Raw genomic sequence first — 57,671 nt, forward strand, 5'->3', positions numbered from 1 at the left:
GGGCTCGCACACGGTTCGGGCTCGGGCAACTGATGCCGCGGGCAACACCAGTGTCGACAGCAACACCAACACGTTTACCATTGATACGGTCAATCCGACGGTGAGCATCACTAGTTCATCGACCAACCCCACTAGCACCAGCCCTATTCCAGTGACCATTACCTTCTCGGAATCGGTGCTGGACTTTCTGGAGGGAGAGGTCAGTGTCAGCAATGGGACGTTGAGCGGATTTAGCGGTTCGGGCTCGGTTTACACGGCCAATGTGATTCCCGCCATGAGCGGCCCGGTTTCGGTGAGTGTGGGGGTGAGCGTCGCTCAGGATGTGGCGGGTAACGGTAATCTGGCTTCGAGTGTATTGACGATTAACTTCCTGCCACCGCCGGGTATTACGGGCTTCGCTACGTTGGCGAATGCGGTGTGTGTGGATAGTCCCATTACGTTCACGGCTACTATTGGCAACGTAACGGGTACTTATACTTATACCATTACTAATGGGGCGAGTACGACGACGGGGGCATCATCAGCCATCAATTTTAATGAGCGTCTGGTGGCATCAGGCAGTGGCAGTCAGAGCTTTACGTTGATTGTTAATAATAATGACCAATCGTCTACGGCGACCCTCAACGTAACAGTCACTAGTTTGCCCACGACGGGGTTAACCAACAACGGCCCGTTGAGTTGTTCGCTGACGACGGTAACCCTGACGGCATCGGGTGGCGACTCCTACACCTTTGCCAATGGCACCGGGACCATCTTAACAGGCACCGGTAACACGCGCACCGTAAACACGCCGGGTACGTATTGGGTGAGGGCGGCTAATGCCAGTGGCTGTGTGAGCACTACCAGCACCACGGTAACTCAAGATAACAATCTACCCACAGCGAGCATTAGCCCAAGCTCTGCTACGTTGACTTGTACCAATCCGAGTGCGACGTTGACGGCGAGTGGAGGTAATTCATATCGTTGGGATGACAACAGCACCAATCCCATCCGTAGTGTGAGCACCTCGGGCACGTATTCGGTAACGGTGACGGCTTCGAATGGTTGTACAGCGGTGGCCAGTGCGAGTGTGAGTCAGGATAGTAATCTACCCACGGCCAGCGTCAGTCCCAGCTCTGCTACGTTGACTTGTGCCAATCCGAGTGTGACGTTGACGGCGAGTGGTGGGGTGAGTTACCGTTGGGATGACAACAGCACCAACCCCATCCGTAGCGTAAGTACGTCGGGCACGTATTCGGTGACGGTGACGAGTGGCAACGGTTGCACGGCGGTAGCCAGTGCGAGTGTGAGTCAGGATAGTAATCTACCCACGGCCAGCATCAGTCCCAGCTCTGCTACGTTGACTTGTACCAATCCGAGTGTGACGTTGACGGCGAGTGGTGGGGTGAGTTACCGTTGGGATGACAACAGCACCAACCCCATCCGTAGCGTAAGTACGTCGGGCACGTATTCGGTGACGGTGACGAGTGGCAACGGTTGCACGGCGGTGGCCAGTGCGAGTGTGAGTCAGGATAGTAATCTACCCACGGCCAGCGTCAGTCCCAGCTCTGCTACGTTGACTTGTGCCAATCCGAGTGTGACGTTGACGGCGAGTGGTGGGGTGAGTTACCGTTGGGATGACAACAGCACCAACCCCATCCGTAGCGTAAGTACGTCGGGCACGTATTCGGTGACGGTGACGAGTGGCAACGGTTGCACGGCGGTAGCCAGTGCGAGTGTGAGTCAGGATAGTAATCTACCCACGGCCAGCATCAGTCCCAGCTCTGCTACGTTGACTTGTACCAATCCGAGTGCGACGTTGACGGCGAGTGGAGGTAATTCATATCGTTGGGATGACAACAGCACCAATCCCATCCGTAGTGTGAGCACCTCGGGCACGTATTCAGTGACGGTGACGAGTGGGAATGGTTGTACAGCGGTGGCCTCGGCGCAAGTGAGTCAGGACAGTAATCTACCCACGGCCAGTATCAGTCCGTCGAGTGCTACGTTAACCTGCTCGGCTCCGAGTGCTACATTAACGGCGAGTGGTGGGGTGAGTTACCGTTGGAATGACAACAGCACTAATCCGATCCGTAGTGTGAGTACGTCGGGCACGTATTCGGTAACGGTGACGGCTTCGAATGGTTGTACAGCGGTGGCCAGTGCGAGTGTGAGTCAGGATAGTAATCTACCCACGGCCAGCGTCAGTCCCAGCTCTGCTACGTTGACTTGTGCCAATCCGAGTGTGACGTTGACGGCGAGTGGAGGTAATTCATATCGTTGGGATGACAACAGCACCAATCCCATCCGTAGTGTGAGCACCTCGGGCACCTATTCGGTAACGGTGACGGCTTCGAATGGTTGTACAGCGGTGGCCAGTGCGAGTGTGAGTCAGGATAGTAATCTGCCCACGGCCAGCATCAGTCCGTCGAGTGCTACGTTGACCTGCGCCAGTCCCAATGCTACGTTGACGGCGAGTGGAGGTAATTCATATCGTTGGAATGACAACAGCACCAACCCCATCCGTAGCGTAAGTACGTCGGGCACGTATTCGGTGACGGTGACGAGTGGCAACGGTTGCACGGCGGTAGCCAGTGCGAGTGTGAGTCAGGATAGTAATCTACCCACGGCCAGCATCAGTCCCAGCTCTGCTACGTTGACTTGTACCAATCCGAGTGTGACGTTGACGGCGAGTGGTGGGGTGAGTTACCGTTGGAATGACAACAGCACTAATCCGATCCGTAGTGTGAGTACGTCGGGCACGTATTCGGTAACGGTGACGGCTTCGAATGGTTGTACAGCGGTGGCCAGTGCGAGTGTGAGTCAGGATAGTAATCTGCCCACGGCCAGCGTCAGTCCCAGCTCTGCTACGTTGACTTGTGCCAATCCGAGTGTGACGTTGACGGCGAGTGGAGGTAATTCATATCGTTGGGATGACAACAGCACCAATCCCATCCGTAGTGTGAGCACCTCGGGCACCTATTCGGTAACGGTGACGGCTTCGAATGGTTGTACAGCGGTGGCCAGTGCGAGTGTGAGTCAGGATAGTAATCTGCCCACGGCCAGCATCAGTCCGTCGAGTGCTACGTTGACCTGCGCCAGTCCCAATGCGACGTTGACGGCGAGTGGAGGTAATTCATATCGTTGGGATGACAACAGCACCAATCCCATCCGTAGTGTGAGCACCTCGGGCACGTATTCAGTGACGGTGACGAGTGGGAATGGTTGTACAGCGGTGGCCTCGGCGCAAGTGAGTCAGGACAGTAATCTACCCACGGCCAGTATCAGTCCGTCGAGTGCTACGTTAACCTGCTCGGCTCCGAGTGCTACATTAACGGCGAGTGGTGGGGTGAGTTACCGTTGGAATGACAACAGCACCAACCCCATCCGTAGTGTGAGCACGTCGGGAACCTATTCAGTGACGGTGACGAGTGGGAATGGCTGTACGGCCATCGCTTCGGCACAAGTCTTCCAGAATAGTACTCTGCCCACCGTCAGCATCTCGGCCAATCCATCCCTGACCATTGCTCCCGGACAGAGTACCACCCTGACGGCAACCGGTGCCAGTGCCTACACCTGGAACACCGGCGAGAACTCAGCGGCCATTACCGTCACCGCGCCCGGACTCTACTCGGTGACGGGCATCGCGGGCAACGGCTGCTCGGCCACCGCATCGGTGGTGGTCAGTCCGACCACTACCCCCGCCGGTTCGTTCACCATTACGGGTGTCAGCAGCCAGAACTGTCAGCAGATTGCCGCCAACCGCTACGTGATTACCTTCACGCCCCAGTACAGCGGCACCAACGGGCAACCCATCAGCTTCTCGGTGGTCAACGAGTTGTTCCCTACCACGGCGGCTGGCCCCTACAGCCTGCAGCTCTACACCGATAATCCGGTGATTGTGCTGACGGCTCAGCAGGCGGGCACGGCGGGGGAAGCGCGCTTTAGCTATAACTGGCTGGCCAACTGTACCAGTTCGCAACCCAATACGCCCCCCCGGGTGAATCAGCCCCTGAGCGATCAACTAGCTCGGGTAGGTGAAGGCTTCGGCTATAGCCTGCCCCAACTGAGCTTTACCGATAACGAAACGCCCCAAAGTCTGGTCCTCACCGTGAGTGGCTTGCCGGCTGGGTTGAGCTTTCTGCCGCCGAGTCAGATTGGCGGGGTGCCCAGTGTGGCCGGGGTGAGTAGTGTGACGGTGACGGCCACTGATCCGGGCGGTTTGCGTGTGAGTACGCAGTTCGTGCTGACGGTGGTGGAGGCCAACGCCAGTAACACCCCGCCCACGGTGGTGAGTCCGATTTCGGCTCAGGTAGCCACGCAGGGCCAACCGTTTGGGTTGAATGTGAGCAACACCTTCACCGATGCTCAGACGCCCAATGCCCTCACCTTGACGGCGGGTGGCTTGCCAGCCGGATTGCAGTTGGTGGGAGGTCAGATTTCGGGCACGCCTTCGGTGACGGGCACCTCAACCATTACGTTGACAGCGGTTGATGCGGGAGGTTTGTCGGCCTCCACAAGCTTTGTGCTAACGGTGAATCCGGTTTCGGGGAGTGTGAGTGCACCGTTTGCCATCACGGGAGTGACACCCATTTACTGCAACCAGATTTCGGCGAATCGGTATGCGATTAGTTTCCAGCCGCAATACAGCGGGTTGACTGGTCAGGCGGTGAGTTTCTGGGTGGTCAATGAGCTATTCCCGACTACGGCGGGTGGTCCGTACAGTTTGCAGCTTTACAACGATAACCCGACGATTGTGTTGAAGGCGACACAACCGGGTAGTGCGGGTGAAGCGAGTTTTACCTACAACTGGCTGGCGACTTGTCAGAGTCCACAACCCAACACGGCTCCTCGTGTGAATCAGCCGTTGAGTAACCAGACGGCCAAAGTGGGTGAGGGCTTCGGCTATAGCATTCCGCAGACGACGTTTACCGATAATGAGACGCCCCACAGTCTGGTATTGACCGTAGGTGGCTTACCGGCGGGACTCAGTTTCTCTCCACCGGCTCAGATCGGTGGTGTGCCCAGTATGAGTGGTGTGAGCACGATCACGGTGACGGCGACCGATCCTCAGGGACTGAGTGTGAGCACGAGTTTTGTGTTGAGTGTGAGTCCGGCCAGCAGCACGGTAGTTGTTCCGCCGACGCCTACCGGTTTTGGGATCACGGGTGTGACGCTGGTGAATTGTGAGTCGTTGAGTGGGAATCGGAGACGTATCCAGTTTAGTCCACAGTACAGTGGATTGGATGGTAGTCCGGTGAGTTTTTCGGTGGTGAATGAGTTGTTACCAACGACAGCGGGTGGTCCGTACACGCTGGAGTTGTACACGGACAACGCGACGCTTCAGTTGCGGGCACAGCAGGGGGGAGCATCAGCGAGTTACGCGTATAACTGGTTGGCGGGTTGTACTACGTCAGGTCGTCAGGCTGTTTCGGAGAAGTCCTCCTCGTTACGTGTGGTAGTGCTGGGAAATCCCGTCGAAGGTGATCAGGTTGGTGTTCGTATAGAAGGGGCAAATGAACAAGCTGTATCAATTCGTTTGTATAACGAGCAAGGTAAGCTGGTAAATGAGCAGTTGATTTCAGAAACCGAAGCAACTACTACACACTGGATTCGTCTGGGTTCGACGGCAGGGGTTTATCTACTGGAAGCCAAGACGCCATTCCAGCGGCAACTTGTGAAAATTATAAAACAGTAAACAGGCTGTAAATAACTCCTGATTATTCGATGCATACGTAGCGGTTTGTTGAATACTAACATCAGTATTCAACAAACCGCTACGTGTTTCTGGGACGTAGAGTCGAGAATCAGTCCACACGTAGGTTTTGACAAACTGTTCGCAGGGAAAGTAGTTAATCAGTTATAGATTGTCTGTTACGTAACAGATGGCTATTTACTCAACAAACTATCTTTTCCTATGCGTCTGGTTCTTCTTTGTTCTGCCGCTTTTTTATACGGTTCGGTTTGTTTCGGCCAGGCCGATTCGTCTAAAACCTTACAGCAACCTACTCAAAAACAGGTATTTATTCCGGGCATCGATACCCCCACATCAGGGCCGGGAATGAATGCGCAAATGCCAGCTACTACACCTCCACCGTTGGAAGACGGCAAAAAAAGAAAAACGCTTCCACCCAGTGACCCACGTTCGTTTGGTATATCCGTGCCCATTGGGAAAGCTAAAAAAGATACGTTACGTAATTGATCAATCCGATCATTGGTTTTATTGCATCAATCGCAAAACGCTACGTAGCAACAGACACAGAAGTTTTGAGTTGAGAGTAGATTTCCGGTTTGGTTGAACTTAGATCAATGGGGCGGCTCAGACCATGTTCTATTTTACCCGTGCATCCAAACAGGTTTTAGTCAATTTAGCTTAACTCTATCTCTCTTATGACTCGCTGGGGAATACTCGGGCCGGGGCGAATTGCCCATAAATTTGCGCAGGATTTGCTGACAGTGCCAGATGCGCAACTGTATGCCGTTGCTTCGTCGGATCAGCAGCGTGCGGATGAATTTGCAAGCCAGTACGGTGTGCCACACGCGTTTGGCAACTATGCCGCTTTGCTGACACTGCCCGATTTAGACGTAGTGTACGTAGCAACACCGCACGTAAAACACCACGAACACGTACTGATGTTGCTCAATGGCGGAGTCGCTGTATTGGGTGAAAAACCGTTCGCCATGAATAGTCAGCAGGTTCGGGAAATGGTCGATACGTCGCGGGCGAAGTCTATTTTCCTGATGGAAGCGCTCTGGAGTCGGTTTATGCCCAGTATTCAATATGCCCTGCAACTAGCAGAATCGGGACGTATTGGCAAAGTAGTGTCGATAAAAGCTGATTTTGGATTTAAAGCCCCGTTTCTGCCCGAAAAACGACTTTTTAATAAAGAATTGGGTGGAGGTTCGTTGCTCGATATTGGCATTTATCCGCTTTTTTTAGCCTATCTGTTTCTGGGAAAACCAACAACTATCAAAGCATCTGCTACGTTCGGCAGCACCGATATCGACGAGCAATGCGGTATGGTGTTGACCTATGCCGATGGGCAACTGGCATTGCTGGACAGTACGTTGTTAGCGGCTACAGATTGTGTTGGATTAATACAGGGCGAATCGGGCCAAATTCGAATTCACAATCGGTTCCACGAAAGCAAATCCGTTACGTTACAGCGCGAGAATGAAGAACCTGTAATCAGCCATTTTGAGCGTTCGACGTTTGGGTATGATTTCGAAATTCAGCACGTTATGCAATGCCTGGCAGACGGTAAAACAGAAAGTCCACTCTGGTCGCTGGACGATAGTTTGAACCTGATGGAATTGCTGGATGCTGTTCGGGCCGAAGCCGGAATTGTTTATTAACAATGAATAATGGATAATGTAGAATGAATAATGACTCAGGGAACGTGCGTACCTTTGCGCAGTATTCATTCCTCATTATCCATTATTCATTTCTGAATGGACCGTTATGCGCAGCGCGGAGTATCCGCCAGTAAAGAAGACGTTCACAACGCCATTGCCCAACTCGATAAAGGGCTGTTTCCGAAAGCCTTTTGCAAAATTGTGCCTGATACGTTAGCGGGCGACCCTGATTTCTGTACGATTATGCACGCCGATGGAGCCGGTACAAAATCGTCGCTGGCGTATCTGTATTGGCGCGAAACCGGCGATCTGAGTGTATGGCGCGGTATTGCGCAGGATGCTGTAGTGATGAATACCGACGATTTGATTTGCGTGGGCTCAACGGGGCCAATGTTATTATCGTCGACTATCGGACGTAACAAAAATCTGATTCCGGGCGAAGTGATTTCGGAAATCATCAGTGGTACAGAAGACGTTTTGCAGATGCTTCGGGATCACGGTGTTGAAATTTACAGCACTGGGGGCGAAACTGCCGACGTTGGCGATCTGGTTCGAACGATCATTGTCGATAGTACCGTAATTGCCCGTATGCGACGCGATCAGGTCATTAGTAACGACCGTATTCAGGCGGGAGACGTAGTGGTTGGACTGGCTTCGTTTGGACAGGCAACCTACGAAACGACCTATAACGGTGGTATGGGAAGCAACGGCCTGACCTCGGCCCGGCATGACGTACTGGCGAGCTATCTGGCCGATACGTACCCCGAAAGTTTCGATCCTGCCATTAACCGAGATCTGATTTATAGCGGTTCTAAAACGCTGACAGATAGCGTATCACCTGAACTCCATGTAAATGTTGGGCAGTTAATTCTATCGCCCACCCGCACCTACGCGCCGGTTGTAAAAGTGCTGCTAAATGAACTCCGTTCGCAGATTCACGGCATGGTTCACTGTTCGGGAGGAGCGCAGACGAAAGTGCTGCATTTTATTGATAATCTGCATGTTATTAAAGATAACCTCTTTCCAATTCCTCCTTTGTTTAAGCTGATTCAGCAGGAGAGCGTTACTGATTGGCAGGAGATGTATAAAGTTTTTAATATGGGTCACCGCCTTGAAGTGTATCTCCCCGAGAACGTAGCACAACAGGTTATCGACGTAGCGAAATCGTTTAACATTGACGCTCAGATTATTGGCCGTGTGGAAACCCATGCCGGTAAGCAAGTGACGATCAAAAGTGAAGTAGGCGAATTTATTTACTGAGTTACTTGATACTTTTTTTATGAATTACTGTCATAATGCCTATGGTATTATAAAGACACTATTTTATGAAAAAAGTTTATACAAGTTGCGTGCTGCTTTTTCTGGGAATAGCGTTTAAAACAGAAGGGCAAACCACGTATTTCGAGCAGAATTTTTCGGCTGGGGGAGCCCCTGCATCATATGTGAGCACCACGCCTAACAATGGTCAGGTAAATGGACTGTCGGGGCTGAGTGCTACCATTACCAATAATGCCGTTCAGTTCTCAAGACCTACCGATAGCGGAACGGGCTATATTTCTCGTTCAAGCAATTTTTCAGGGTCGCCTACGTCGCTACACGTTCAGTTTAGCTTCGAAGCGATTTCGAGCGACCCGTCGGTAACGGGTACCAATGCCGTTATTTTTTACGTTGGAAGCGGATTTGATGCTGGCCCGACTAATCCGAGCAATGGTAATACGTATGCTCGGTTTGCTATTGCGTTGGCATCGTCGGGCTCTGGTCAATTTCAGGTACGTACGGTGCCAAGTGGCGGGGGAGGAGCTACCAGTGCCTCGTTTTCGGGTCGGCAAACCATTACGTTCGCCATGAACAATACAGGCGGTCCGCTCAACTACGTATCACCTACGGGTTCGATGGAAACCTTGCCCAACGATACGTATGACCTATGGATTGGCGGAACAAAATTTGCTAATGATCAGGCCGTATTATCGCCCGACCAGACGATTAGTAATTTCAAATTCAGACTGAACGATGGCGTTGGCGTTATGCAAATTGGCAATATCCTAATGCGGGATATTAGCGGCACATTACCTGTTACGTTACTTGATTTCTCCGCCAAACCCGAAGGTGATCGGGTGCAGCTAGCCTGGAGTACTACGTCGGAGCAGGACGCCGAAACGTTTGTAATTGAGCGAAGCCGCGACCTGAACGAATACGTCACAGTGGGCGAGGTAAGGGCAAACGGGACAACTGATAAACGGCACGACTATGGTTTAACCGATCTTAATCCTGTAATTGGGGCAAATTATTACCGTCTGAAACAGATTGATATAAACGGAACATCGCACGTTTACAAACCTGTTTCCGCAATTATTGACGAGACTGCACCGGTCGTTGCCGTTTATCCCAACCCTGCCAGTATCGGCCAGATTCATCTGCGCGTTTGGAATGTCAGTAATGCTACGATACAATTGCTTACACTTACTGGTCAACCCATAAACGGTCGTTTGGAATACCAACAGGGAGAAGCCGATTTTATACCCGATCAGCCTTTATTGCCCGGTTTTTATCTGCTGGTTGTTCGCATAAACGGGCAGCTAAAGGTGAGTAAAATTTTGGTACAATAAGCTACTAAAAAAACATCCCGAAAACAGTACGTTTTCGGGATGGAGATTAGGCTAGTTCTAGCTCTTTCGTTTCAACGGATTGTATTACGTCTACTTTGGGCGGTAACAGCCGATACAAAACCGGCGTAACAATTCTCGATAGCAACGTGCTGGAAATCAGTCCGCCAATAAGCACCCAAGCCAATGGCGAATAAAGCGGATTTCCTTCGAAAGCCAGCGGCATCAATCCGCCAATAGCCGTTAACGACGTTAGTACAATGGGCACAAAACGTACCTCACCTGCTTCTTTGATAGCCTCTACCAATGGAATTCCCTGTGCGCGTAACTGATTGGTAAAATCGACCAGTAGAATAGAGTTTTTTACCTCAATACCAATCAGGGCGATCAGACCGATAACGGCCACAAACGAGAACGGATTTCCAGTCAGTAAGAGTGCAATAATGGCCCCAATAATACCCAAGGGAATTACTGATAGCACAATCAGCGTGCTTTTAATGGTGCCAAATTCGAGAATCAGCACGGCCAGAAATCCGAAAACGGTGATCAGAATAATCGTTCCCAGCCCACCGAACGATTGCTCGCGACTTTCCAGCTCGCCCGCTGCTACGTAGTGAAAATCGGCAGGAAATTTCATCGCGTCGAGCTTTTTAAGAACATCCGTATACACGTTATCGACCAGATGGCCCGTTTTTACGAAGGCCGTTACGGTTGCAAATCGGTCTTTATCGTAGTGGCGAATCTGGCTGGTACTGGTCTCAAATTGCAGATCAGCTACCTGACGTAATGGTACGGCTCCACCCGTTACGGTGTTAACATACAGGTTGTTAAGTGCCGATTGGTCTGTATTTCGACCTTTCGGTATCGTTACGTTTATGGTATAATCGGTGTCGTCGTTAGGCGCTTTAAACGTACCGACATTCAGCCCCGCGATAGCCAACCGGATGGTGCGGTTAATGTCGGCAATCGATAAGCCGAGTAAACCCGCTTTTTCTTTGTTAATCTTAATTCGAAGGTCCGTTTTTCGATATGCCAGCGGATTGTTGACGTAAATAGTACCCGGCGTTTGTTTGAGAATAGTTTCAACACGGGCTGCTACGTTACGTAACGTATCGAGATTTTCGCCAAATACCCGGATGGCAACGGGAGCTTCCTGAGCTGGACCCTGTTCGAAGTCTTTTACTTCAATTCGGGCATTTGGGTAGAGCGCAAACCGTTCACGGTATTTGTCGATAATGACCTGTTTTTCGGCAGGTACTATGTCTTTCAACTGCACAAAAAACTGCGAGAAATTGGCGGCTTCGTTACGTTGGATGATGTTGTAATAAATCCGTGGATTACCGCGTCCTACGTTGGTCGTAAAATGCCAGACCAACGTATCGCGTTTGAGTTGACTTTCGACGTAACGGGCTACGCGGTTGGTTTCGGTGAGGCTACTACCTTCTGGCGTTTCGATATTAATCATAAACTGGGGTTTCTCCGAAGCCGGAAACAGCCCAAAACCGACTTTGCCAGCCAACGATAAGGCTCCGCCAAAAATGGCCAGCGCCACCAGCAACGTAATAACTGGACGGTCAATCGCTACGTTAAGCAACCGACTGTAGGAGCCGCTAATGCCTTTTTTCAGCGCGCGCATGAAAATGTTTCCTTCCGAATTATGCTCCTGTTTCAGAATCCGGCTCGATAAAAAGGGCACAATCGTGAGCGATACCAGCAACGACGCCAGCACGGTTGTAACAACGGCCATCGGCAACGACCGGATGAAATCGCCCGATGCTTCGGGTAAAAACATGAGGGGTAAGAAGGCCAGAACCAACGTAATGGTACAGCCGATAACCGCCAGCGTAATCTGGCTGGTCGCTTTGATGGCAGCCTCTTTTTTCGAATATCCCTCCCGAATGTAGCGCTCAATGTTTTCGACCACAACGATACTATCGTCGACCAGAATACCCAGCGCCACAATTAATCCGACAATGCTCAACTGGTTAATGCTATAGCCAAAGGCGTTGAGTAACGACAGGCCAATCGCCAGCGAAAGCGGTATCGAAATCATCACCACCACAGCCGCCCGAAAACCTAGCGGTAACAGTGTAAGCGATACCAATAGAATAGCAATCAAAAAATCGGTTGCGAAGTGCGAAAGTCGTTTGCCAACGCTGGCAGCCTGATCGAAATTTTTGACCAGTTTGATGTGCGATGGCAATGTTTTTGCAAAATCATCGATAACCGGATTGAGTTTCTGGCCAACTTTATCGATGTTTTCGCCCATTTTCTGGCTGGCAGTTACCAGTACGGCCCGGTGTCCATCGAGTCGGGTAATGTGTGTTGCATCTTCGAGGTTATAATCTACGTCGGCAATATCGCGCAGGTGGATGATTTTCTGCCCGTTGCTCGAAACAATGGTATTCCGAATATCGTCGAGCGATTGGTAGTCGCCGGCTGTTTTAACGTTGAATTTACGGGTACCAGCCTGAATACTTCCGCCCGGAATGGTAGCGTTTTCGGCTTGTAATGCCCCAATAACGCGATTGGTCGGAATGCCTTCCTGCGCCATCTTGTCGATGTTGAGCGACACGCGCACTACGTTGGCCGGATAACCCCAATCCTGCACATTTTTTAGGCTGGTAATTTTTTCGAGCCGTTTTTTCAATTCATCCGCCTGATCGCCCAACTCTTTGTCGGAAGCCACCTCCGACTGTAAAGCTACTTGCACGATGTTTACATCCGATGGCGAAAACTTCAGAATGTCGATCTTGAAAATATCGGACGGGAGTTCGTTACGTAGTGCGCCTACCTCACGGACGATTTCCTGATATTTTTCGTCGGGATCTTCGCTGTATTCATACGACACGCGGAACACGGCCACACCATCATCGACGCTGGTAATGACGTGTTTAATATTGTCGAGTTCGTTAAAGCGTTTCTCGGCTGGATCAACAATCAGTTTCTCCATATCGAGCGCGTCGGTGCCGGGATAAACAACCGCTACGGCAAATTCAGGTGCTGTAAATTCAGGGTCTTCGCCCCGAGGCATGTTCAGCAGTGAGTTGATACCCAGAGCCGCTACGCCCAGAAATAATATCAGCATGAACTGCCAGTTTTTAACCGAAAATTCAGAGAGATTCATTTTGCTATAAGATTATTGTCCACTCTTCATTTTTCATTCTTAACCACAACTGTCGACTCTTCGGTTAGAAAGGCTGAACCGGCTGTTACCACGTCTTTGATACCGTTTAACCCGTTTGTAAGCAGGACTTTGTCGTTATCCAGAAAGCCGATTTGTACGGGTGTTTTGCGGACGTGTTTCTGATCGTCGGCCAGTACATAGACGAAACCATCTTTGCCATTTCCTTCAACAATCGCTTCTACAGGAACCAGCGCATACGAACGGCTTTGGGCGGGCGTGAGCGTTACTTTAGCGAATAAGCCCGGTGCGAATTTTACACCACCCGGTTGAATACGTACCTCTACCTCATAAAGCTTGTTCACTGGATCGGCGGCCTGTGCCAATTCGCTGACGGAACCTGTAAACGTTTGGCCGGGATATGCATCGAGTGTAATACTGGCCCGATTGCCGATTCGCAGTCGTGCCCAATCTTTGTCCGAGACACCGACACGTACTACCCAATCGCTGGGCCGATTCGACGAAATCAAATACACCGACGAGCCCGGCGAAATGAATTCACCTGTGTTGGTGAGTTTGCGCGTTACGGTACCATCGACGGTTGCGCGAATTTGCGCGTAGCTGCGGTTAAACTGGGCAATGGTCAGGTTTTGCTGGGCTACATTCTGACCTGTTGTCGCATTCTGAAGCTGTTCGAGCGTAGCGGCTGTGTCAGCGTAAAGACTTTTCACTCTTCCTAAATCGCGTCCGGCTTTTTCATGAGCGAGCTGCGCCTGACTAACCTGTGCGTTTATTTCGGTTAAGTCGAGTGTAGCCAACAGTTGGCCTTTACGAACGGTTTGTCCTTCTTCGACATACATCTGATTGATGATACCACCGATTTTGAACGAAAGCCGCGCTTCCTTCGCCGATGAAACCAGTCCAGAAACTAGTACGGGTTCGGCACGAACTACGGTGCTAACAGGCGTTAACTTAATCGGAACAACTGTTTCTTCGGGCGTTTCAGTGGATTGTTTCGCCTGATCATTACCGGCTTTAGTTCCACAGGACCAGATGCTTATGGCGAGTAGGAGGGAGAGTATAATGGATGGAAACTTCATGGTTTTGGCAGAAGATAAATGACTAGAATAGTGTTTATTGAAAGCAGCAGACACAAGGGTGAGTAATACGTAGTGTCTAATTCCGCGAATTGGCTTTTTCTAACTTTTTTGAAGAAACCAACGTAGCGGAAATCTCCGATGGCACGTAGCATGAAAACGCTCGCCAGTATCCACAATCCGTATTGACTTAACCAGTTGGGTACCCAGAAGAAAAGCTGATTAAATTGCCCGATTTTGTACTGATAAAATCCAGCCATCGTGGCAAAAATAATGGCTACAAACAACGTAACAACTGGCCCCGGATTCAGCGCACGTTTGCCGTTTTGCTGAGGCAATGCCGCCGATAAACCCCAACGTCCGCCAAATGCCCAGAAAATATGTATAGCGCTGATAGCCAATAAAATAATCGTGTTGATAAAAGCAGGTATCATGGCTTGAATCAATGCGGTGAAACGATTAACGTGATACGTTACTGTACGGCTACGGCCCGGTCGAGGGCGGCTCGTTTGAGCAGTACGTCCATTCGGGCGAGTGAATGTTGCACCTGTGCTGTTTGCCGGTCGTTCTGATAGCGCAGGTACTCGATCAAAAGCGATTGGCCGTTACGGTATTTGCTATCAACGACCCGAAATGTCTGGTCGGCATTGAGCATTCCGCTTTGTGTAGCCACCAGACTTTCGTTGGCAGCCGTAAGGTCATAATAGGTCTGTAATACCTGTAGTTCGATCTGGCGTTGAACTTCGGTAAGTTTGGTTTGAAGCGCTTCGGTCTGGATTTTGGCCTGCTGAATCTTCGAGCGTTTTTCGTAGCCTCTGAACAAATCCCATTGCAGCCCCAACTGAGCCACTACGTAGGCCTGATTCCGAAACGTATAGCCAAAACCTTGAAAACCAGTGCTACCACCTATGTAGACGTTCGGGATTTTAGCGTTGGCTTCATTCAGTTTTACCGCTGTTCGGGCTGCATCAAGCGAGCCGTTTAACTGGCTTACTTCCTGCCGGCTACGTAGCGCCGTTTGTTGCAAATCGGGAAGATTTTCTTTTGGCTCTGGTAGAATTTTCGTCAGTGATGAGTCGACCGAAATAGCATTAGTCAGATTGCGGTTGAGCAAAAAGTTAAAATACGCTCGGGCGGTTTCCCGATTTTTCTCCGCCACGGCAAGTTGCTGATCGACTTTACTGACTTCGTAACGGGCCGACGTAACGGTTTCTTTGGTTGCTACGTTGTTGCTGACCAGTTTCTCGTTTAGACGTGCCAGTTCGGTTAAAATGTGACGCGAATTTTCGAAAATACGGATCGCATCGAGCGTTTGCAGATACTGGTAATAAGCAGTTGCTATGTTGTATCGCAACTCATTCTCTATAACTCGCCGACGAGCTTCCTGTGCTGTAAGTAATTGTTTCTGAATAAGGAAGTTATACTGAATATCGGTATTGAAAATTGCGTATTGGAACGTTACTCGGGTATCGTGAAAATTGTTCGGTGCCAGCAGTTGGTTCACGTTCTCTATATTGGTGGGAAAACGCTCAGAACCTGTGAGCTGATTGAGTGCTTTGTAGGCAGGATTCAGCATATCGCCCACCGGAAATTCCAGCCGTCGTCCACCCGCTGCTACAGAATACGTTGGGTTGAAAGCCACACGAGGATAGAATAACGAGCGGGCCTGATTTAGTGATTCAGTTATGCGACTGATTTCGAGTGATTCCTGACGTAGTGCCAGATTGTTGGCCAGTCCTTCCCGAACATAGCCTTCCAGAATAGCCGATTGTCCTACAGGGGTTGGCTGAGCTACTGCAATCGTCGGAAGAAGCAGCGCCAAGTACTGAATGTAGCGGTGAATAAGCTTCATGATCAATTGTTATTTACTGAACAGTGTTTAGTGAACGGATAAAAAATTTTTAGAGTCCTCGTTTTATAAGTGTAATAAATAGCCCAAATACGTCGTCGACCAGTTTTTGTGCATCGGTCTCAAACATGCTCATTCGTTTGCGAAGGTGTAAGGCTACCAGCCCGTGAACGGTGCTCCAGATAAGTAGTGCTGCCTGTTCGGCATCTGGGTGTTTTATCGAACCGGCATCAATACAAGCCTGCACCACTTGTTTAACAAGGCCAAATGCCCGATGACCATCTTCCCAAACATCTTCCCGACAAGCCAGTGTTTCGATAGGTGCAGTCATAATAAACATCAGGTCATACAACTCCGGATTTTCGAAGGCAAACCGCAGGTAAATACGTCCCATTTCGATCAAGGCATCCATTGGGTCTGATATAGACGCAATAGGAGCAAACTCCTCAATCAACTTTAAAAACGCTTTCTGATGCAGTGCAAAAAATAGCTCGTTTTTGTCCTTGAAATAGAGGTAGATCGTAGCGGGGCTATATTCAATTGCATCCGCGATGTTGCGAATGCTAACCTTGTCGAAACCATTCGTCAGAAAAAGCGTTTGGGCTCCTTCCAGAATCAATTTTCGCATTTCTTCCCGCTCCCGCTCTTTCCGCTCTACAATTCCCATGCTTTACATTAATAAACGATGCAAACTTACTGAACACTGTTTAGTAAACAAATTTTAGCCATAAAATTTTATAATCGCACAAAGTTTATGGCTAACAGACGTATTGGGATGTGACAATTAATCTTTCTGTGTTGTTACGTATCTAAACATTGATTACTAAAGAAGTTTGCCATGAATAAGGTTGTTTGCCGGGTTGTAGTATGTCTGTGGATATTAGGAATGATTCCGCAGGAAATTCATGCGCAACTCGCTAAAGGCTATAATCTGGGCGATGTAGTTGCCAATTTTCAATTGAAAAGTCTTGATAGTCGCGAGGTTTCACTGAGCAATTATCAGACGCAGAAAGGGCTAATTGTTGTCTTTACCAGTAATCACTGCCCGTTTGCTAAAGCTTACGAAGACCGAATCATTGCACTGGATCGTAAATTTGCCCCACAAGGCTATCCGGTGCTGGCTATCATGCCCAACGACCCAGCGGCCTACGAAGATGATACGTTCGAGCAAATTAAAACCCGTGCTCAGGAGAAAGCCTATCCCTTTGCATACACAATTGATGATACGCAACAGGTTACCCGGACGTTTGGCGCCACTCGTACACCGCAAGTCTACGTACTGAATCAGCATGAAGGGCATTTTGTACTTGAATATGTAGGCACTGTCGACGATAATCCGCAAGACAATGCTAATGTTCAACGGCGCTACGTTGATGAAGCCGTAACAAACCTCCTGGCGGGCCGCCCCGTTCAGACGCCCATCACCAAACCCATTGGTTGTGCTATTAAGTGGAAATAAAAAGTAGCCTACATACTGGTTCTCCTTTCAACGGTATCTATTTTTTTGGCACACCATTTGTTAATGGGGTTTGTGACAATCAAACTACACACAACGTTTATGAAAAAGTCGCAATTAATTATGCAACGAATTAAGGGAGTAGCCGGTACAATATTGCTTGTAGCTTCTCTAACGCTGGTTCAGGCCTGTGGGTCAGATCATAAAGAAGAATCGCGTACGGAAGATGCGCTTGAAAAAACAGGCGATGCTATTAGTGCCGATACGAAAGATGCTGTAAATGAAGCAAAAGAAGATTTGAATGAAGCGGGCGATGATGCTAAAGCTAAATCAAACGAAGTAGCTGCTGATTTTAAGGAAGAACGTGATAAGGCTGTGGCGAAAATGAGGGTCGAGAAGGATAAACTCGACGCTAAAATCGCTGAAATGAAGGCGGATATGAAACAGGAAGGGGCTAAAGCAAAAGCTGAATCGAAAGAACAACTAGCTAAACTCGAAGACGAGCGCAAAGAGCTTGGCAATGATATCGATAAAGCTCAAAATGCAACAGCTGATGCCTGGAAAGATATAAAAACTGGCTTTAAAAAAGCCGGCCGTAATATAGGTGATGCTTTCGATAAAGCTGGTGATAAATTAGACTCAGACAATAAGTAAACGCCACATTATTCCACAAAAAAGGCCGACTCCTGAGTCGGCCTTTTTTGTGGAATAATGTGGCGTTAATTCTACAGATATGTAACTTATTGACCATATTAGTAGAACGGAAAGCAATTGTTTTTTCGACTGATTCTGGTTTAGATACGTAGCATTTTCAGCTATAAATTTCTAATGATCTACAGGGCATAAAAACTCAAAATTGGGAAGTCAATATCACCACCAAGTGAACTCGTCGCCATTAAGTGAGTATGTTGTCTATATTTTATACGAATAAACTTAACGTAGCACCAACAGACATTTTGGTATGGAGTTTGCGCTGGAAACAGTGAAAAAAGCTGCCTGTACGCATTTAGTACGTAGTATAAGGAGAGTAAGAAAAATCAACTTAACCATTTTTTAGGAAAAAACCCGTAACGCAGTTGGCAAAGTCCTTGTATTCAAGGAGGGAAAATTGTTATTTTGCGGGCTAAATTGTCTGTTAAAAGCGAAATGTCTGTCATTAATAAGATCAGAGAACGTTCAGGGTTAGCCGTTGGCATTATTGCTGTCAGCCTAATTCTGTTTATTGTGGGTGGAGACTTGCTGGGAGGACGCAGTCTACTGTTCGGCGGAAATCAGCAGGAAGTTGGTAAAATTGACGGCCAATCCATCGATTATCAAGAGTTTAATGCAAAAGTAGATGAGCTTCGGGCGCAGTATGAACAACAGTCGGGTCGTCCTCCTGGAGATCAGGAACTGGCTCAGATTCGTGAGCAAGCGTGGAATCAGTTACTGTTCGATATTGCCTATCAGAACGAATTTGATAAGCTTGGCCTCAAAGTAACACCTGAAGAATTGGTCGACATGGTGCAGGGTAGCAACATTAGCCCTACGGTACGTCAGGCATTTACAAATCCGCAAACGGGTGTTTTCGATAAAAGCTCCATCATCAGCTATCTGAAAGGGCTTAAAAATCTGCCTCCTCAGCAACAGGCTGCCTGGGCAAGTTTCGAGCGGAATCTGAACTCAGATCGTCTGCGTGAGAAATATGAAGGCTTGATGCGTATGTCAGTTTATGCAACAACGGCAGAAGCACAGAAAGAGTATCAGGCTCAGAACGCTAAAGCTAACGTAAAATTCCTGTTTGTTCCGTATTACACCATCAACGATACTACAGTGAAGGTTACGGATTCGCAGCTTCAGGATTACCTGAATAAGCATAAAGACGAATATCAGGGTTCTGATAGCCGCTCGATGCAGTACGTTACGTTCTCGGTTGTTCCGTCTAAAGAAGACAGTGCTACGCTCTATAACGAGATCAAATCGTTGGCACGTGGTTTGGGAGCCGCTAAAGACGATTCGGTTTTTGCTCAACAAAACAGCGACGTTCGCGTACCGCTTTACATTACGGCAGGTGAAATGCCTGAACAACTGCGTGCTTCGATTGGGAGTTTCTCTCCGGGGGGTATTTACGGGCCTTTCCGTGAAAACAACACCTATTTCATTTATAAGTACGGCGGAACCAAAAAAGATACAAGTTTCACAGCCCGCGCCAGCCACATTCTTATTCAAACCAGAGGTTTGGCTGATTCAGCAAAAGCAGATGCAAGACGTCGTGCAGAAGGTTTGTTGAAACAGATTCAGGGTGGAGCCAGCTTTGAAGCTCTTGCTCAAACGAACAGTGACGACGGTTCACGTTCGGTTGGTGGCGACCTGGGTTACTTTAAGAACAACGGTCAGATGGTTAAGCCATTTGAAACGGCAGTTTTTGGTGCTACGTCGGCTGGCTTGATTCCTCGTCTGATCGAAACCGAATTCGGTTATCACATCATCAAGGTAACTCAGCCTAAAACGAACGTACTGTACCGGATTGCAGCGATTGGTAAAACAATCACACCAAGCCAGATCACTCGCGACGACGCTCTTCGGAAAGCTGACCAGTTTGCTTCGGAAGTACGTACCAAAGAAGAGTTTGATGCGAAAGTAAAAGAAGATAAATCGCTGGTTGTTGCTACAGCCGACCGTCTTCCAGAAAGTGCTAATCAAATTAATGCACTGGCAGGATCTGAAGTTCGGCAGATTGTTCGCTGGGCTTTCGATAAAGGAACTGATATTGGTGACGTATCGGAGCCGTTTATCGTAGGAGATCAATACGTAATTGCTGTTCTGACCAAGAAAACGGAAGAAGATAAAGTTACGGTAGATGATTTCCGGACAGAGTTAACGGCGAAAGTACGTAATGAACTGAAAGGTGAGCAAATCATTACCAAACTGGGTAACGCCAGCGGAACGCTCGAAAGTATCGCTCAGAAATATGGTGCTGGTGCACTGGTTGAAACCGCCGACGATATTAATCTGGCTACAGGTTTCCTACGTAGCGCTGGTGTTGATGCGGTTGCTTTGGGTAAAGCATTTGGTCTGAAGCCCGGTAAGCGTTCGAAGCCTTTTGCTGGCGAAGGTGGCGTTTTGATCATGGAAACCGAAGCCTTGACTGAAGCTCCTGCAGTTGGCGATTATACTATGTATAAAACGCAAATTCAGCAGAATAATACATCGCGGGTTGGTTTCTACATAAACGAAGCGATTAAAGAAGCTGCTAACGTAGAAGATCGCCGGGCTAAGTTCTATTAGTCATACAATTTAAGTATCAATCAAAAAGCCCGTATCTAAGAATTAGATGCGGGCTTTTTGATTGATGACGTAGCAGATTAATGTACCTGCTGTTGCAAATAGGCTATCATTTTCGCGAGCGCACGCGAGCGATGACTTATGCCATTTTTGTCTTCTATACTCATTTCAGCAAATGTACGATCATAGCCATCGGGCAGAAAGACAGGATCGTAGCCAAAGCCGCCTTCGCCACGCGGCTCCAGTTGAATTTGGCCGGGAATAGTACCTTCGAACTGGTGCTCGACGCCATGCAGAATGAGCGTGAAAACGGTTCTGAACTGCGCCTTTCGATTCGTTACGCCTTCAAGATTTTTCAGTAGTTTCTGGATATTCTGAGCCGCGTCCCTACTACCCGAATAAAAAGCTGAATCAACACCAGGTTCACCATTCAATGCGTCAACTTCTAGTCCAGAATCATCGGCAAAACAGGATACGCCGAAATGTGTCCAGACGTAATCCGCCTTCTGCCGGGAATTGCCGGGGATGGTACCTGTCGTTTCAGGCAGTTCGTCGGTACAGCCAATATCACTTAGGGTTTTAAGGATAAATGATTGGCCGAGTTGACCACTAACTTCGTTGAGTTTGTGTTGATTGTTGGTTGCAAAGCAAAGTTCCATAGGGAACAAAAAAAGCCGTTTACAGCTAAATCTGCAAACGGCTTTCGAAAATCGGGTCTAATTAAGTTAACGACCTGGTACCTGCATACCCGGAGGAGGGGCCTGCCCTTTCTGGATATCCATTACTTCAATGTCGAACAAAAGCACCGAATTTGGTGGAATTGCCTGATTGCCGCGTGGGCCGTAAGCTAATGTCGATGGAATAATAAGCGTTGCTTTTTCGCCTTTATGTAATTGCATAATGCCATCTTCCCAACCCGGAATAACCATGCCCATGCCCAATTGAAGCTGAAATGGCTTACCACCAGCTTGTGGGTTTGTGCGAGAGTTATCAAACTCTTTTCCGTTCAGCAGCCGACCTGCATAATGTACAGAAACTACATCGCCCGGTTTCGGATTAGGCCCTGCTCCTGGTTGTTTCACTACGTAGTAGACGCCCCCAGCGGTTTTCTTTGCTACGCCAGCCATTCCGTTTTTGGCAACATAAGTTTCGATTGTTTTTGTATCGATTCCTTTTTGTTTGTCAAATTCGGCCGCCTGCGTTTTTTTGTACTCATCCTCTGTCTGAACATTCACTACTTTCACTGCAATAGCGATATCAGTGCCTTTCTGAACACCCGGAGGTAGTGGTTGCATAGCCTTGGTGAAGATCGAGTCGGCGCTAACGTAGAACGTAGCACTATCTCCTTTACCAAGCATTGTTAGCCCTTCTTCGTAAGATCCTTTAAAAGGTGGTACTTGGAGTAGCATTTGGAAAGGAGCCCCTTCTTTGTGCGTATCACGTAGCACGGAGTCCTTATTATTCAGCAACGTAAGATGCAGTGAAAGGATATCGCCAACTTTACCTTTGCGCGTTCCTTCCGATTGTTCGTGAATTTGGTACTTCAGGCCGTTGTCCGTCACCTGTACGCGGTTTTTACCGCAGGCCGCTACCACAGCGACAATCAGGGCGGCTTTCCCGAAATGTTTAAGAGACATGAGAAATTGCTTGGTTGTTTTGTTATTTTTTGGTCTTGGGTTTCAAGTTCAACGGTACATATTCGAACGTTGACTCTTGAAATGTTGAACAGTTATATGGTTTCCAGAAGCTGTTGCTGATAAAGAGGAATTATGTCTAGCAGTCTTTGCTCAGTTTCGGCCAGCGACAATTTAGAACGGCCACCAGCAGCGTTTCGATGACCACCGCCTTCGAAATGTTTACTGGCTAAATCACGCACTGAGAAATCGCCTATCGAACGAAACGAAAGTCGAATTTCATCAATTCGGTCGATAAGAATAGCTGCCATTACAACTCCTTCCACAGCGAGTGCATAATTAACCATACCTTCGGTATCCCCCATTTTCGAGCGATAACGTTTTAACTCGTTGTCGGTTAGTGTAATGTAAGCAAACTTGTAATTGGGCAATACCTTCAATTTCTCGTTCAGTACGTAACCCAACAGCCGAAATTTATCGAGTGTTACGTTGTCGAAAATACGTCGATGAATTGTGCTGACATCAATCTTTAAGTCGACAAGTTCGGCTGCCATCCGATGCACATTTCCGGTTGTATTGGAGTGCCGAAACGAACCGGTGTCGGTCATCAGACCAGCATAGAGACATTCAGCAATCGGTACATCAATCAGGTCTTTATCGCCCAGTTCTACAATAAGCCGAAAGATGAGTTCGGTCGTAGATGCTGCCGATGGGTCCCAAAGGCCTGAATCGGCAAACGACTCGGGTTCGAGATGATGGTCGATCAGTATTTTACGCGCCCGTGATTGACGTACCAAAGGGGCCATATCGCGAATGCGGTCGAGACTTGAGAAATCAAGACAGAAAATAATGTCTGCTTCATCAACAAGCTGATTTACGGTAGTACGTACCTTTTCATCGAAGGCAATCACTTCATCACTACCTGCCATCCAGTGCAGGTTTAATGGATATTCGGTCGGTGTAACAACTGTAACCCGATGGCCTTTTTTCCGAAGATAACCAGCTAACCCCAACGATGAACCCATGGCATCGGCATCGGGGTTTTGATGAGTGGTAATTAACACGGTTTGCGCGGGGCCGCCAGACGGTTGTCCGATAGCTGCGCCAATCGCTTCAATATCCTGCATAAACAAACGGCAACGCCGTAATCGAAAGTCAAAAGTACGAATAATTTCTGAAAGCAGGGGATGCACCTGCTCAGGCAATAATGTCAGTCTGACAGACTCAGTTGGTATTTATTAATCAGATGGTTATAAAATAGCATGGTGCTAAATCAAAACCGCTTACCTTTGCAACCAAATAAAATTTGGACATTGTTATCCTAATAATGGCAACAAATCGCACATTTACCATGATTAAGCCCGATGCTGTAGCAGATGGGCACTCTGGAGCAATCATCAAACTGATCGAAGAAGCGGGCTTTCGTATTGTAGCGATCAAAAAAACGCTGCTTACAAACGAACGAGCAGGTCAATTCTATGCTGTTCATCAGGAACGCCCTTTTTATAACGACTTACGCGCTTACATGTCGTCGGGAGCGATTATTCCGATGATATTAGAAAAAGAAAACGCCGTAGCTGATTTCCGTAAACTAATTGGCGCAACAAACCCTGCTCAGGCAGAAGAAGGTACGATTCGGAAATTGTATGCCAAATCAATGGAGTCGAATGCTATTCACGGTTCTGATTCTGATGAAAATGCTGAAATAGAAAGCAATTTCTTCTTTGCCGGAACGGAGCAGTATTAATCTGAACCAGGATTTAAGGATTAACCAGATTTTGTTGATTGATAAAGCGCTTCGAAGAAGCGAAACAAATCTGGTTAATCCTTAAATCTGTTAAATCCCGCCGGGCCGACGTATCGGTTCAAAATTCTTCTCGTAATACTTACAGAAATCCTTCAAGTTGCATACACCACAGCGGGGGGCTCTAGCCAGACATACGTAGCGACCGTGTAAGATGAGCCAGTGATGGGCTTTCGGTACGTATTGATTCGGAATATGCGCCATCAAGGCTTTTTCGACTGCCAGTGGAGTTGTGGCCGTTAAAGGGGCTAACCCAATCCGGTGCGAAACCCGAAATACGTGCGTGTCGACCGCCATAGTCGGCTCATTATAGACTACCGATAGAATGACATGGGCGGTTTTGCGTCCTACACCGGGTAATGTCTGAAGCTCTTCCAGCGTTGCCGGAATTTCTCCTCCAAACTTCTCCATCAGCGCATTCGCCATACCAACGAGGTGTTTCGCCTTGTTATTGGGATAAGAAACACTACGTATATACGTGAATACTTCATCAACCGAAGCGGCAGCCATTGATTCGGGTTCCGGAAATCGGGCGAACAGAGCCGGCGAAATCTGATTGATACGTTTATCGGTACACTGAGCCGACAATATAACAGCTACCAGTAACTCATAAGGGTTACTGAAGTTGAGTTCCGTTTTAGGCTCTGGATAGTGCTGGGTGAAGTACTCAAGAAAGCGCCGGAATCGCTCTTTTTTTAGCATAGGCATAGGTAACGCACACATTCTGTCTGCCGTATAAAACGAATTTCGTTAACACAGCAGACAATATGTGTGCATTACATACTCCACCTACACGTCTATAATTGACGTCGACGAGTAGGTGGACTTGATGGATGATTTTGGGAATAATTGAGAATTGACTGTATCGTATTCGGTCTAGGACTTCGTTCTATTCGATTCATAAGCGCCCGTAATTCAAGCGCATCCAGAAAGAACGTCATCAGTTCCGGCTCCGACATCATGGCATCTTCAATGAGTAGATTTTCTTCAGGTGAAGTCTCCTCATAGACATACCGGATCACATCATCTTGGGTAAAGGTTTTTATCATAACTCGGCGAACGTTTGCTCAGTTGTTTGCGCAGATTGATCAGCGCATAACGCATACGTCCCAATGCCGTGTTAATACTGACGCCGGTTGCATCGGCAATCTCTTGGAAACTCATTTCCTCGTAGTGCCGCATAATAAGCACCTGGCGTTGTTGTTCTGGCAATCGCTGAATCAACTCGCGCAAATGCTCGTGTGTTTCCTGGCGAATTTGTAGCGATTCGACCGAATCTTCTGCAAACTCAAGCGTATTGAACACACTGCTTCCGTCCTCAAACACCACACTGGGGTAGCGTTTATCCTTTCGGAAATAGTCAATGGCCAAGTTGTGAGCGATTCGGATAATCCAGGGTAGAAATTTTCCCTCCTCGTTATATCTACCAGATTTAAGCGTATCTACGGCCTTTATGAACGTATCCTGCATTAAATCTTCCGCCACATACTGGTCTTTAACTATCAGATAAATGGTGGTGTAGATTTTCGATTTGTGCCGTTGCACTAATTTGGCAAAGGCTTTTTCATTACCACGGATATACAGGGAAATCAACTCACTGTCGTTTACCTGGGCTTTTTCCATTTTCAGTAAGACAATTAGGTAACGTAGAGCAGTGTTCCGATAGTGTGCAGGTGATTATGTTTTTTATGAAAATATTGAGAATCCAGTTTTAAAAATAAGTGCTGGCTGACTTAAATCCAAATAAATAGTACAAAAAATCTGCCAAACGGTACTTTTTCTTGCAAAAATTTAATTTTCAGCAAGGAAAAATGCTGAAAATTTAACGTCCAAGCAAATATAGCTTATTCGGAGAATTAATTGTACTTACGTTTGATGATGCAATATAGATTCTATTTAGCACATGATCGTTTAAGCGAGGATTAACTTTTTTTCAAATTATAGGCCACTGACAATTGTTGGACTTGGTTAGCACAAGTGAGCATTAAATACTGTTTTTGTCTAATGCATTGATTTACTGGCTGGAATGGCTATTTTAGAGCTTTATTTTGCCGGTCGTTAAGGGGTAGTTTGTTTATGAGGTGGGTTTGGTTTGCAATCTTATTAGTTGGGTGGCAGATAAACTGCTTTGGGCAAACCTGCCCTCAATTACCCGAACTGGACTTCGATAGACGAGGGGATGCAGCCTATATGGATAGTCTGTTAACAATTGGCCGGGTACATCGCCATATTTCGGCAAGTCTGCCAAGAAACCCACGTAATGATACGTTACGGTTAGAAGGACTACGTTATATGTCGCTCGTATTCAAGCAAATGCGTGGCCAAAAACGTGATAGCACCCTTTTCTATGCCAGACAACTGGAAGCCGCAGCAAAATTTTACCGGAACGACCTATACGCAGTACGGGCTATGATGTTTCAGGAACATTATTTCCGTACAATAAAAGGCGATTATCCACAGGCGCTTGTCATCAATCAACATGCTTCGGAATTGTGTGCCCATTTGCCGCGCGAGAGCTCACCCCGTTGGCAGGTATTAATGAATATGGGCGATATTTATATGGTCCAGAAAGAATATGTTAACGCTCTTGCATCTTATCAGGCATCAATGAAGCTGCTGGGATTCAATACGTCGCTGACTCCCAAAAACAGAAAATTACTAGTTAGTCAGGCCATTTCCCAGATTGGCGAAGTGTATGAGATTCAGGGATTATATGACCAAGCGCGTCAGCAGTATGAAGCCAGTCGGCAAATAGCGATGGAACTACGTTCGCAGGTGAACGTAGCATACGCCGATGAACGTCTGGGTGATTTTTATCTTAGCCGTCACCAGCCCGAACAGGCAATCAAATCGTTTGAGGAAAGCCTTGCTGTCTGGAGTCAATTAAATGAACGGCCGGGGCAGGCGGCTGTCTGGGCGCGACTGTCGGAATGTTATACCCTGTCCAATAAGCCTGATTTAGCTATTGAGTTTGGCGAAAAAGCAGTGGCTGTTGCCCGTGAGGAAGGCTATACAAAGATTCGACAAATGGCAACGCAATCATTATATCGAGCTTTTCGGGTGGCAAATCAGCCCGCACAGGCGTTGGCAATGTATGAGGAGTTTAGCATGATCCGCGATAGCCTCAACAACATGAAACGCGTAGAAGAGCTATCAACGCTTCAAAAGAAATATGATATTAACCAGATTCGGATGGCGGCAGATCGGGAGCGGTTCATGCAACAGCAGCAGCTACTCGATATGCGCAGGCAAACAGAACTGGAACGGTTGAAGTCTGAATCGGAACGGAAACAGCTGATTGGTGAAGCACAGCTAAACAAACTCCAGCAACGTATTGAAAATGAACGGATAAAAACGAATGCCGAAAAAAATCGAATTACGCAGCAGGCACACATAGCTAAACTGAATCACGACATTGAAGAAGGTTATTTATTGCGCATTATTCTGGTAGGTGGCGTAGCCATGTTACTGGGTTTCATAGCTGTTTACTATCGCAAAAACCGCCTGATTCATCGGCAAAAGCACGAAATTGAAGAGTTGAACCACGACCTCGAAAACAAAGTGCTGGCCAGAACAATAGAATTAAAGCTGGCCAACGACCAGCTACGTGCCAAAAATCGTGAGATCGAAGAAGCTCTGCTACGTGGCCAAACGCTCGAACGAAAACGAATGGCTGCTGATCTGCACGATAGCTTGGGTGGGTTGCTGGCGGCTATCAAAACCAGTTTATCGGCATTGAATCCGGCCAAGATGGCTGATCGTGAGCAACAGATTTACCATAACCTGTTAAATATGAGTCAGGAGGCTTTTGCCGAAATTCGCTATCTGTCGCATAATCTCCAACCGGATGAGTTAGAAAAACAAGGTCTCTCAGAAGCGTTGGCACGTTTAGTGAACAAACTTAACTTAAGTCAGAAAATAACCTTTCGGCTGGATGTTGCAGAATTGCCACGATTAGATAAAACGGCTGAGTTTAACCTGTATTCAATCTGCATTGAGTTGTGTAGTAATATTTTACGCCATTCGAAAGCAACCGAAGCCGATATTATTTTCCGACGGTTTAATACCGAATTGAACATGATCGTAAAAGATAATGGCTGCGGTATGGACCCTTCCGATGCTACAGGAATGGGCTTGAACAATATTCAGGCGCGGATGGATCTAATTCGGGGACGCTACGAAATTCACTCCAGCGATGGTGAGGGTACTACGTTTATTTTTATCCTGCCTGTTCCGGCCGACAAGGTTGCCGGATAATAAGTAACGCCAGCACGCGTGCTTATGAATTAGGAGAACGACAAAAACCCTTTTATTATTAGCTTTCGGTTTTACGGACTAAAATCCGTGTTATTAATACGATGCGTACATTTTTTAGAGTATTGATTTTTAGTATTCTCCTGACAAGTCAGTGGGCAAAGGCGCAGAATGGGATTGTCGTTTTTCAGTCTGATTTTGGGTTGAAAGATGGCGCTGTATCGGCAATGAAAGGCGTAGCATTAGGCGTCTCTCCATCATTAAAATTGTTTGATCTAACGCACGAAATTCCAGCTTATAATATTTGGGAAGCTGCGTATCGGTTGCATCAAACAGTAGCTTATTACCCCGCTGGCACCGTATTTGTATCGGTTTGTGACCCCGGCGTTGGTACTGAACGTAAATCGGTAGTGCTGCTCACTAAATCAGGGCATTATATTGTTACACCCGACAACGGTACGTTAACCTTAGTCGCTGAAGATTTAGGTATTCGCGAGGTTCGCCAAATTGACGAGGTAACTAATCGGCGGAGAAATTCGGGGGCTTCTTACACCTTTCACGGACGAGACGTATATGCCTACACGGCTGCACGGCTGGCTGCGCGTGTGATTAGTTTTGCGAAAGTTGGCCCTAAATTGCCGAACAACGTAGTACGGATTATCTACCAGCAACCTGAGGTTAACAAGAACGTAGTGAAAGGGACAATTCCGATTCTTGATATTCAGTACGGGAATGTCTGGACGAATATTCCGAAGACAATGATTGATAAGATTGGCGCTAAAGCTGGGGATAAAGTTCGCGTGCAGATTTTCCAGAGCGACCAGTCTGTTTATGACAAAACGGTTCGGCTGGTGAATACGTTTGGCGAAGTATCGACCGGCGACGACGTAGCATATATTAATAGCCTGCTGAATTTTTCAATTGCCGTTAATCAGGGCAATTTTTCGGAAAAATATAAAGTTGTTAGTGGCCCCGAATGGACTATTACGGTCAGTAAACAAGCTAACTAACGTAGCAATGTAGGTTCGAGTCCCAACTAGATACCTGATTTTAAGCGTCTTGAATACAGTCAAAAATCTTAACCGTCGTGATTTCATTCGCACCAGCGCTGCACTGGGCGTTACGTTGAGTATACCATTGCTGGCTCAGGCTGGCGTTAATCAACTCGCTAAACCTGTAAAAATTGGGTTGATTTCAGACATTCATCATGATATAGTGCCTGATGGGAAAACCCGATTAGCGCGCTTTGTGCAGCATATTCGCCAACGTAACGTCGATGGTATTCTGCAAATGGGTGATTTTGCTTTCCCCGAAGCGAAGAACAAAGAGGTTATTGATTTATTCAATCAGGCACATCCAACCCATCTGCATGTAATTGGTAATCACGATGTTGATGGTGGTCAAACGCGAGAACAGGTTGTGGAAGGCTGGGGAATGCCCGGTCGGTACTACGTTCAGCAAATTAACGGTATTTGGCTGATCGTGCTCGATGGAAACGACCCAGGCTCACCAACGCATAAAGGCGGCTATCCTGCCTACATAAATCCAGCGCAGACGAGCTGGCTAAAAGCAAAACTTCAGGAACTAGATGGCCCCATTATCGTGGTTTCGCATCAGCCGCTGATTGGTACGTTATCGGTCGATAATGCCGCTGAAATTCGGGATATTCTGGCGAGCGCAGCAGAAAAGATTATTGTGGCAATTAATGGACACTCGCATATCGATCAGTTGATGTACGACCGAAAAATCCCCTATCTGACCATCAATTCGGCGTCTTACGTTTGGGTCGGCGATAAATTCAAGCACGAAAGCTACCCGAAGGAGATTCACCAAAAGCATCCGTCGTTAGCCAGTACATGCCCGTATCAGGATCCATTGTTTACGGTTCTGACCATCGATCCCGCTACGTTGACGATTCAGCTAGAAGGTCGACGAACGAAATGGGTTGGAAAATCGCCCGAAGAATTAGGGTTTGGCGATACGTATAAACCGCTGAAAATTGGTCAGGAAATTGTTCCGTTTATCCGGGAGCGGAAAGTAATACGTATCAGTCAGAAATAAACGCTACGTTTCTACACGCTTTGCATCGTACTTAATTTCCGGTAAAATCCTTCGTCTAGCGTCAACAATTCATCGTGTCGACCACGCTCTACGATACGGCCCTGATTCACCACCAGAATCTCATCAGCGTGTTGAATCGTGCTGAGCCGGTGCGCAATTACCAACGTAGTACGGTTGGCCATCAGGCGCGTAAGGGCTTCCTGAACCAGCTTTTCTGATTCGGTGTCAAGGGCCGATGTCGCTTCGTCGAGAATCAGAATCGGTGGGTTTTTCAGAATCGCGCGGGCAATGCTGATACGTTGCCGTTGTCCGCCCGATAGCTTACCACCACGATCACCAATAATAGTCTGATAGCCATTTGGCTGTGCAACAATAAAATTGTGCGCGTTGGCAATTCTGGCGGCTTCCATAACGTCGGCCTCAGAGGCATTGCTCCCGAAAGCAATGTTGTTGAAAATGGTGTCGTTGAACAAAATGCTTTCCTGCGTAACGATACCCATTTGCGCTCGTAACGATGCCATCGTACAATCGCGGAGGTCGACGCCGTCGATTAAAATACGGCCATCAACTGGGTCATAAAATCTCGGAATCAGATCGGCAATGGTCGATTTTCCTCCGCCTGATGAACCAACCAGCGCAATCGTTTTTCCCTTAGCTAAATCGAACGTAACGTCACGTAGCACAGGCGTATCTGCATTGTAGGCAAATGATACGTTCTGTACCGAAATACGGTCGGAGAAACTCGGCAACGTAACAGCACCGGGTTTGTCCTGGATATTGGGTTGCGTATCGATGAGTTCAAGCACGCGTTCGCCCGAAGCCAACCCACGTTGTGAGCCACTGAATGCATTCGAAATATCTTTGGCGGGACGCGTAACCTGCGAGAAAATGGCGATGTATGAAATAAACTCGGCCGCCGATAAATCAGACTGGCCGCTCAATACCAGCGAACCGCCATACAACAGAATGCCTGATACGACGGCTACGCCCATAACTTCCGAAAAAGGTGACGCCAATTCGCGCCGATTAGCCAGTGAACGTACCGCCCGCCGATAGCCTTCGTTTTCCTGCCGAAACTTGTCCAGAATAAACCCTTCGGCTACGAAACCTTTTACCACGCGCATACCACCGAACGTTTCGTCTAGCAAGCTCACCAATCCGCTCAATCGCTGCTGACCAGCCTGCGCGTCGCGTTTCATCCGACGAACCAGAAAGGCAATGAATATGCCCGATACGGGAATAACCAGAATGGCGAATAAGGTCAGTTTCACCGAAATGCTCAGCAGCGCAATGATATAGCCAATCAGCAAAAACACTTCTTTGGAGGCCGCCGATAACGTATTAGCAATCGAATTTTCGACTTCCTGAACATCGGTGGTGATTCGGGAAATGAGATTTCCTTTGCGTTCATTTGAGAAAAAACCGAGATGCAAATTGATGGCCCGACTAAATACGGTTTCGCGCAACGTAGCAACCATCCGCGCTTTAAACGATTCTAGTTGCCTTATAGATAGATACTTAAATAGATTACTGCAAAGTACCGACGTAATAATAACGGCACAGACAAACTGGAGCGCACCAACTTTACCATAGGTCTGAAATACCTGTGCAAAGTAATAACTGAACGCATCGACTGGCGACGTAGTAAACGAAGGCGCAGGCTGATTCAAAAAAGCCTGCATTTTCTGAGCATCAACTTTATCGAACAGGATGCTTAACAGCGGAATCAGTAGCGTAAAATTTAATACACCAAAAACACTAGCCAGTAGCGACGTCAACACGAATGGCGTCAGAAACCGGCCCAGCGGCTTGGCAAACGAGAGTAAGCGGAGGTATGTTTTCATTCGTGCTGCAAAGATAACCGAAACGTCGGCCCGACGGTATTTCGGTTCAGAAAGCAGCAACGGTAAAGGTCATCTTATCCGACGTTTTAGGCGCGAGTACCTTGAAATTGATACGATAAATAGTATCACCCCATTTTGTGATAATCCCTTTATCTTCAGGTGCATCCAGCTTTACTTTTTCGATGGAAGGCTGCATTTGCTTAGGGTTATACGTAACAACGAAATCGCGGGCGGTTCCCTGTTTGGTTGCGTAGTGAATAATCAGTTCACCCGGTTTTTTTACCTCGGCTGGGTAACACGTCATCAGGTGTTGCGTTACGTCTGTTGCACTGGCCAGTTTCACTACGTCATCAACCTGAACGTTTTTACCGCGATTGAGCCGGATGCTACGTTGCCAGCTCGTTACGCCAGCATCTTTCTGGTAAGCCTGTGTTATATCGACGCCAAATTGCGTTACAGCATCATCGGTTTTATACGTAACGTTACGAGCTTTGAACGTAGCGCCGGGTGGCTGATTTTTTCCGTTAATAGTGGGAAGATTATGGTAATCTGAGCAATTGTACCAGATGTCATATCGCTTGCTGCTGAACGTTTTAGATGTATACGTACCCCGTCCTACATCAATCAACAAGGGCTGACCATCGTAATAGACAACGTAGTTGCCAACATCATTGTGGTTATGGCTCTCGTCGTTATGACCGCCTTTGGCTGCTACGTAGAAACCTTTGGTTGTTCCACTGTTGTCGCGGGCGGCAAAGACCTGCAAATCGGGGAGCCAGACGTTTTTCGGTAACGGCAAACCCTGTGGTGCTTTCTGAAATTCATCCTGCATAAACAGCGAATAGAAGTTTCGGAAGTAGTGAAAGCGTCCAACGGAGCCGTCTTCGGGTTTGCGGTAGAAAGCGCCGAATTTCATCATATCCAGATCGTTGATGGCCTTGCCATAGCGATAAATCATGGTGGCCGCCATTCCGGGTTGCGGGTCGGCATCGGCGAAGTTCAAGAAATAGTTTTCGCTGATCTGAGCGCGGTAAATGAACTTGCCCATGTTGCGAAACTTTTCGTCGGCATATACGTATTGAAACGCATCGTTACTGGCCGTGTTGAGCATGGCAATATTGTCGAAAAGTGATGCGGCAGCCGCTCCCCAATAACTTGGCCCTTCATCGCAACCCCCATCCTGCGGATAAGGATTCACGAACTCGTCGAGAACATCCAGTATTTTTGCTACGGCGGCAGTACGTTTCGTATCGTCTTTTTCCAGCAGTAAAACGGCATTTAACCAGTTCGAGCAAATCCACGGATTCCAGTTGTTAGGCGGACGACCGGCCGAATTGGTCGTCATCCAGCCGTGCGGTTTGGTCATCAAGGGTTGAAAAATTCGATAGTTGGTTTCCTGATACATCCGCTTCCGAAGCTGGGGCGAAATAGCATCCAGCTTATCGCCAACGTAGTAATCGACCCAGGCCAGATACGTAGCAGTTTCGGCGGCAAACAGATCGACAAATGGTCGTGATACGTCCATGAGCCCCGAGTATTCCTTGCCTCTGGGTAAATGAGCAGGTACGCCCCAGAACGATTCTTCGCAGATTGACCAGACACCATCGGCAATCTGGTCGATAAACCGGCCCTTATTTTCGTAAATCTCACCCAATAGCAACGTACCGAGTACCGCGCGCTTATCGAAACTAAGTGCCTGATATTGATCACGGTCGCCGGTACGTTCGTAGAGTAATGACTTGGTGGCTGTAATTGACGGCCATTGATACGTCAGATAAGACTCAGCTTTTTTCAGATACGCCTGCATCATGGCCTGATCGGCTTTCGCCCAGCCAGCCCGGTCGTCGCGTTTCGGAAAAGGAGCCCATTGTGCCTGCGGAATTAAAGCTTTCCGAAGAGCATCGCCGGCGAATTTTCCACTTAATAAATCCTGCTTTTGGGCCGACGCAATCAGACCGCTGAGGAACAATAACGTCAGAAGAAAGGGAATTTTCATTGGCAGAAAACTATATCAGATGCAACGAACAATAGGAGTATTACGTACCTAAAGTCACAGCAATCTGCATTTTAATGGCGCACCTCGAAAACAACCTTAACGGTCAATTTGGGGTCTAGTTAAAAACAGGATTAATCTCGTTTAGAAATTCGATTAAAAATTGAGCGCAGATGTTCTGTTAAAAAACGTTAATCGTTAAAATTTATATTGATTATCAATGAGTTAATAATTGATTCTTGCTGACGGGATGTTTAGGAGAATCGAACGAATACCACTTATTATTAGTTATTAAAATAGCGTATACGAATGGCAGATTCTTTAACGTTAAATAGTCATTTGATACGCATAACGACTCAATATCCATGAAACTCAAAGCCATAATCAGCAGTCTGTTCATCGTCGGTACGCTGGCGTCCTGCGCCCCCTCTATTACGGTTAAGTACGACTATGATCCTAAAGTGAATGTTCGGCAGTTTGCTACGTATCGTATCGAAGCTGACCGCCAGCGTAACGCCGACCCAATTGTGGGTAGCAACCTGAATCAGCGCCGGATTTCCGACGCATTAGATCAATCGTTGAAAGCACGCGGTTATAAGCCTGTTACGCAGGGCGAAGCCGATCTGGTGGTTCGGTTCTTTATGGACTCGAAAGACAAGCAGCAAATTCAGTCGAACAACATGTACTCGCCTTATTCGTGGGGCTGGTACGGCGGTATGAATAACAACGTTTATTCGCGTCAATACGAAGAAAATCGGGTAGTAATCAACGTATTGGATGCCCGTACGAACGACATCATCTGGCAGGGCTGGGCAACGGGTCAGCTCAATAGCAAGAACAAAGAGCGTGACCGAGATCAGGCGTTCCGCGAAACGGTGACCAGCATTATGAAGAATTTCCCGGAAAGCGCGGGTCAGGATTATGGTGCTGCCCGATGAGCATTGGCCATTCTATAAAAAACCTGCTTCCCAACGGAGGCAGGTTTTTTTATGGACATAGGTTTTTGTTAATTTGTAGCTTATAGCCCACAATTCATGACAGCCATAAGTCGAGGATTTGTTTATTCGCTTGCAACAGCCATTCTTGTGCTGCTGTTATGCATTATGGCATTGTTGGGGGTAGCTTATAACCGGCATCAACATCTCGAAGATGCCACAATTGACCTTAAACGAAATCTCTCCAAACAGGAAAGTAAAATCGTTGAACTTCAGGGGCGACTTGAGGATTGCGATACAATTTCCAGAGTTGTACCGGCCGATACAGCCTGGACAAGTGCTCCTCAGGCTACTACCCAAGCTCCTCCACCAAAATGGTAGTTTATTGATTCGGGTTCAGTGATTTAGAGTTTCCCATTACGCAGAATTGGAACTGGATTTACTTCAGATATTTCTCAATTGTTTGCCGAATAAGCGGACGGCTTGCTGCTGAATTATAAGTTGTTTGTTGCGCTGTTTCGGCAAGCTCGTCTAATTCCTGACTTAGCACCTGCCCTTTCACCTGACCCTTAATAGCTACTATGTCGCGATTAGCCAGTAAATCATTCCAGACATTACGTACATCAGTCCAGTACGTTCGATGTTTAGCCCACCAGTCTTTAGCAGATTGGCATTTTTTCTCATCGGTACGTTTATAAATATTCAATCCTTTCTCAGCTACCAGTAACTGATCGCCCGATTCGGAGCGGATAATTTTCTCATTGTCCTGCTCATGAACGTAGCCGTCTGGGCTGATTTCGTGCTGATTTGTTCGACGTAGTACGTTATAATCGGAGCGTTTTGTGAACTCACGACGCGGTAGGGGAGCATCGACCGTACTTTCCCAGAAATCCCGCCCGTCGACGTGGACCCAACTGGCTGTGCCTTCATATCGTGGGCTATCGTCTACTTCAAATACTTTCTGCGCCCACTGGCCTTTTACCTGCGATGGAGAATAATTGATCCGTTTCCACGTAGCGTTCTGGTCAAATTCGAGCAAGCTGGTTGCCTGATATTCCCAATCTTCCCGCCAATGCTTCACCACTACGTTATCATTTACAACCAGAAGGTGCTGGATCACTATTTTGATCGGTCGAGTTGCCGAGCCAACAACTTCATCGACAAACACCCACTCGGTTCCTCGGGCCGTATAGCGATCCTTGAATGTATAGGACTTATCGGGAGAGAAGGTTTCGGCGTAATGGAAGCTAACATTATGGCAGCCACACTGTGCTTTTATAGCGGCTATATCTTCAGGCTTAGGCAATGTTTGCGCGATTAGCAGAGTTGCCTTCAGCAATATAAATGTAGTCAAGATGGATAAACGCATGATGTATAAGTAGTTACGTGATAAAATAGTAACAATCACAAACCAATTTTGGACGAGGATAAATAAATACTTTGTATTATTTGTAATGATTCTAAATAGAACTTACGTTTGTAAAACGAATTATATGTTACGAAAGGATGCTGAATTCAGGATGACTTGTATAGTTATGGATTATTAGTAATCAAATTTATACAGCCCTCAACGACAACGATTTAAAGTATGAAATGCCAGTGTTATTTATTGGCCAATTCGGCAAGTGGACGGATTATGTTGCATGGCGAAACGGCTTCATGTAGCTCCTGTGAAATCGAGAGCCACAACATTTCTCTACAATTCAACAACATAACACAATGGATAGGTTATGACGATTTTTTAGTATTGGAATGGCAGATACGTAGCATTGACACCGAAGCGTACTTTACGGCCTATCCATACGAAGACCGTATTCATTTAAGCACATCGTCGCGCTTTTTGAGTTTTAGCTTTATGCCGCATGAATTGATTGAGTTACGGAAGATGCTAAGTCGGGCGGTTAGGCGACTTCATTGGCTCGAAACGTTGCGAATGGCTCAGAATTAAACGATAAAATCATGTCCGTACTTGTGTTCCGAACCAATATCAATAGCGATGAGCGAATCCATCGGGCAGCTTGTCAGTTATGCAAATTACGTAGCATATGCCGTTGGAGTATCGATCTCGAAGATTATGATTGTGTATTACGTATCGAAGCCGATTCGCTGAAAGAAGCCGATATAATTCGGGTATTGGCGAGAGTTGGGCTGGAGTGTAACGTATTGAATTGACACAGCTACGTATCAAATAAAAAAAGACACCCGCTTAGAGTGCCTTTTTTACGGTTTATCATAGGTTGGTTATTCAAATACGTTGTCCTCGTACGTAACGCTTGACAGTTTTTTGTCGAGGTAGTAAACTTGATCAGCAGGAATCTGGTCGATCAGGTCGAGGCAGCGACGAGCAATGTATTCTTCTTCTACCTGCTCTTTAACGTACCATCTCAGCAACTCTTCGGTAGCAAAGTCGTTTTCACGACGGCAGATAGCGATAATTCGGTTGATCGAATCGGTAACGGCAATTTCCTGTTCCAGAACGGTTTCAAATACCGAACGTAATGAGTCAAAATCCTGATTAACAGCAGGTACTTCTGGCGAATAAGCCGTAGCTCCCTGGTCGCAAAGGTAATGAAATAATTTCATGGCGTGTTTCCGTTCTTCTTCCGACTGTTTGTAGAAGAAGCCAGCGCTATAATCATAACCGCTGCGGTCACACCAGCCAGCCATCGCCAGATATTTCGACGAAGCTGTCATTTCCATTTGTATCTGTTGGTTGAGAGCCAGCTCAACACTTTCTTTTATTGCTGTGCGTAGTCTTGCTAAATCTTTCATGATGTGTAACCGTTTCCGGTGAGCTAATCGTATGACAAAACAACAGAAAAAAAACGGTCGTTGTTGCACATCCGGTTGATTATCAGAAAATTTAGAAGAAGTCTATTTATGGCCTATTCTGCCATTGTACAGCCACATTCACGAAGCATCGAGTTCAGGTCGAGCATAAGGCGGGCACCGTTAAGGAGTTCGCGCAGGTGAACGATTTCGCAGAGTGTCAGTACGTAGCAACGTTCGGCACGGGGGAGCGTCAGAATTTCAACATCATACTCAGGAGAGGTACTCAGGGCCATCTGCCGAATGTCGACCGTTTCCACCATCCGACGGAAGTGAACAAAATCACGAGCGGAGAATTGGGTGCGGGTATCCCAAAATTCGAGAATCAGCCGGTGGGTTGTGTCGCACTGATAAACAACACCTCTGTCTGTTTTGAAAACTTCCTGATACGTGGTCGGTACGCTACTGTTCATTGTCTACGCAAAATCAACATACAAAAATAATACGTATTTGTTAATTTAGATAGCGTCTAAACAATATTCTTCAAAAACATTTTAACGAACGGTTGTTTTCATGGGCTTATTGGTGGCCAGCGGGGCATATAACCAACCCGTTTGGCCAACGGCATTACGTACCAATTGATACGTAGTGGTTTGCGCCAATACGTCGACGGATGCACCAGCAGGAAGTGTACCGATAGAAGCAGCCTCCTGATGAGCGTTATCCAGCAAATTACCTGCTGTGGCTAGGGTGATCTGACGAATAGGCCGACTCGTATTTTCTACTGTACTGCTGGCTACGTAACCCGTCAAACCATCGGGTAATTCAACCCGAAGCCAGGCTTCGGTACCGCCAATAATGGTCAGCGGAGACGCTTTAGTAAGTTCACGTAAGATAGGCGAATCGCCCTGCGGAGCCAGCCGAACTACCGAACGAATTACTGATACACGTACTGAATCACCTAGCCGGGAAAGCGAAAGAAGACCCTGTTTGGCTGGGCCGCGCCCAAGTCGAATAAACGGTAATGGATCAGTAGCTCCATCGCTGAAGCCGTAAATACCAAAATGCAGGTGAGGTCCGGTGGTGCGGGCGTTGCCGGTGTTGCCGACAAATCCGATGGTATCGCCAATCGATACACGTTGGCCATTCATTACGTTCCAGCGGTCGAGGTGGGCATAGTAGAGCCGTATGTTACGTTCATTATCCGTCAAAAACGCTACGTTCCCGCCAAGACTGTTAGAGCCTACACCCGTAACAAAACCATCTACTGAAGCCAGCGCTGGTGTACCTCTGGGCGCAAAGATATCGACACCCTCGTGCCGACGACGACCACCATCGCGCGCGACACCAAAGTAGCTGCTAATCTGGCGACTATCACGCCCTTTCACTGGAAATGCCAACGATGGTTCGCGAGTGATGCTGATGGTATACTGAGCATTCCGCAGGAGTTCGGGTTGAATCCGGATCAGATGAGTTTGTGTCCGGCGAGGTTCCCAAATCAGGATGTTCGTATCGGATTTAGAGGCAGTCAACAAGTCCAGTCTATTTCTGTCATCTATAGCAAAAACGTCTATAAAAATCTGGGCATTTTTCTGCCCTCGCGTTTCCACTTTTACCAGAAAACGGTCGCCCCGTTGTGCATCGAGCCGATACCCAACGGCAAAGGCTCTATTGGCTGAAAAATAGCCACTTTCACGATATGGAATCGTAATCTTAAGCGAATCTCGAAGGGCACGTTCACCCGCCGAAAGCCAGTCGTTTCCCAACGCAGTGCGATCTAGTTTAGCATCTTTCAGCGATTGGCCATATTGATCATGGGGCGATGAGGATCGGAATATATTCGTGCTAGGGCCCATGCCTGTACAACTGGCCAGCCAGCCTACCAGCAATATTATCGGAAAAAATCGGAGTGAGTTTTTGAATACCATAGTTTTACTATAGTCTTTAACGACTTTAGTGCCTGATAAATTTCATTTCAGGCGCCAGATGCTACGTCCATAAACTAGAATGCCCTAACCAACGGGGCAGGGCATTCTAGTTTATAAAAAACAGGTTAGACGTGGGCTTTGTTTGCGGTAAGTGGAGTTATCTAGATAGCTGATCCCATTTAAATGGTTTTGGTTTATTTCAACAAATTGAACAGTTTATAAAAAACTATACCCTTTACTCCTCAAAGTCTAGTAACTATTTTTATTAGAAGTGGTCTGTGAACTTTTGGGTTTTATTTGAAAGTTAGCAAACCCATTATTGGATTGTTGCTAAAGCGTTACGTTTATTTGAAGCCGTATGAGAATCTCGTTTCAGAAATGGCTTTTCTATAAATTGCCATGATAAGGTGGCCAAGAAAAATGCTATCATGAGTACTAAAATAGAGCCGATAATCGGGTTATATTTTTCGAAAAAACTATAATAGACAAAGATTTGTATTGTCGTAAAATGAAATATGTACATTCCATAAGAGAAGTCGCCATACTTGCCAAATTTATTTAGTGCTGGGAAATTATATGCTATGTAAAAAATTAATCCTGCAAGTGCAAAAGAGTGAAAAAAAGTTACGCCTGAGTATAATTCGATAATGAATAATAATACACTTAATAGAAGTAGTTTATTTTGATTCTTTTTGTAAAAGTCAAAATATTCGTAGAATAAAATACCGCTAACAAAATAGGATAAATAACCAGGTGTTTGACGACTCAAAATACTCATTAGTGGCGTATTCAGTCCTTCGAGATATGTTCTATAGGTAATTGATAAGAGATAGATGATAATTAGTACTACGTATTTTTTTGAACTTTTTGCAACGATAGCATACAATAAAGGAACCATTATGTAGAATAGAACTTCAACTTTTATCGTCCAAAGAGCACCATTAACTGCACATTGCCAATTGTTTTCAAAAACGCCAGGAAGGCAGGGTTGTATAAAGTTTAGAAACGTTAAATTCGCAAACAGGTATGTGTAGAATTGTTTGTTTGTAAAATATTCATACAAAGACAATTTACTAATGAAAGAAAGACCTATTAAGAAAACAAAAGTACAAGCTAAGTAAGCCGGTAATAATCGTCTTGCCCGCTTCTTGAAATAAGAAGAATTAGTAGTTGTAGATGCATAACTCTTCCATATTAAAAAGCCACTTATAATAAAAAAAGACTCTACACTCAGCCGGCTACTAAGATAAGTTTCTAGAATAGATAGTGATTTATTTTGAGATAAATCGACGATGTGTCTGGAAGCAACAATGAAAGCTAAAAAGAAGCGTAGAAAATCAAAATTATTTTTATTCATACTATTGTTTAGAACCAAAATCCTATCAGTCTGTATAATTTGACAGAAACTTCGCGAAGTTACACTGTATTCGCCTATTCTGGCAATATGTATGTTGGATTAGGAATCAACTTGTGGTTTAAACAAAGGATACTAAAAAGGATCAATGCTTACTATATCCACCGACTGATAAATTCGCTGAATACGTCTTTGTATTGATCGCTGACCGGAATGGTGGTGGTACTAATCTGGACCGTATTTCGTGTAACTGCGCTTATACGGTCCAGAGCAATAATAAATGACCGATGAACACGCATGAACTGACGAGCGGGTAATTTTTCTTCTAGTGTTTTCAGACTGGTCAACGATAACAACGGTTTGCCAGGCTCGCTCAATCGGTAAACCTTTACGTAATCTTTCAGCCCTTCGATATAGAGAATATCGCTATATGCTACCCGTACTAACTGATATTCCACCTTAAGAAATAGATAATCTTCAACAACCTCAACCGGAATGGAAATCGGCGCAATAACTGGCTGAGCAACAGGAGTTATTTCAGGACGATGTACGAGTTCGAAATAGTTACGGGCTTTACTGGCCGCCCGTAAAAATTCTTCGTAGTTGAACGGTTTCAGCAGATAATCCAGCGCATCGACCCGGAAACCATCCAGCGCAAACTGATCAAAAGCGGTGGTGAAAATGATACGTGTTGTCTGGGCACCCCGGTTGTTTTTATCTAATACACGCGCTAATTCAAGCCCGGTCAGGTCAGGCATCTGAATGTCCAGAAAAATAACATCGACAGGATGCTGGAGTAAATGCTGGAGTGCTTGTACGGCACTGCTAAAACGGCCTTCTAATTTCAGAAACGGCGTTTTTTCGATAAACGCGCAAACCAGTCCCAGCGCCAGCGGCTCGTCGTCAACGGCAATGCAGGAGAGTGTCATTGGAGAGACAGGTTTAAATGCACACGATATTCGCCATTGGTAGTATTGTCGTCGATCTGAAGGACGTACTGGTTTGGGTAAAGTAGGTCGAGCCGACGACGGGTGTTTACCAGCCCAATGCCGTTACCGGTTTCGAGCGATGGCGATTTCTGATGAAACAACGTATTGCTAACATCCAACAGCAATTGATGGTCAAGTTGCTGAATGCCAATTCGAATCCAGCTAGGTTCAAGGGTGCTGACGCCGTGTTTGAACGCATTTTCGACAAAGGGCAAAAAGAGCATTGGTGCAATGGATACGTCATGCAGGGGCGAAGGCGTATCTAACGTAACGGTCACTTTGTCGGTGAGTCGAAGCTGCATTAGTTGGATGTAATCGCTCAGAAAAGCAATTTCCTTGCTCAGCAACGTAGTGCCCGACTGGGTTTCATAAAGAACGTAGCGCATCATGCGCGAAAGTCGGTGAAGGGCTTCGCGGGCCGTTTCTACGTCAATCAGTGTAAGTGCGTAGATGTTATTTAACGTATTGAAAAAGAAATGCGGGTTGATCTGCGCTTTCAGAAATGAAAGTTCAGAAGCCGTTTTTGCCTGCTCAAGCGTAGTCCGGAGCGTAGCATCGGTTTGCCACTTCTGGAGCATGGTGATGCTGATGCTGATACCTAATACAAGAATAATTGTAAATAAGGTTGGTTGAATCCAGCCATACGGTTTCGGATGCCCTTTTCCGTCGGGATGAAACGTTCGGTGCAGAAGTGTTGGAAGGTCGAAGCCATACTCAATGCAAGCTAATATGCCCATCAACACCACAATCGTACCCACAATTGCCAGCATATAATCGCGCGTCTGATCGGTGAGCAGCATTCGCGGAACCAGCCATTTTGAATTCAGATAAAACGTACCAACCATCAGAACGAAAAAGATGGCTTGCCTGACCCAGAATAAATTGGGGAACCGAATTTCAGAGTTAAGTGTCTGAAAGAAAAGTAAGTAGCCCAGCAAACCCCAGCCAAGTACATGACTCAGCAACGGTACGTATCGTCTGGGAAATATAGTCGCGGCCATAATCTATTGAAAGGTACAAGTTTACAGCGAATTCCAGATTGATACCCTACCAAATCGGCTGACTCGTTATTTTTCCCGATGGTTTGGTTCTTTTGTCCGACGAGCCGGTCTCGAACCTGATTATCTGGTAAATATGTAGTTCATCGGCTAAAACGGCCTGTTTGCCGATATTCTCTTTCTTCCAGTCTATTGCATTTTTTGGATTGACAAGCCATTTATTGTTTTGTGATGTCAATGATTTGAATCGAAACAACAATGCGCAGGCAATTATTATCTCTATTACTACTACTACTCGCTGGTTTATCGCAAACAACATACGCTCAATTTGGCCCTCCTGGGGGCGGACCGGGTGGTTTTGGCCGACAAGATGACCGTCGGCAGAAAGCCGAGTTTACAGGTGTAGCCGAAGAAACACCTAAAGGCAATGGAAAAATATCAGGTACATTAGTCGATTCGCTGTCGGGCAAGCCGGTTGAATTTGCTACGGTAGCCCTGATCAGCACGAAAACCAACAAACCCGTCGATGGTACTACGTCAGATGCCAAGGGAAATTTTACGATGAGCAAACTGGCTCCCGGCGACTACCGGCTTCAATATTCATTTATCGGCTATAAAAACTCTGATTCCAAGGCTTTTAAGGTTGAAAAAGGAACCGATCTGAAAATGGGTTCGGTGAAAATGTCGCCCGATATTCGGACTTTAAGTGAAGTAAACGTAGTAGGACAGGCGGCCCTGATTGAAGAGAAAGTAGACCGCCTAGTTTTCAACGCCGATAAAGATATTGCCACAAAAGGCGGTGATGCCAGCGATATTCTGAAGCGTGTGCCGATGCTTTCGGTCGATCTCGATGGGAACGTATCGCTACGTGGTAGCTCCAATATTCGGGTCCTGATCAATAATAAACCATCGACCATTGTAGCGGCCAGTGTGGCGGATGCGCTGAAACAACTGCCTGCCGATATGATTAAAACGGTGGAGGTAATCACCAGTCCGTCAGCCAAATACGATGCCGAAGGTGCTGCCGGAATTATCAACATAATCACTAAAAAGAACACATTACATGGTCTGACATTAAACGTTGATGCAGGTGCTGGGCTACGGGCTTCAAACTTAGGACTGAATGGTTCGTATCGTCAGGGGAAACTGGGTGTTACGTTAGGTGGCTTTGGTCGGATGATGTATAACCGGGCTTCTTCGACATTAGATCAGACGACACGCACCGGCACGCAGCCACTACGTACACTTCAGGAAGGTTCGGCCTTCGACAGACCTCTGTTTGGTCATTACAACTTAGGTTTCGATTATGATCTGGCGAAAGATCAGTCACTGTCGGCCAATGTTCGGTTTGGTACACGGAATTTCATTCAGGAACAGAATCAGTTAACGAGTATTTATTCGGGTGGTTCGATTCTGAACCAGACAAATCGCGATGTTGACCGGAAAGATCTGTCGAACTCGGTGGATATGAACCTCGATTATATCCGCACCTTCAAGCCTCAGCAGGAGTGGAGCATTTCGACGCAGTTTAGCCGGACCAATCTGACTAATAATTTCTACGCTGACTTGCTCAACAATATGGGCTCGTTAACATCGCGTCAGCAGAACCTGAACCACAACATCAATCAGGAACTGACGATCCAGACCGATTATCAGACACCGATCAAGAAAAACCAATTGATCGAATTTGGCGGAAAAGCCATCATGCGGAAAGTAAACAGCGATTACCGATATCTGATTGGTGGTAGTGTTGGCGAGTTGATTACGGACCCAAACAACCCAACGGGTTCACTGAACTACGATCAGAATATTGGTGCAGGTTATATCTCGTATACCTACGTAACGCCAAGCAAATACACGTTTAAAGTAGGCACACGCTATGAGTACACAAGCATCTCGGCCTACCAATCGACCGAACTGGTTCAGAATACGAAGTTGAATATTCCGGCTTATGGTAATCTGGTGCCTAGTGTCAACGTATCGAAAAGTCTGAAGGCTGGTACTACGTTGAAAGCGGCTTATAACCGTCGGATTCAGCGGCCCGGTCTGCAACAGTTGAACCCGAATGTTAACGCGGCTAACCCACAAATGATCATGATGGGTAACCCGAACCTTAGCCCCGAACTGACCGATAACGTAGAAATGAGCCTGAGTTCGACCATCAAGAAAACGTATCTGAACGTATCGGTATTTGGCCGGTTGACCAACAACGCCATTACGCAGGTTCGGATTCCGGTCGATACGTCGCAGTACGATTTCCCGGCGGGCGCGATTCTCACTACGTTCCAGAACATCGGTGTTCAGCGTACATTGGGTGCTAACGTATTCTTCAATACCAATTTGACCCCGAAATGGAGTATCAATGGTGGGTTTGACGGTTACTACGTGTACATGCAGGGTGCTACGCCAGGTTTGGATGGAAAATCGGTAACAATCAGCAATACCGGTATTAGCATTGGCGGACGTCTTATGAGTCAGTTGCAACTCGATAAAGGATGGAGTGCGCAGGTGTTCAGTTTCTTCCGTGGACCGCAGCCACAGTTGCAGGGTACACAGGGCGGTTTCTATATGTATTCGTTCGGTATCCGGAAAGATCTTGCCAACAAACGGGGTAGTATTGGTTTAGCGGCTGAAAACTTTATCGGAAATGGCGTTGTGATGCGGACAAATCTGGAATCTCCCTTACTTTCGCAGGTGAACGTCAATCGTTTGTATAATCAGAACGTAAAAGTGACCTTTGCGTATCGCATTGGCAAAATGAGCTTCGACGCACCTCGTAAAAAAGCTCGTTCGGTCAATAATGATGACGTAAAAGGTGGCGAAGGTGGAAATGATGGCGGTGGCCAGCCACAGCAGCAGCAATCGGCTCCAGCCGGTGGCGGACAATCCGGCGGTCGCCCAGTTCGGCAATAGTATTACTCTTACATAACAACCATAATTTATTCCTATTTCATGAAACGCTTATCATTCACATTCGCTATTCTGCTCGCTTCGTTCGCTACGTATGCACAAACCTGGAACCTCGATAAATCGCACAGTCGTGTAGGTTTCACCGTAACGCACATGATGCTGACCGATGTTGATGGAAATTTTAAAACATTCGACGCGAAGTTAACCGCTTCTAAGCCAGATCTTTCTGATGCTGTTTTCGAAGTAACGGCCGATATTAACAGCATCAACACCGACAACGAACGTCGGGATGGGCACCTGAAAGGCCCTGACTTTTTCGATGCGGCAAAATTCCCAAATCTGACATTCAAGAGCACGTCTTTTCAGAAAGCGGAAGGCAAAAAATATAAACTGGCTGGCGATTTGACTATGCATGGCGTAACGAAACCCGTAACACTGGACGTAGTGATGAACGGCCCCGTTACTCAGGAAGGCCGCAACGGTAAGCAGGATAAAGTTGGTTTTAAAGTGAGCGGAACAATCAAACGTCTTGATTTCGGTATCGGTAGCAGCACCACCGCTGTTGTTAGCGACGAAATCGAACTGAAAGGCACGGCTGAATTTGCAAAACCACAATAAGCTATTCTGGTATAACTGGATAATGAAAAATAGTTTGTAAACCATTTTCATTATCTGTTAAAATCAAATTCCCTACCGATTTTAGAAATCGGTAGGGAATTTGATTTTATGACTTCTAGTATTTAGTGACTTAAGCCGTCTGGCTACGTTTTGTGAAATAATAAATGGGTATGCCAAGCCCGGCAATCAGAAGGCCCATGCCCGTGTTAAAGGTTTTGGTATAGAGCAGAATAGCGCAGATTGTTAGTCCGGCAACGATGTATAACGCCGGTACAACTGGATAGCCAAACGCCCGGTAAGGTCGCTCGGTATTAGGTTCAATACGTCGTAGCCGGAACAGACCAGCAATGGTAACCATGTAAAATACCAGCGACGCAAACGTGCAGTAATCAAGTAGGTCGCCGTATCTGCCCGACAGGCATAGCACCGATGCCCAGATGCATTGCACCCATAAAGCACGACCCGGTACAGCATGTTGATTCAAATGCGAAGCCTGTTTCAAGAACAGCCCATCTTTAGCCATTGCATAGTACAAGCGGGCACCGGCCAGAATCAGCCCGTTGTTACAACCGAAGGTCGACACCATAATTAAGACGGCCATGATGGCCACAGCTACGTTGCCAAAGAGTGTTTCGACGGCAGCAGTAGCGACACGGTCGGCATCGGCAAACTGAATACCTCGCCCAATAATATCTGTGGCAGTAGGAGAACCTTTTAACGGCAGTAGTGAGAGGTAAGAAATATTAGCTAGAAAATAAATCGTTGTAACGATCAGAGTACCAAAAAACAGGGCCAACGGAATATTCCGGCGCGGATTTTTGATTTCGCCCGCAATGAACGTTACGTTGTTCCAGGCATCGGCCGAGAACAGCGAACCAATCATCGACGTACCAAAAGCCAGAATTAAAGCCATTCCTGCCAGCGGAATTACCTCGCCCGTAGCAGACGTAGTACTGGCTTCCCAGGCATTGTTGAGGTTGGTTGATAGTAAGCCTGTACTCAGCCCAATGGTAATACCCACCACAATAAGTCCGAGCAGGGCAATAAGCTTAGCTGAGGTGAACACGTTCTGGATAAATTTACCGCTTTGAACTCCCCGGCTGTTCAACCAGGTGAGCAGCACCAGACTGGCAATGGCAAAGAGTGAACCTAACGTAATTTTTATCGGCCCAAGCGCCAGCAATACGTTGTCGGGGCCGAGTGCTGGAATAAAAACGGCAGTATATTTGGTAAATGCTACAGCTACGGCGGCAATGGTTCCGGTCTGAATTACCATAAACACCGTCCAGCCGTAAACAAAGCCGGTTAGTGGGCCAAAGGCTCGTTGAATATAAATGTATTGACCACCGGCTTTGGGCATCATGCCTGCCAGTTCGCCATAACTAAGTGCGGCTGCTACCGTCAATACGCCCGTTAAAACCCAGAGCATCAGGAGCCAGCCCGATGAACCAAGGCTACGAGCCATTTCGGCCGTAACAATGAAAACGCCGGAGCCAATCATGGAACCTGAAACAATGAGCGTGGAGTCGAGCAGACTCAGGGAACGGTTAAATTCGGTCGGTTCAGTCTCGATTTCGGCCGACGGCGAGGAATGTGATACGTTTTCTGCCATGTAGAAGAAGATATGCACACAAGAACCGCTCAATTAGGCAAAAAAACAAATTGGGCCGAGGAAAACGGGCCATTTGATCCATACACAAACGTAAATTTGGTAGATGTGCTTATAGACGAATCACTTCGACCGAATGGCAATAACCGGATCAAGCCGGGCGGCTGAGAAAGCAGGAATGATTCCTGATAGAATGCCAATCACGCTTGATACCCCCAACCCAAGCATAATATTACCCGCTGTTAAGTGAAGTACGAGACTACCTAAACTTATGAACGACAGTAGATAAACCAGAAAAATACCGGCCAGTCCACCCACCAGACTCAGAAGAACGGCCTCGAACAAAAACTGGAAGAGAATAAAATAATTCTTCGCTCCCAACGATTTCTGAATACCGATAATATTGGTACGTTCTTTTACACTCACAAACATGATGTTGGCAATACCGAAGCCGCCAATCAGAATTGAGAACCCCCCGATAACCCAACCTGCCAGCGTCAATACCGAAAAAATACCACTGATGGCTTTGGCCGCTGCTTCAGGACGATTGATGGAAAAATTATCTTCCTGTAACGGCCTAAGGCCACGGCGGGTACGTAGCAATCCCCGAATTTCACCTTCTAGTTCAAGAAGTCCTTCGTCAGAATCGTAGCCTTTTATGGCGATGTCGATATCAGGCTGATTGGAGTGAAACATTTTGGCGAAAGCTCCGAATGGAATCAGGCATTTTATATCAGGATTGCCGCCCACGTTGAGGATACTCTCGCCTTTACGTGTCTGAACGCCAATGACCACGAAATTGAGCCCGTTAATTTTAAGTGTCTTTCCCGTAGGGTCCTGATTGGGGAAAATGTTTTCGGCTACATCGGCACCAATGATCGTTACGTTACGTGACACATCAACCTCCTGTTGCATAAAGTAACGGCCTTTTTCGATGGGTACTTCCGAAATTTTGTTGTACTCAAACGTAGTGCCCTGAATCAGACACGACATGCTATTGTTGGCGTTCTTTACCGTAACGCGCCCCTTAAAATCCATCGCCACAATGGCTTGGGCATTTTCGAGTTTTTCACTCAGAAAACGGTATTCATTATAAGTCGGCACCGGGCGTTGGAAATATTTCCACCAGGCAAAATCATTGCTGAATACCCAGGGCCATTTCTGAACATATACCACTTTATCGCCAATGAACGACAGACTGTCTTTGATGTTACGTTCGAGCGAATCGACCAGCGTAAACACGGCGATAATCGCGAAAATTCCGACCGTTACACCCAGCAACGACAGCGTAGTACGTAACAGATTGGAACGTAACGCCTGCCACGCAAACCGGAAGCTTTCAAAAGTCTGACGAATAAACTGCATGTGTTCGAAGATTGAACAAGTACGCGAATTGCTGTGACAATTTCAGCCAATGAAAGTACAACGCGAAGTTTTTTTTGCCAAATCGTTTCGGATGGGCGACGGTTCGGGCGGATAAATGGTTGGTTTGGCTATCAGCGATATAGCGTTATTTTTGTAACTAAACGAATGACAACCTCCTACCTGAAATACACTTCTATGAGTCAACGCTTTATTCAGTATCTGCCCGTATTACTACTTTCTGCGGGGATCAATGCCTGTAAAACACAAGCTCCTGTTACGTCGGACACGGCTGTCAAACAAAGTCAGGGCGTTTACCAATACCGGGATGAAGACCCAACAGTTAAGCCGTTTTTCTCTGATCGGGTGGGGGTAATCGGACGTAACGGAATGGTAGCATCTGCCCATCCCGAAGCCTCGCGGGTAGGGCTTGAGATTCTGAAGGCAGGTGGTAACGCTGTCGATGCTGCAGTGGCTGTTCAATTCGCGCTGGCGGTGGTTTATCCGGGCGCAGGTAATATTGGCGGTGGCGGATTTATGGTCTATCGCGACAATGCTGGAAAAGCCTACACGCTCGATTATCGGGAAAAAGCACCCGGCAAGGCTACGCAAAATATGTACCTCGACTCGCTGGGAAACGTTCGGGCGGGATTAAGCACAAGTGGGCATCTGGCCAGTGGCGTACCGGGCTCGGTCGATGGGATGGCTGAAGCACACAAACGGTTCGGGAAATTGACTTGGGAACAGGTTCTACAACCCGCCGTTGATCTGGCAGCTAAAGGATTTGCCCTGACCGAGCGCGATGCGTTGGGCCTGAATCGTATCAAAACTGATTTACATCAAATTAATCCCGGCAAAACGTATTTTCTCAAAAGCCCTGCTCAGACTGATACGTTAACCTGGCACAAAGGCGAATCATTGGTTCAATCCGACCTCGCCAGAACCTTGCAGCGTATCCAGTCGCAGGGACGGGCAGGATTCTATGAAGGTGAAACAGCCCGATTATTGGCTGAAGAAATGGTACGTGGTAACGGCCTGATTACGGAAGAAGACTTAAAAAACTATCACTCGGTTTGGCGCGAACCAATTCAGGCAAAGTATAAAGAATACAACGTGATTACGATGCCGCCAACCTCCAGCGGGGGCGTAGCGTTGTTGCAAATGATGCGCTTTACCGAACCATTTCCGCTACGTCGGTGGGGCTGGAATCGGGATAGTACGGTGCAGGTGATGATTGAAGCAGAGCGTCGCGTATATGCCGACCGTGCTAAGTTTCTGGGCGATCCGGATTTCGTAAAAGTGCCCGTTGCCCAGTTGATTAGCCCCGATTATCTAAAAAGTCGCTGGACGGATTTCTCGTGGGCGAAAGCTACTGATAGCCGGAACGTAAAAGGCGGGTCGATTCCCGGTTACGAAAGTCTGGAAACAACGCATTTCTCGGTAGTTGATAAAGAGGGTAACGCGGTGAGCATCACTACTACGTTGAATGGTGGTTATGGGAGCCGGGTGGTCATTGGCGGAGCGGGCTTTTTTATGAACAATGAAATGGACGATTTCAGCGTGAAACCCGGTGTGCCCAATATGTTCGGGTTGATTGGTAATCAGGCCAATGCCATTGCTCCCCACAAACGAATGCTGTCGTCGATGACACCGACTATTCTGGAAAAAGATGGAAAGCTGTTTATGGTGGTGGGCACGCCCGGCGGTTCAACGATTATTACGTCGGTTTATCAAACCATTCTGAACGTAATAGAACACGGCATGACCATGCAACAGGCCGTAAACGCGCTCAAATTTCACCACCAGTGGTTGCCCGATAAAACAATCTTCGAAAACGGTGCCTTCTCCGACGCAACGATTCAGACACTACAAAACCGGTCGTATATTCTTGAAAAGCTGACCAATACGTTAGGCCGTATGGACTGTGTACTGATTCGTCCCGATGGCTCATACGAAGGAGCTTCTGACCCACGTGCCGATAACACGGCAAGAGGATATTAAGCGGTTGAAGTCGCTGATCTTCAGTGTTATTTTATGCGAGTTTTTTGCGCCTGAAACTCCTATTGGGGTTTCAGGTGGTTATATATGCGGCTTATTTTCGGCCATTTACCACCCCTAATCCCTCCTAAAACAGGAGGGATTAGGGGTGGTAAGCTCAAATTAAATCAGGGGAGGGGGTTTTATTTATGTCTCTACCTTTTAATTCGTAAAAGACGTTTTGTTAGATACCTGCGTACGGGTTCATCATATAGCTTTAAGCATACATAAGCCAATACTATAGACCCTACAACAAGTGCTAATGCGCCGGGAAAAGATTGCTCAAACGTGAGGTTTTTATTTTTTACCCAGGCATAATACAGGTAGATAAACGGATAATGGACCATGTAGAGTGGGTAAGAAATATCGCCCAAAAACTTGGATAGCCGGATCGTTACGTTGTCGGTTGGCTTTTCTGAAGCACCTAGGTAAACAAGTAAAGGAAAGATAAGAATCACACAGAGCGCATCATATAAACCGTTCATCCACAGGTTCTCACTACCACCGATTCGTGGTATTGCCGAGACAATAACAATAGATAAACTGCCTATCCAGAAAGCCCCTTTTATAGGAGCAGGTTTGAATACGCGAGCGAGTAGCAATCCTGCTGAGAAGGAAAATAATAGCCGAAAAGAGCCGCCGATAATATTCTCTTCAGTCAGCGAAAAGCCGACGCAGATGTCGCCCAATGGCCCCCAAATGGCAAAAACGGCTAATCCAATGCCAGCTAGTATAACAAATATGAAAAGTGCCAGGGTATTGAGCTTACGGATGAAGAACGCATAGAGAATATTGCCGATGTATTCAAAAAATAACGACCAGCTTGGCCCATTCAGCGGGTACATTTCACCCACACCCCGAATTTCAGAATTGGGCGTTGCCGGAATCAACAAAGCATTGATAAGAGTTGCTATCAATAGCATAGGGACCGATACTTTTGTAACGTCCCAGGCAGCGCAACCCTGAAAGTAGAACATGATGGCCCCAATAATGGCTCCGATAACGACCATCGGATGCAGGCGAATGAATCGACGTATAATAAAGTCTTTGATTGTCATCGTTTTCCAGCGGCCGTCATAAGCATAGGCCACAACAAAGCCGGACAGGATAAAGAAGAAATCAACGACCAGATAGCCGTGGTTAATTTTTTGATCTAAATGACTGGTTGCAAACGCTTCAAATACGTGAAAGCACACAACGGTTAAAGCCGCTACGCCACGCAGCCCGTCAAGTATGTTGTAATGCGGTTTGGTATCGGCGAATGCAGTAGCAGAGATTTCGTTTTGGGGCATTGATAATCAATTCGTTAAAACGCATTTGAGTCCTCCGTTATAGTTACATCGACTACAATGGTGACTCAACAGTTCGTAATGGACTGCAATTTCGCCTTTCCCAGCCATCCGACGCAAGCGTATCACGACCTGATACTACGTCAAAAATAATTGAGGTGAAATCTCTATCTATCGACGATCCGATATGTTAATCGAGAACATTCTTCAATTGCCGGGCCATTTCCTTATGCTTTTTGTCGTCTTCCAGTAACTTTTTTGCCAGAGCTTTTACCGCGTCGGTTGGAGCACTGTCTTTAAGGTTATCCGCAGCATCGAGGGCATCATCGTTGACATCGGCCATATAATCGAGAAACTGTATATCGAATTCATTACTGGCTTTCATGCCCGAGAGTTTGCTGAGGTATTTTTTGCTTTTGTTCGATATTGTAGTCGGCAGCGTTACGTTCATCAGTTTTGCCTGTGCCTGTAGTTGCCGGTCGTCCTGCTGGTGATCGTTCATGATTTGCCGGGCAAACGTTTTTACGTCTGGATTGGTCGCCTTTTTTATGGCTACCTTACTCAGTTCATATTCGGTCAGGCTGGTATTGGTCAGCGTAACCATGTGCTTTGTTACGTTCTTGGCATCATCTTTGGCGTCACTTCCTACCGCAACAGCCTGTTTTTCAATGCGGTCTTCATTGACTTTGTTCGCTTTTTCAGTACTATCCGGACTCGACGAACAGCCAATCATCGAAAGAAAGCCAAGGAACAGTATAGCTGGTGTGAGGTAAAGTTTCATAATGCGGGTTTCATTTTTGTTGTATTCATGAAACTCCGCAGTACGTTTCTTGTTTGCAAAGGCAGATTATCAATACGATATAAATCTAGATGGTTGGTTGGAGCAAGGTGAGCCAGGCTTCCTGCACCTTATTTTGGGCTAATAGCTGTTTAGCTCTCAGATGCAGCAGATCGGGCAGATATTGACAACCGTGCTGCGCTTCGTCAACTAACGTATCAAGAACACCCGACGCTCTAAATTCACGGATTTCATCTAGGGTAGGCAAGGTCGAAATACTACCAAGTTGACCCAGATCGTTTCCGGTTAAAATAGCACTGTTTCGAATGTCGGCGGGTAATTGGTCAACACCGATGCCAATACGTGGTCGGGGTACTTCAAACAACGCATCGCCCTGTGCATGGCAATACCAGTCGGCACCCATTCGGGCTACGAGGTCAATACGTTGCGGATCGATTAGGCCGGACGTATCGAAAATATCGTCGCGAAAGTGAGCCATTACAATCTCGCAAATTACCAGATGACCAGAGCCGGGTTCGAACGTATCGGCAGCTGCTACGTTGGCTACTGGCTGATTTGTTGGTATAATTTGCTTGACAACACATTCATACGACGCGGGCGATTCGGCAACTCTCGGCGGTTTCACCCGATCTGAAGCAACAGCAGTAAAACCCGCTTTTTCAAACTCATTGACACCCCGCTCAAACTCGGCACTCGCCAGCGACATTTGCTGCACCATCGCGTAGTTGACAATATTAATCACTACTTCACCGACTTCTTCCAGATTTAACAGCGTATGTTTTTTCTGTCCGTGCCGGTTAATAGTTGGCGTGAAAATCAGCGTAGGCGGATTGTAACCGGCAATGTTGAAAAAACTGAACGGACTTAAGTTGACATTTCCGCTTGCATCAATCGTGCTGGCAAACGCAATCGGACGTGGGCCAATACTGCCAATCATGTAACGGTAAAACTCGTTGGGCTGTAAATCCTGCGGGTTGATTGTTTTCAAAGTACGAGTGAGTGAAAGAGCGAGTTTTTCTATGAGTAAATGGTTCCTGCTACGTCGCCAAGTTCAATTCGAGAGCCATTTTTGAATCCATAACCACGTAGTGTTACTGTATCGCCATCGGCTAGAAATGTCCGTGTTTCGGTTGGTGATACGTTGATGCTACGTTCGCCGTTCCAGCTCAATTCCAGCAAAGAGCCATGCGTAGCGGATTCTGTTCCTGAAATTGTGCCCGTTGCCAGTACGTCACCAATATTTAATTTACAGCCATTCACTGTGTGGTGAGCGATCATTTGGGCGAAATTCCAATACAAGTTTTGGGTATTTGAACGGCTTATGCAAACTGATTTACCTTCTGCCGGTTGGAGCCAGACTTCCAGCGTTAAATCGAAATGGCCGGATTTACCCGTTTGTAAATAAGGCAGGGGAGTGGGTTCTTGCATTGGACCACTAGTTCGAAATGGTTCCAAAGCATCGAAAGGTAACACCCAGGCAGACAGGCTCGAGGCAAAGTTTTTACCCAGAAATGGACCTAATGGCTGGTACTCCCAGCGTTGAATGTCGCGGGCCGACCAGTCGTTGAACAACGTAACACCGAAGATATAATCTTCAGCTTCATCAACTGAAATCGGTTCGCCAAGCGGATTGCTTTTTCCAATAATCAACCCTATTTCCAGTTCGAAATCCAATGCCTTCGACGGCCCAAAAATTGGCTCATTATTACTGCCTAAAAATTGCCCATTTGGCCGACGAATGGGCGTTCCTGACACAACAATTGACGACGAGCGGCCATGATAGGCAACGGGCATGTGTCGGTAGTTGGGCAAAAGAGGGTCACCATCAGGGCGAAACATTCGCCCCACGTTCTCAGCGTGGTGAATACCTGCGTAGAAGTCGGTGTAATCGCCGATACGTACTGGCAAATGCATTTGTACCCGCGAATTATGAATAAAAACTTGATCATGTACATCCGCAAAAGCTACCAATTCGTTGGCTAGTAACGTAGTAAGCCGCTGCCAGACATCCTGATGTGTCGATTTGCCCAGTTCAATAAAATCATTCAGTGCTGACTTTGTAAAAACGGACGTATCAATATGCAGGTCATTAAAATAGCCCAATAAACCAACCACTTCGAGATCGAGAACGTAGTCGCCATGCTTAAAACCAACGCGAGGCTCCCCAATATCGTAACTAAAAATGCCGTACATATGAAAAGAGTGAATGAGTGAATGAGTGAATATCCAGCGTAATCGCTCTTTCACTCTTTGATACTGCTCATTTATTCCTGACTAATGTTCGTGTAAATCGAATCCATAATACGAACGAAATGCTGGTAATCTTCTTCGCTGAGGTTGCCCCAACCTTTCCGACGCATGGCCGAAACAATGGGCAGTACTTCGTTGTATTTCGCTTCGCCAGCGGGTGTTAGATAAACCAGAAACTTACGTCGGTCGGTGTCGGTCATTCGACGTTCGCTCAACCCTTTCTGACTGAGCAGATCAATAATTCGTGTTACGGTCGGCGCATCTTTGGTAGTCATCTCCGAAATCGTATTCTGACTGATACCCGGATTGCGAAAAAGATGGTCAATAACAACCCACTGGTCAACGGTGAGGTCGAAACCCGCGTCGTTGAATTGTTTTTGCAGGGCGTTGCGAATCTTCTTTATCGTAGTATCAATCTTAAAAAAGTAGGCACGCGTATCGGATGGATGCGTCACGGTTTGAGGAATAGTGGCTAATGGACAATGAAAATAACTCGAGCTAATGACTGATTAGTAGGCATAGTAGCTCAAAATTATTCATTATCCATCATACATCATTCATTAAGAGGAGTTCTTTCAGTTCGCTATCGATTTCATCAACCGAATGATAAAGCTGTTCAAACGATTCAATGACAAAATAATTCTTCTGAAAATGATCAATGATATACGGTGTTTTTAGCAGCGTTTTTACATCGTAAGGAAGCCGTTTCGGAATAGGACTATAGAGGCTATAAGCCGTTTCTCCCACCGACGATAAAATGCCACCGCCATAGATACGTAGCGCGCCCGATTCCCGAATCAGGCCAAATTCGACCGTATACCAGTATAGCCGCGAAATCATGGCAATGGCTTCTTCGCTGTCAATATGACGTAGTGCAATCTGGCTTAAAGCGGCCAGAAAATCGCAAAATGCTTGATTCGATAGCATCGGTACGTGCCCGAACGTATCATGAAACATGTCGGGCTCGGGCAGGTAATCCAACTGATTCCGCCGACGCAACCACGTAGTAGCCGGGAAATTCCGGTTCGCCATTAACTCGAAAAATTCCCGATTCGGAATTAACCCCGTTACCGCATAAACGTGCCAGTCTGTAAGTTTTTTCAGACGTGGATTCAAATCCCGTTCAAAATTTGGAATATGACTGGCACAAAACCCCGTGGCTGCAATACCATCCAGATAAGCCTGACTGGCCTTACCGGGGAGTTGCGCCATCTGCCGCTCGAACAGCAACCGCCAAACGGCCTGATCGTCGGCTGTGTAGTTGGAATAGGTCTGTTTCATAGTGAAAGAGTGAAAGTGCGAAAGAGTGAATGTGCGTGCGTTGGCTTTTCGCAATTTCACTCTTTCGCTCATTACAACGTTCCCCGTAACGCCTGTTCACGCTCGATGGCTTCGAAAAGGGCTTTGAAATTGCCTTTGCCGAACGAACGGGCGCCTTTGCGCTGAATGATTTCGAAAAACAACGTAGGACGAGGGCACACAGGCTTGGTGAAAATCTGTAGCAGA

The 57,671-nt window shown here is 46.9% G+C and carries 48 protein-coding genes (1 of these 48 only partly in view); 19 read left to right on the plus strand and 29 right to left on the minus strand.

Annotated elements, in window-relative coordinates; all coding sequences use genetic code 11:
• Positions 1-79 precede the first annotated feature (79 nt).
• From ACYVD4_RS24695 to ACYVD4_RS24715, 5 genes are all read left to right on the plus strand, one after another.
• Complete coding sequence (locus tag ACYVD4_RS24695; RefSeq protein WP_460950706.1) at positions 80-5,677, plus strand: putative Ig domain-containing protein; 5,598 nt, start codon at positions 80-82, stop codon at positions 5,675-5,677.
• Positions 5,678-5,896: 219 nt separating this feature from the next.
• Positions 5,897-6,181, plus strand: coding sequence for a hypothetical protein (locus tag ACYVD4_RS24700; RefSeq protein ID WP_460950276.1), 285 nt, complete (start codon positions 5,897-5,899; stop codon positions 6,179-6,181).
• Between the two features lie 188 nt (positions 6,182-6,369).
• The gene (locus tag ACYVD4_RS24705) at positions 6,370-7,335 is read left to right on the plus strand and encodes a Gfo/Idh/MocA family protein (RefSeq protein WP_460950277.1); all 966 of its coding nucleotides are present in this window, start codon (positions 6,370-6,372) and stop codon (positions 7,333-7,335) included.
• A 96-nt stretch (positions 7,336-7,431) separates the two neighbouring features.
• Entirely contained in the window at positions 7,432-8,595 is a 1,164-nt protein-coding gene (locus ACYVD4_RS24710; RefSeq protein WP_460950278.1) for an AIR synthase-related protein, read from the plus strand.
• Positions 8,596-8,660: 65 nt separating this feature from the next.
• A complete protein-coding gene (locus ACYVD4_RS24715; RefSeq protein ID WP_460950279.1) occupies positions 8,661-9,941 on the plus strand; it encodes a T9SS type A sorting domain-containing protein in 1,281 nt (426 codons plus the stop codon).
• Positions 9,942-9,987: 46 nt separating this feature from the next.
• On the opposite strand, the gene ACYVD4_RS24720 is transcribed toward ACYVD4_RS24715, so the two are convergent.
• The 5 genes from ACYVD4_RS24720 to ACYVD4_RS24740 are packed head-to-tail and all read right to left on the minus strand — an operon-like array spanning position 9,988 to position 16,675.
• Entirely contained in the window at positions 9,988-13,065 is a 3,078-nt protein-coding gene (locus ACYVD4_RS24720; RefSeq protein ID WP_460950280.1) for an efflux RND transporter permease subunit, read from the minus strand.
• 26 nt (positions 13,066-13,091) lie between these two features.
• Entirely contained in the window at positions 13,092-14,162 is a 1,071-nt protein-coding gene (locus ACYVD4_RS24725; protein WP_460950281.1) for an efflux RND transporter periplasmic adaptor subunit, read from the minus strand.
• Positions 14,159-14,593 (minus strand): DUF3995 domain-containing protein, encoded by a 435-nt coding sequence (locus tag ACYVD4_RS24730; RefSeq protein ID WP_460950282.1) that lies wholly within the window; start codon positions 14,591-14,593, stop codon positions 14,159-14,161. Before ACYVD4_RS24730 ends, ACYVD4_RS24725 begins: the two co-directional genes overlap by 4 nt.
• Before the next feature lie 38 nt (positions 14,594-14,631).
• Positions 14,632-16,011: a TolC family protein gene (locus tag ACYVD4_RS24735; RefSeq protein ID WP_460950283.1), complete on the minus strand. Its 1,380-nt coding sequence runs from the start codon at positions 16,009-16,011 to the stop codon at positions 14,632-14,634.
• Positions 16,012-16,060: 49 nt separating this feature from the next.
• Entirely contained in the window at positions 16,061-16,675 is a 615-nt protein-coding gene (locus tag ACYVD4_RS24740) for a TetR/AcrR family transcriptional regulator (protein ID WP_460950284.1), read from the minus strand.
• 219 nt (positions 16,676-16,894) lie between these two features.
• On the opposite strand from ACYVD4_RS24740, the gene ACYVD4_RS24745 reads away from it, so the two are divergent.
• The 3 genes from ACYVD4_RS24745 (at position 16,895) to ACYVD4_RS24755 (ending at position 20,731) form a co-directional block, all read left to right on the plus strand.
• Complete coding sequence (locus ACYVD4_RS24745; RefSeq protein ID WP_460950708.1) at positions 16,895-17,467, plus strand: thioredoxin family protein; 573 nt, start codon at positions 16,895-16,897, stop codon at positions 17,465-17,467.
• A 99-nt stretch (positions 17,468-17,566) separates the two neighbouring features.
• Positions 17,567-18,118, plus strand: coding sequence for a sll1863 family stress response protein (locus ACYVD4_RS24750; protein WP_460950286.1), 552 nt, complete (start codon positions 17,567-17,569; stop codon positions 18,116-18,118).
• Between the two features lie 492 nt (positions 18,119-18,610).
• On the plus strand, positions 18,611-20,731 hold the full coding sequence (locus ACYVD4_RS24755) for a peptidylprolyl isomerase (RefSeq protein ID WP_460950288.1): 2,121 nt from the start codon (positions 18,611-18,613) through the stop codon (positions 20,729-20,731).
• 77 nt (positions 20,732-20,808) lie between these two features.
• Here ACYVD4_RS24755 and rdgB read toward each other — a convergent pair whose 3' ends face one another.
• From rdgB to ACYVD4_RS24770, 3 genes are all read right to left on the minus strand, one after another.
• Complete coding sequence (gene rdgB, locus ACYVD4_RS24760) at positions 20,809-21,387, minus strand: RdgB/HAM1 family non-canonical purine NTP pyrophosphatase (protein ID WP_460950290.1); 579 nt, start codon at positions 21,385-21,387, stop codon at positions 20,809-20,811.
• A 66-nt stretch (positions 21,388-21,453) separates the two neighbouring features.
• Positions 21,454-22,365: an FKBP-type peptidyl-prolyl cis-trans isomerase gene (locus tag ACYVD4_RS24765; RefSeq protein WP_460950291.1), complete on the minus strand. Its 912-nt coding sequence runs from the start codon at positions 22,363-22,365 to the stop codon at positions 21,454-21,456.
• A gap of 92 nt (positions 22,366-22,457) precedes the next feature.
• On the minus strand, positions 22,458-23,489 hold the full coding sequence (locus tag ACYVD4_RS24770) for a DHH family phosphoesterase (protein WP_460950293.1): 1,032 nt from the start codon (positions 23,487-23,489) through the stop codon (positions 22,458-22,460).
• Between the two features lie 200 nt (positions 23,490-23,689).
• Here ACYVD4_RS24770 and ACYVD4_RS24775 point away from each other — a divergent pair, with 200 nt between their 5' ends.
• On the plus strand, positions 23,690-24,109 hold the full coding sequence (locus tag ACYVD4_RS24775; RefSeq protein ID WP_460950295.1) for a nucleoside-diphosphate kinase: 420 nt from the start codon (positions 23,690-23,692) through the stop codon (positions 24,107-24,109).
• 90 nt (positions 24,110-24,199) lie between these two features.
• Here the strand turns inward: ACYVD4_RS24775 and nth are convergent, their stop codons facing one another.
• From nth to ACYVD4_RS24790, 3 genes are all read right to left on the minus strand, one after another.
• Positions 24,200-24,868 carry an endonuclease III gene (gene nth / locus ACYVD4_RS24780; RefSeq protein ID WP_460950710.1) on the minus strand — a complete coding sequence of 223 codons (669 nt, stop codon included), beginning with the start codon at positions 24,866-24,868 and terminating at the stop codon, positions 24,200-24,202.
• A 95-nt stretch (positions 24,869-24,963) separates the two neighbouring features.
• Positions 24,964-25,215 (minus strand): hypothetical protein, encoded by a 252-nt coding sequence (locus tag ACYVD4_RS24785; RefSeq protein WP_460950296.1) that lies wholly within the window; start codon positions 25,213-25,215, stop codon positions 24,964-24,966.
• Positions 25,190-25,789, minus strand: a complete 600-nt coding sequence (locus tag ACYVD4_RS24790; protein WP_157587915.1) for an RNA polymerase sigma factor — start codon at positions 25,787-25,789, stop codon at positions 25,190-25,192. The genes ACYVD4_RS24785 and ACYVD4_RS24790 overlap by 26 nt, the downstream gene beginning before the upstream one ends.
• 567 nt (positions 25,790-26,356) lie before the next feature.
• On the opposite strand from ACYVD4_RS24790, the gene ACYVD4_RS24795 reads away from it, so the two are divergent.
• The 3 genes from ACYVD4_RS24795 to ACYVD4_RS24805 all read left to right on the plus strand — a co-directional run bounded on the left by ACYVD4_RS24795 (position 26,357) and on the right by ACYVD4_RS24805 (position 30,481).
• The gene (locus tag ACYVD4_RS24795) at positions 26,357-28,423 is read left to right on the plus strand and encodes a sensor histidine kinase (protein ID WP_460950298.1); all 2,067 of its coding nucleotides are present in this window, start codon (positions 26,357-26,359) and stop codon (positions 28,421-28,423) included.
• Positions 28,424-28,524: 101 nt separating this feature from the next.
• A complete protein-coding gene (locus ACYVD4_RS24800; protein ID WP_460950300.1) occupies positions 28,525-29,430 on the plus strand; it encodes an SAM hydrolase/SAM-dependent halogenase family protein in 906 nt (301 codons plus the stop codon).
• Positions 29,431-29,479: 49 nt separating this feature from the next.
• Positions 29,480-30,481: a metallophosphoesterase family protein gene (locus tag ACYVD4_RS24805; RefSeq protein WP_460950302.1), complete on the plus strand. Its 1,002-nt coding sequence runs from the start codon at positions 29,480-29,482 to the stop codon at positions 30,479-30,481.
• Between the two features lie 11 nt (positions 30,482-30,492).
• On the opposite strand, the gene ACYVD4_RS24810 is transcribed toward ACYVD4_RS24805, so the two are convergent.
• Positions 30,493-32,325: an ABC transporter ATP-binding protein gene (locus ACYVD4_RS24810; protein ID WP_460950304.1), complete on the minus strand. Its 1,833-nt coding sequence runs from the start codon at positions 32,323-32,325 to the stop codon at positions 30,493-30,495.
• A gap of 46 nt (positions 32,326-32,371) precedes the next feature.
• A complete protein-coding gene (locus ACYVD4_RS24815) occupies positions 32,372-34,321 on the minus strand; it encodes a heparinase II/III domain-containing protein (protein WP_460950305.1) in 1,950 nt (649 codons plus the stop codon).
• Between the two features lie 362 nt (positions 34,322-34,683).
• On the opposite strand from ACYVD4_RS24815, the gene ACYVD4_RS24820 reads away from it, so the two are divergent.
• Both ACYVD4_RS24820 and ACYVD4_RS24825 read left to right on the plus strand, forming a co-directional pair.
• Entirely contained in the window at positions 34,684-35,256 is a 573-nt protein-coding gene (locus ACYVD4_RS24820; RefSeq protein WP_460950306.1) for a DUF4136 domain-containing protein, read from the plus strand.
• 96 nt (positions 35,257-35,352) lie between these two features.
• Positions 35,353-35,634: a hypothetical protein gene (locus ACYVD4_RS24825; RefSeq protein WP_460950308.1), complete on the plus strand. Its 282-nt coding sequence runs from the start codon at positions 35,353-35,355 to the stop codon at positions 35,632-35,634.
• 58 nt (positions 35,635-35,692) lie between these two features.
• Here ACYVD4_RS24825 and ACYVD4_RS24830 read toward each other — a convergent pair whose 3' ends face one another.
• Positions 35,693-36,622 (minus strand): DUF6607 family protein, encoded by a 930-nt coding sequence (locus ACYVD4_RS24830; protein ID WP_460950309.1) that lies wholly within the window; start codon positions 36,620-36,622, stop codon positions 35,693-35,695.
• Positions 36,623-36,841: 219 nt separating this feature from the next.
• On the opposite strand from ACYVD4_RS24830, the gene ACYVD4_RS24835 reads away from it, so the two are divergent.
• Entirely contained in the window at positions 36,842-37,201 is a 360-nt protein-coding gene (locus ACYVD4_RS24835; RefSeq protein WP_460950311.1) for a DUF6686 family protein, read from the plus strand.
• Between the two features lie 11 nt (positions 37,202-37,212).
• Positions 37,213-37,425 carry a hypothetical protein gene (locus tag ACYVD4_RS24840; RefSeq protein ID WP_460950312.1) on the plus strand — a complete coding sequence of 71 codons (213 nt, stop codon included), beginning with the start codon at positions 37,213-37,215 and terminating at the stop codon, positions 37,423-37,425.
• A gap of 69 nt (positions 37,426-37,494) precedes the next feature.
• Here ACYVD4_RS24840 and ACYVD4_RS24845 read toward each other — a convergent pair whose 3' ends face one another.
• The 6 genes from ACYVD4_RS24845 to ACYVD4_RS24870 all read right to left on the minus strand — a co-directional run bounded on the left by ACYVD4_RS24845 (position 37,495) and on the right by ACYVD4_RS24870 (position 43,294).
• Positions 37,495-38,025: a ferritin gene (locus tag ACYVD4_RS24845; protein WP_460950314.1), complete on the minus strand. Its 531-nt coding sequence runs from the start codon at positions 38,023-38,025 to the stop codon at positions 37,495-37,497.
• 113 nt (positions 38,026-38,138) lie between these two features.
• The gene (locus ACYVD4_RS24850; RefSeq protein WP_460950315.1) at positions 38,139-38,495 is read right to left on the minus strand and encodes a hypothetical protein; all 357 of its coding nucleotides are present in this window, start codon (positions 38,493-38,495) and stop codon (positions 38,139-38,141) included.
• An 81-nt stretch (positions 38,496-38,576) separates the two neighbouring features.
• On the minus strand, positions 38,577-39,950 hold the full coding sequence (locus ACYVD4_RS24855) for a peptidoglycan DD-metalloendopeptidase family protein (protein ID WP_460950317.1): 1,374 nt from the start codon (positions 39,948-39,950) through the stop codon (positions 38,577-38,579).
• A gap of 316 nt (positions 39,951-40,266) precedes the next feature.
• Positions 40,267-41,307, minus strand: coding sequence for an acyltransferase family protein (locus tag ACYVD4_RS24860; protein WP_460950319.1), 1,041 nt, complete (start codon positions 41,305-41,307; stop codon positions 40,267-40,269).
• 152 nt (positions 41,308-41,459) lie between these two features.
• Positions 41,460-42,233, minus strand: coding sequence for a LytR/AlgR family response regulator transcription factor (locus ACYVD4_RS24865; protein WP_460950320.1), 774 nt, complete (start codon positions 42,231-42,233; stop codon positions 41,460-41,462).
• Positions 42,230-43,294 (minus strand): sensor histidine kinase, encoded by a 1,065-nt coding sequence (locus ACYVD4_RS24870; RefSeq protein ID WP_460950322.1) that lies wholly within the window; start codon positions 43,292-43,294, stop codon positions 42,230-42,232. Before ACYVD4_RS24870 ends, ACYVD4_RS24865 begins: the two co-directional genes overlap by 4 nt.
• Before the next feature lie 255 nt (positions 43,295-43,549).
• Between ACYVD4_RS24870 and ACYVD4_RS24875 the strand changes: the two genes are divergently transcribed.
• Positions 43,550-46,204 (plus strand): TonB-dependent receptor, encoded by a 2,655-nt coding sequence (locus ACYVD4_RS24875; RefSeq protein ID WP_460950323.1) that lies wholly within the window; start codon positions 43,550-43,552, stop codon positions 46,202-46,204.
• Between the two features lie 39 nt (positions 46,205-46,243).
• Positions 46,244-46,819, plus strand: a complete 576-nt coding sequence (locus ACYVD4_RS24880; protein WP_460950324.1) for a YceI family protein — start codon at positions 46,244-46,246, stop codon at positions 46,817-46,819.
• A gap of 130 nt (positions 46,820-46,949) precedes the next feature.
• Here the strand turns inward: ACYVD4_RS24880 and ACYVD4_RS24885 are convergent, their stop codons facing one another.
• Positions 46,950-48,431, minus strand: a complete 1,482-nt coding sequence (locus ACYVD4_RS24885; RefSeq protein ID WP_460950325.1) for an APC family permease — start codon at positions 48,429-48,431, stop codon at positions 46,950-46,952.
• 120 nt (positions 48,432-48,551) lie between these two features.
• The gene (locus ACYVD4_RS24890; protein WP_460950327.1) at positions 48,552-49,793 is read right to left on the minus strand and encodes an ABC transporter permease; all 1,242 of its coding nucleotides are present in this window, start codon (positions 49,791-49,793) and stop codon (positions 48,552-48,554) included.
• A gap of 195 nt (positions 49,794-49,988) precedes the next feature.
• Here ACYVD4_RS24890 and ggt point away from each other — a divergent pair, with 195 nt between their 5' ends.
• Complete coding sequence (gene ggt, locus ACYVD4_RS24895) at positions 49,989-51,791, plus strand: gamma-glutamyltransferase (protein ID WP_460950712.1); 1,803 nt, start codon at positions 49,989-49,991, stop codon at positions 51,789-51,791.
• Between the two features lie 191 nt (positions 51,792-51,982).
• Here ggt and ACYVD4_RS24900 read toward each other — a convergent pair whose 3' ends face one another.
• The 7 genes from ACYVD4_RS24900 to hppD form a co-directional block, all read right to left on the minus strand.
• On the minus strand, positions 51,983-53,119 hold the full coding sequence (locus ACYVD4_RS24900) for an acyltransferase family protein (protein ID WP_460950328.1): 1,137 nt from the start codon (positions 53,117-53,119) through the stop codon (positions 51,983-51,985).
• 187 nt (positions 53,120-53,306) lie between these two features.
• Positions 53,307-53,897: a DUF4142 domain-containing protein gene (locus tag ACYVD4_RS24905; protein ID WP_460950329.1), complete on the minus strand. Its 591-nt coding sequence runs from the start codon at positions 53,895-53,897 to the stop codon at positions 53,307-53,309.
• An 85-nt stretch (positions 53,898-53,982) separates the two neighbouring features.
• Positions 53,983-54,903: a flavin reductase family protein gene (locus tag ACYVD4_RS24910; RefSeq protein ID WP_460950330.1), complete on the minus strand. Its 921-nt coding sequence runs from the start codon at positions 54,901-54,903 to the stop codon at positions 53,983-53,985.
• Between the two features lie 29 nt (positions 54,904-54,932).
• Positions 54,933-56,108, minus strand: coding sequence for a fumarylacetoacetase (gene fahA, locus ACYVD4_RS24915; RefSeq protein ID WP_460950332.1), 1,176 nt, complete (start codon positions 56,106-56,108; stop codon positions 54,933-54,935).
• A 71-nt stretch (positions 56,109-56,179) separates the two neighbouring features.
• Positions 56,180-56,620 carry a MarR family winged helix-turn-helix transcriptional regulator gene (locus ACYVD4_RS24920; protein WP_460950333.1) on the minus strand — a complete coding sequence of 147 codons (441 nt, stop codon included), beginning with the start codon at positions 56,618-56,620 and terminating at the stop codon, positions 56,180-56,182.
• A gap of 91 nt (positions 56,621-56,711) precedes the next feature.
• Complete coding sequence (locus ACYVD4_RS24925) at positions 56,712-57,518, minus strand: phenylalanine 4-monooxygenase (RefSeq protein ID WP_460950334.1); 807 nt, start codon at positions 57,516-57,518, stop codon at positions 56,712-56,714.
• Positions 57,518-57,671 carry the 3' portion of a 4-hydroxyphenylpyruvate dioxygenase gene (hppD, locus tag ACYVD4_RS24930; RefSeq protein ID WP_460950335.1) on the minus strand. The gene runs 968 nt beyond the window's last position, so the window shows 154 of its 1,122 coding nt (coding positions 969-1,122); its start codon lies off the right edge, out of view — the gene reads right to left on this strand; it ends in the stop codon at positions 57,518-57,520. Before hppD ends, ACYVD4_RS24925 begins: the two co-directional genes overlap by 1 nt.

This window comes from Spirosoma daeguense (assembly GCF_054776875.1).

Bases quoted from the DNA above. Each gene is read 5' to 3' on its own strand.
- ACYVD4_RS24855 (WP_460950317.1), bottom strand. From the start codon at position 39,950: ATGGTATTCAAAAACTCACTCCGATTTTTTCCGATAATATTGCTGGTA.
- ACYVD4_RS24860 (WP_460950319.1), bottom strand. From the start codon at position 41,307: ATGAATAAAAATAATTTTGATTTTCTACGCTTCTTTTTAGCTTTCATT.
- ACYVD4_RS24730 (WP_460950282.1), bottom strand. From the start codon at position 14,593: ATGATACCTGCTTTTATCAACACGATTATTTTATTGGCTATCAGCGCT.
- ACYVD4_RS24740 (WP_460950284.1), bottom strand. From the start codon at position 16,675: ATGGGAATTGTAGAGCGGAAAGAGCGGGAGCGGGAAGAAATGCGAAAA.
- nth (WP_460950710.1), bottom strand. From the start codon at position 24,868: ATGCTAAAAAAAGAGCGATTCCGGCGCTTTCTTGAGTACTTCACCCAG.
- ACYVD4_RS24885 (WP_460950325.1), bottom strand. From the start codon at position 48,431: ATGGCAGAAAACGTATCACATTCCTCGCCGTCGGCCGAAATCGAGACT.
- ACYVD4_RS24890 (WP_460950327.1), bottom strand. From the start codon at position 49,793: ATGCAGTTTATTCGTCAGACTTTTGAAAGCTTCCGGTTTGCGTGGCAG.
- ggt (WP_460950712.1), top strand. From the start codon at position 49,989: ATGAGTCAACGCTTTATTCAGTATCTGCCCGTATTACTACTTTCTGCG.
- ACYVD4_RS24750 (WP_460950286.1), top strand. From the start codon at position 17,567: ATGAAAAAGTCGCAATTAATTATGCAACGAATTAAGGGAGTAGCCGGT.
- ACYVD4_RS24715 (WP_460950279.1), top strand. From the start codon at position 8,661: ATGAAAAAAGTTTATACAAGTTGCGTGCTGCTTTTTCTGGGAATAGCG.
- ACYVD4_RS24875 (WP_460950323.1), top strand. From the start codon at position 43,550: ATGCGCAGGCAATTATTATCTCTATTACTACTACTACTCGCTGGTTTA.
- ACYVD4_RS24800 (WP_460950300.1), top strand. From the start codon at position 28,525: ATGCGTACATTTTTTAGAGTATTGATTTTTAGTATTCTCCTGACAAGT.
- ACYVD4_RS24870 (WP_460950322.1), bottom strand. From the start codon at position 43,294: ATGGCCGCGACTATATTTCCCAGACGATACGTACCGTTGCTGAGTCAT.
- ACYVD4_RS24810 (WP_460950304.1), bottom strand. From the start codon at position 32,325: ATGAAAACATACCTCCGCTTACTCTCGTTTGCCAAGCCGCTGGGCCGG.
- ACYVD4_RS24925 (WP_460950334.1), bottom strand. From the start codon at position 57,518: ATGAGCGAAAGAGTGAAATTGCGAAAAGCCAACGCACGCACATTCACT.
- ACYVD4_RS24745 (WP_460950708.1), top strand. From the start codon at position 16,895: ATGATTCCGCAGGAAATTCATGCGCAACTCGCTAAAGGCTATAATCTG.
- ACYVD4_RS24710 (WP_460950278.1), top strand. From the start codon at position 7,432: ATGGACCGTTATGCGCAGCGCGGAGTATCCGCCAGTAAAGAAGACGTT.
- ACYVD4_RS24755 (WP_460950288.1), top strand. From the start codon at position 18,611: ATGTCTGTCATTAATAAGATCAGAGAACGTTCAGGGTTAGCCGTTGGC.
- ACYVD4_RS24795 (WP_460950298.1), top strand. From the start codon at position 26,357: ATGGATAGTCTGTTAACAATTGGCCGGGTACATCGCCATATTTCGGCA.
- ACYVD4_RS24765 (WP_460950291.1), bottom strand. From the start codon at position 22,365: ATGTCTCTTAAACATTTCGGGAAAGCCGCCCTGATTGTCGCTGTGGTA.
- ACYVD4_RS24840 (WP_460950312.1), top strand. From the start codon at position 37,213: ATGTCCGTACTTGTGTTCCGAACCAATATCAATAGCGATGAGCGAATC.
- ACYVD4_RS24845 (WP_460950314.1), bottom strand. From the start codon at position 38,025: ATGAAAGATTTAGCAAGACTACGCACAGCAATAAAAGAAAGTGTTGAG.
- ACYVD4_RS24830 (WP_460950309.1), bottom strand. From the start codon at position 36,622: ATGCGTTTATCCATCTTGACTACATTTATATTGCTGAAGGCAACTCTG.
- ACYVD4_RS24850 (WP_460950315.1), bottom strand. From the start codon at position 38,495: ATGAACAGTAGCGTACCGACCACGTATCAGGAAGTTTTCAAAACAGAC.
- ACYVD4_RS24820 (WP_460950306.1), top strand. From the start codon at position 34,684: ATGAAACTCAAAGCCATAATCAGCAGTCTGTTCATCGTCGGTACGCTG.
- ACYVD4_RS24815 (WP_460950305.1), bottom strand. From the start codon at position 34,321: ATGAAAATTCCCTTTCTTCTGACGTTATTGTTCCTCAGCGGTCTGATT.
- ACYVD4_RS24725 (WP_460950281.1), bottom strand. From the start codon at position 14,162: ATGAAGTTTCCATCCATTATACTCTCCCTCCTACTCGCCATAAGCATC.
- ACYVD4_RS24865 (WP_460950320.1), bottom strand. From the start codon at position 42,233: ATGACACTCTCCTGCATTGCCGTTGACGACGAGCCGCTGGCGCTGGGA.
- ACYVD4_RS24825 (WP_460950308.1), top strand. From the start codon at position 35,353: ATGACAGCCATAAGTCGAGGATTTGTTTATTCGCTTGCAACAGCCATT.
- ACYVD4_RS24775 (WP_460950295.1), top strand. From the start codon at position 23,690: ATGGCAACAAATCGCACATTTACCATGATTAAGCCCGATGCTGTAGCA.
- fahA (WP_460950332.1), bottom strand. From the start codon at position 56,108: ATGTACGGCATTTTTAGTTACGATATTGGGGAGCCTCGCGTTGGTTTT.
- ACYVD4_RS24720 (WP_460950280.1), bottom strand. From the start codon at position 13,065: ATGAATCTCTCTGAATTTTCGGTTAAAAACTGGCAGTTCATGCTGATA.
- ACYVD4_RS24900 (WP_460950328.1), bottom strand. From the start codon at position 53,119: ATGCCCCAAAACGAAATCTCTGCTACTGCATTCGCCGATACCAAACCG.
- ACYVD4_RS24835 (WP_460950311.1), top strand. From the start codon at position 36,842: ATGAAATGCCAGTGTTATTTATTGGCCAATTCGGCAAGTGGACGGATT.
- ACYVD4_RS24700 (WP_460950276.1), top strand. From the start codon at position 5,897: ATGCGTCTGGTTCTTCTTTGTTCTGCCGCTTTTTTATACGGTTCGGTT.
- ACYVD4_RS24705 (WP_460950277.1), top strand. From the start codon at position 6,370: ATGACTCGCTGGGGAATACTCGGGCCGGGGCGAATTGCCCATAAATTT.
- ACYVD4_RS24905 (WP_460950329.1), bottom strand. From the start codon at position 53,897: ATGAAACTTTACCTCACACCAGCTATACTGTTCCTTGGCTTTCTTTCG.
- ACYVD4_RS24785 (WP_460950296.1), bottom strand. From the start codon at position 25,215: ATGATAAAAACCTTTACCCAAGATGATGTGATCCGGTATGTCTATGAG.
- ACYVD4_RS24770 (WP_460950293.1), bottom strand. From the start codon at position 23,489: ATGCAGGATATTGAAGCGATTGGCGCAGCTATCGGACAACCGTCTGGC.
- rdgB (WP_460950290.1), bottom strand. From the start codon at position 21,387: ATGGAACTTTGCTTTGCAACCAACAATCAACACAAACTCAACGAAGTT.
- ACYVD4_RS24790 (WP_157587915.1), bottom strand. From the start codon at position 25,789: ATGGAAAAAGCCCAGGTAAACGACAGTGAGTTGATTTCCCTGTATATC.
- ACYVD4_RS24880 (WP_460950324.1), top strand. From the start codon at position 46,244: ATGAAACGCTTATCATTCACATTCGCTATTCTGCTCGCTTCGTTCGCT.
- ACYVD4_RS24735 (WP_460950283.1), bottom strand. From the start codon at position 16,011: ATGAAGCTTATTCACCGCTACATTCAGTACTTGGCGCTGCTTCTTCCG.